The organism is Natronoarchaeum mannanilyticum, from assembly GCF_039522665.1.
GTDB classification, from domain to species: Archaea; Halobacteriota; Halobacteria; order Halobacteriales; family Natronoarchaeaceae; genus Natronoarchaeum; species Natronoarchaeum mannanilyticum.
Genome location: NZ_BAAADV010000004.1, coordinates 274,891 through 331,048, shown reverse-complemented (window position 1 = coordinate 331,048; position 56,158 = coordinate 274,891). Strand labels below are relative to the sequence as shown.

The following is a 56,158-nucleotide window of genomic DNA, read 5'->3' as shown; positions in this document are numbered from 1 at the left end:
GGTCCTCGACGTCGATCCGGGCCTCCTTCGAGAGCGACCCGTGGTGGACGCCGACCGAGACGTCGGCGCCGGGCGCGTCCGCCGAGCCGTCGGGGCCGATCGCTTTGAATTGCGAGCCCAGCGCCTCGGCGGTCTGGCGCGTGTTGACAAAGATCAGGGTCGACTCGTTCTCGTCGACGATCTCGGCGATCGCCCGGACGTGGCTGGCGATCTCGGCCGAGGTCATCAGCTGCCCCGAGAGCGTCTCGTCGGCGTCGGTGATCTCGGGCTCTCGCACCGAGAGGTCGATCCGGCTCCCCACGTCGACCTCGCGGATCGCGCAGGGGCGGCCGCCGGTGAGGAAGTCGGCAACTTCCTGGGGATCGCCGACGGTCGCCGAGAGGCCGATCCGCTGGAACGGCCCCGCCACCTCGCGCAGCCGTTCGAGGGCGATCGAGAGCTGGGCGCCGCGCTTCGACGCCGCGAGCTCGTGTACCTCATCGATCACGACGTGGTCGATCGTCGACAGCGCCTCGCGGAGTTTCGATCCGGTAAACATCGCCTGCAGCGTCTCCGGCGTCGTGACGAGCACGTCCGGCGGATCGTTCGCCTGCTTCTGGCGCTGGTAGTCGGTCGTGTCGCCGTGCCGGACGTCGACCGCGACGTCTAACTGCTCGCCCCACCACTCCAGTCGCCCGCGCATGTCGCGGTTCAGCGCGCGCAGCGGCGTGATATAGAGGGCGGCAAACCCCTCGTAGGGATCGGCTTCGGCGTCAGTCCCGTTCGTCGACGTCGCGTCGGCTTCGCGAGCGGCCCCGTTCCGCCGCTCGGCGATGGCGTCGAACACCGGCAACATCGCGGTCTCGGTCTTGCCGGTCCCCGTGGGCGCGATCACCAGCGCGTTCTCGCCGGCCGCGAGCGGCGGGATCGCCCGGCGCTGGGGCTCGGTGGGCGTCTCGAACCCCCGCTCCGACAGCGCCGCGCGAACCTCCGAACCCAGCCGGGCGAACGCCGCCGGATCGGGCGCGACATCCCCCTCTGTCATCGCACGCGGGTAGGAGCGGGACGCGGTTAAGCCATTTGTTCGCCGATGGGCGGCGCGTTACCCCGACGAACGGCCGCTTCTCGCGCTCGGCGTTCGAGGCGATCCGCGCCCCGCTCTCGGGTAACGACCACATACTCAAGGCCGGTTTCGTCGTAGGTCGAGTCGGGATTCCGGGGCGCAGCGAGGCACTCGAGATCGGTCGCCGGCGAGCGGAGCGACTGATCGGCCAGCGGCGCCCCGACCGTCCGCTACCCGCGCTATGACCTCCGACTCCACGGCCGTCCGACTGCTCGCCGCGCCGTTCCGAATCGCGTACCGACTGGTAGCCGCGCTGCTGTCGGTCGTCTTCGGATTGCTGAAACTGCTGCTCGTGGCGGCGCTGTTCGTCGCCGCGGCCGCGTTCGTGCTGCAGGCCGCCGGCGTCGGCGTCGATCCCGGCGCCGTCGGTCTTCCGAGCCCGCTGGACGACGGCGCCGAGGTGGCGCCGGGCGATCCGAACGAGTCGGCGTACACCGACGGGAGCGTCGAGATCGACAGCGAGACCGTCGAGCGACTGGTCCACGAGGAGGTCAACGAGCGCCGAACCGAGCGCGGACTCGAACCGCTGGAGTGGAACCCGACGGTGGCGTCGGTGTCGCGCGCTCACAGCAAGGACATGGCCGATCGAGAGTACTTTTCGCACACCAATCCCGACGGCCAGGGACCGTTCGACAGGTATCGGGAGGTCGCCTCGGGCTGTCGGGCGTACGGCGAGAACATCGCGCTCTCGTGGGTCGGGCGACCGGTCGAGACCGACAGCGGCGCCGTCGAGACCTACGAGAGCGACGAGGAACTGGCCGTGGCGCTGGTCGGCCAGTGGATGAACTCCACGGGCCACCGCGAGAACATGCTCCGCGAGCGCTGGGAGAGCGGCGGCGTCGGCGTCTACATCACCGAGGAGGGCAAGGTGCTGGCCACCCACAACTTCTGCAAAGGGTGGGGGCTGTAAGCGGGCGGACGAGCAGCGGCCGACCGCAGTTTACCACCGACCGACGGCCACGTTTCGAACTGTGCCGCCGCACTCGGGACACTCGCCGACCGACTCGTCGGTCGTCCTGTTGCGACACTCGGTGCACTCGTAGCGCTTCTCCGACGGGCTGTGTGGGTCTGTGAACACCATGTGAGGAGTTGACGAACAACAACGGTTAAGGATTGTCCATAACCAGGGCAAACAAACTAATATTCCCCCATATGTTGCCCGTTCGTGCGATTCTCCTGTCAAATTTCGCCGTACGCCCCGAGCCGCGTCCCGTCCAACAGATACGCCTGCCCGTCGGCCAGCCCTTGCGGGAGAAACGGCGCGAGGAAGTCATCGCCCGCGACGTTGACCCAGGTTCCCCCTACGAGTTCGTTGTACGCGGGAAACGCGATCAGCTCCGGATCGGCCCACTCGACCCCGTCGAGCCGATCCTCGAACGGGCTTCGGTCGAGCGGCCCGCGCAGCCAGACGCGCTCGACGCGACTGCCGCCGACCTCGTCTTCGAGGCGGACACAGGGGTGCTCGTGGCCGACGCAGACCACCTCCGCGCCGAGCACCTCCGGCGCCGGCCAGGTGTGGCCGTGGGCGAAGCCGACGTCGCCGATGCGCACGCCCGCGCCAGCCGCGACGTCGACGCCCTCGATCCACGACTCGATGTCGCCGTCGTGGTTCCCCTTGACGAGCGTGACCGACACGTGCTCGGGCAGCGACTCGACGAGCACCTCGATCTCGCCGCGCTCGGCGCCGCCGGGACCGCCGATCGAGTGCATGAAATCGCCCAGCACCACGAGCCGATCGGCGCCCGTCCGATCGACGAGGTCGAGCGCGCGTTCGCGGCGCTCCTCGGCGCGGCTCTCCAGGTTGATGCCGCGCTCGGATCGAAACGCCGCCTCGACGCCCGCGTGGACGTCCGCGATCACGAGTCCGCGCTCGTCGCCGAGATCTGCGGTCGCGGCCGGTTCGTCCGGGATCGGCTCGACGAGGGCCATCAGATGGGCTTGAGCGTGTCGTCGGTCGGCTCGTAGCAGCGCCCGCCCATCAGGGCCTCCTCGATGGCATCCTCGACGTCGGGCTCGGTCATCCCGGTATCGGCGATCACTTCGTCGATCAGGTCGCCGCGCTCGACGCCGTCGCCGTCGTCCATCTCCCGCATCGTCTCGACGACCACGTCGGTCAGCGAGACGTCGTCCGGGATGTTCGGCTCGTCGGGCTCCGCCGATTCGTCAATCGCCTCGGCGTCGTCGCCCGGTTCGTCGGCCGTTTCAGCGTCGCCAGCCGGTTTCTCGGCCGGTTCGACCTCGCCGGACGCCGCACCAGCGTCTTCAGTTGCCGCTGCAGTCTCGGCTTCCGACACCGGTTCCGCGGCCTCCTCGGCGACCGCCTCGCCCTCGGCGACGGTCTCGTCGGTCTCCGTCACCTCGGCGTCGGACTCGACCGCCTCGTCCGGATCGGGAGTCTCGATGTCTGCTTCACCGGGCTCGGCAACCTCCGTGCCGGTCGAGAACTCGGTGCCGTACTCCTCCTCGATCTCCTCTCGCTCTTCCTCGGAGAACTCGTACATATCGTCGCCGCCGACCGGCGTGTCGGCGGTCTGATCGGCGTCCGCGGTTGTCCCATTCATCTCAACGGACGCGTCTTCCGTCTCGGCGGATGCGTCGTCCGCTTCCGCGTCGGCGCTCGCCGCCGATTCGTCGTCCTCCTCGCCGATGCCGCCGGGCTCGAAGTCGCCGAGGCGGTCGCCGCCCTCGTCGTCTTCCGTTTTGGACTCCGCGGTCGCTTCGGTGTCGGCGCTCGCGTCAACGTCGGCGGTAGCGCTCGTCTCCGGTTCGGTCGGCGCTTCGGCGGAGTCCGACTCGTCAGGAGCGGTCGTTTCCGCCTCGGTCGCCGGTTCATCCGTCGTCGACTCTCCGGAAGAGGTCTCGACGGACGCCGTTGCAGCCGCAGCGTCGGTCGATGTCGGTTTAGCGTCCGCTTCGGTCGACGCCGATTCCGCTTCGCCATCGGTCGACGCCGATTCCGCTTCGGCGTCACTCGACGAAGCTTCCGCGTCGGCCGCCGCGGTTCCGACGCTCGCGGCCGCCGAACCGGCCGTCTCGATCTCCGACACGGCGTCGACGAGGTCGGTCAGCTCTGCGGGGTCGACGCTGCCGTCGCCGTCGCCGGGGCGCACCGCGATCTGGGACGCCTCGTCGCGCTCGCCGGTGACGACCTCCGCGGCCTCGATCGCGAGATCGCGGACCGCTGCGAGGTACTCCGGCGTCGTTCCGTAGTGGTCGATCGCGAGGGCGACGCCGCCGGCGAGCCCGTCGTCGACGCCGCGCTCGCGCAGGTGCTCCGCCAGCTCGTCGCCGCGCTCGGGCTGCTCCAGCGCGGTCGCCATCGTGGCGACGCGTTCGAGGGTCTGTTCGGCGGCCTGAACCGCCCAGCGGTCGCGCGTCTCGGCGTCGACCTCGTTGATGCTCTCGGGCCGGACCGACGTGTACACGCGATCGGAGTCGTCGGGCTGGAAGGTTCGGGCCTTCCCCGTCACGGCGAGGAACGCCGGCGGGTCGGTTCGTTCGAGGAACGCCATCTCGTCGGGCTGGTACTGCCCGGCGTAGACGACGAAGGCGCCGGTCGGGTCGACGATCCGGGCCCGCAGCACGTCCTCGTTGACCTGCTCGATTTCGGTCAGGACGCCGACGGCGAACAGCCGGTTCACCCGGGCGCCCGTCGGCGTCACCACGTAGTTCGGGGCCCGTTCCTCGTCGCTTTCGGAGTGTTCCAGTTCGGCGTCGTCGTACTCCGCCGCGAACAGCCGGTAGGCGACCTCGCGGCGGCCCGCGCCGCTCTGGTCGTCGCCGTTCTCGTCGTCGTTCGCGCTCATGCGTCCACCTCGCTGAGTAGATCAGCGGCGCGGTCCGCGGGGTCGTCCTCGACCTCCGCGAAGCTGCTCGCGTCTAAGTTCGCGCCGTACTCGTCGACCGAGAGATGCCCGCGGACGCGGTACTCCCGGCCGACCACGCGCTCGCGGATCGCGTCCGCGACCACGGTCTGGTCCATCGCCTCGCGAGCCTGCTCGCGGGCGTCCTCCAGGTCGCCGCCGTACACCTGTTCGGTCAGCTCGTCGTCGAGCACGACCGTCACTGTGCCGGTGCCGTCGTCGAGGATCGCCTTGACGCGCAGGTCGTCCTCGCCGTCGACCTCGCCGTGGGTCCGACACTGGCCCTTCTGGATCACGCGACCGCAGTCGGGACAGCGCTGGATCAGCCCCGATCCGTCGCGGATCGAGATGACGTGGCCCACCGTCTCGACGTCGTAGACGCCGCCGGCCTCGACGGCCTCGCGGATCGGCAGTCTGGTGCCGCTCTCGCTGACCTGCACCTCGTCGGCGAGCGCCTCGACCGTCGAGAACTCCGAGACGTTGATCGAGGGGACGCCGCGGTACTCTCGGACGTACGTGTTCTCGATCCGGACCGACGCATCCTCCTCGATCTCGGGGTGGGGATCCCAGTCGGTGAACGGCAGCTTGGCGGTCTCGTCGGCGAGCACGCCGCTGAGGATCTCCGTCTCGCCGTCGCGGCCGTCGATCGTCCGGCGCTCGACCTCCGAGACGCGGACCTCGACGTCCACGCCGCGGTCGCCCGTCTCGATCTCGACGAGGTCGGCGTCGCCGCCGATCTCGTAGGGCACCGCCAGCGTCTCCTCCTCGAAGGCGACGCTGGTCGACTCGCCGAGGTTGAGCTCGGGGCTGCCGTCCCACTCGCGGACGCCGGCGTTGCCGGCGGTGATCGTGTCGCCCGGCGAGAGGCCGAAGTCCTGCCAGGCGGTGTAGTCGATCGTCCCCGACTCGTCGGCCAGCACGCCCTCGAAGATCACCTGGTCCGACCCCTGATAGCGGATCGAGCGCTTCCCGACGTTCAGGACGCGCGCGGTGACCGTGACGTTGCCGTCGGCCGTGGTGATCTCGTCGATGCTGTCCTTGGAGAGCGTGCCGCCGGAGCCGTCGCCGCCGTCGCCGTACTTTCGACGGAGGCTCTGGACGGCCTCGTCGATCGGCACGCTGTACTCGACCAGATTCTCCAGGTCCTCTTTGACCTCCTCTTTGTCAACACCGAGGTCGGAGGCGAGCTCCTCGGCACGTTCGTCTACCGTCATCGTCCGTAGTTGGAGCGGCCCCACTAAAAAGGATTCGCGGGCGGGAACTTCCGACCGGCGCCGACGTCACGCTCGGTTCGCCGGTCGAACCGCCGGGTCGGCGTCCTCACTCGTAGACGCCGTCGGTCGTCAGCCGGAGTAACCGTCCGACCAACCGTTGTGCGTCGGCGAGAGATTCCCATCGGAGTGGTTGCCGCCGGACTCCCAGACGTCACCCGAGCTCCCCGACGGGCCGCGTCGGGTCTTCCACTCGAACGAGCCGGGGTCCTCGATCGACACCTCCCAGATGTCGCCGCTCACGTTCGTGCCCTCGATGCCGCCGCCCCAGTTAGTGAGCGACTCCGTCGAGCCGGTGAAGTACACCGATTCGCCCGACGCCGTCGGGGCCTCGACCTGAATGGTGAGTCCGGTATTGCCCTCGAATCCGTCCGACCATCCGTTGTGAGTCGGCGAGAGGTTGGCTTCGGAGTGGTTGTCGCCGGACTCCCAGACGTCGCCGGAGCCGCCAGCGGGGCCGCGCCGGGTCTTCCACTCCAAGGTGCCCGGATCGTCGATCGTCACTTCCCACGTGTCGCCGCCCGTGTTGGTGCCCTCGACGCCGCCGCCCCAGTTGGTGAGCGACCCCGTCGAGCCGGTGAAGAAGATCGACTCGCCCGAGGCTGTCGGCGCATCGATCTGGAGGGTGACCTGCTCGGTGCCGCCACCGCTCCCGCTCTCGGGGCACTCCGTCGAGTAGACGGCGTAGCCGACCGCGGGCGCCGACACCTGCACGTAGCCGTCGCTGTTGACTTGCGTGTCCGACGAGCTGCCGGTGCAGTCGGTCAGCGTCGTCCCGGACGCCTGGTTCGTCTGGACCCACTCGCTGCGCTGGCTGTTGCCGCGGTTGAGCACGACCAGCCCGTCGCCGCGCTCGAAGACGTACAGCTCGCTGTCGACGTAGCGCGTCGTCGCCGCGCCGGAGAGGACGTTCCGACGGAGCGACAGCAGCGTCGATATTTCCTCGTCGCTGATGCCGATGCGGTGGTTGTACACCCGGGGGTAGCCCTCGTAGGTGAGGATGTAGGCGTACGCCAGCCGCTCGTACTCCGGCGGCGCGCTGTCGTGATTGGAGACGAACGTCATCGCGCTGGTCGGATCCTGATTGACCAGCCCCGCTCCCTCCAGAGCGTTCATGTCGCCGCCGGAGTTGAACACGTCCTCCTTCATCGTGTAGAACAGCGCGTAGTCCGTCACGGACATCCCCGTGTCGGCGTACTGCTGGTTGTACGAGGTCGATCCCTGCAGCACTTCGCCGACCCTGTAGAGGCCGAGCTCGTCGGCCCACTGGTTGGCGTAGTTGCTGAAGAACGATTCGGACATGTGCTTGGCCGCGTCGAACCGGATCCCGTCGACGCCCAGATCGGCGTACTTCTGGAGGTAGTTGTACAGTTCGCCCCGGACGTACGACGAGTCCTGATCGAGGTCGCGCAGGCCGACGAGCCAGCAGTTCTCGACCGACTGCGGATCGTTGTAATCGATCTGGCACTCCGGATGGAGGTCGCGCTCGCTGAACCGCGGGATATCGTCCATCGACACGTGTCGGTCGAACGCGTTGTCGCCGGCAGCGAGATGGTTCATCACGGCGTCGGCGATGACGTCCAGCCCCTGCTCGTGGGCCTCGTCGACCATCGCCTGATACTCGGCCTCGGTGCCGAACTCGCTGTCGAAGTTCGTGAAGTCGATGGGCTGATAGCCCAGCGGGAGGTCGTACGTGTACTCGTCGTTCTGCCGCTCGTACTTGTAGATCCGGCTGAACTGGGCGGGCGGGACCTGAATCGCGTCGTAGCCCGCGTCCGCGACGCCCGAGAGGTTGTTCGTGATCGTGGTCCAGTCCGTGTGATAGTACTGGTAGACGGCGCTATCGCCGATTTCAGCGGCCGCAGAACCGGTCAATGACGATCCCATTGCTGTCCCCGCTGCCAGCGCGCCGAGTCCTTTCAGAACGCTTCGCCGACCGACAGCACTACTGGAGTCGTTGTGATCCATTGTCACAGACAAATTCCAGAAGTAGATGATGATAAATCCCAAGGGTTATTGTTAATGAACAATTTAATAATCGATATAGAATCACCGTAGGCTGACTTTCGTGTTTGTAGATATTACACGAAATATGTGGAGAGGGAAACCGGCAGAGGGGTTGCCGCTCGACTTGCTTCGTGAAACCAGAAGTAAAGTTTCGTCACAGATTCCGCGCTCGTCGAGGCGTCAGGGGCGTTTCGAAGAATTTGCAAAAATTCCGCTCTTTTGCGGGCCGCAATGCTCGCGCGCGCTCAGTCGCGCCACTTGATCGAGCAGCCCTGGGAGCGGAGCCACTCCTGCTCGACGGGCTCACCGGCGAGGATCGTCTCGACCGCATCGCGGACGTAGAACTCGGTCGGCTCCTCGTCGGGATTCAGCGCGTCGTCAAGGCGCCCCTGGTAAACGAGGCGGAACTCGCCGTCCTTCCGGCGGAACAAGAACGGATCTGGCGTACAGACGGCGCCGTACGCGCGAGCGACATCCTGATTCTCGTCCCGGAGGTAGGAGTCGTACGCGATCCGACCTTCGGCAACGTAATCCTGCATCGCCTCGAAGGAGTCGTCGGGGTACTCTTCGGCGTCGTTGGGATTGATCCCGACCACTGCGAGGTCGTCGTACGACGCCGCCAGTTCGTTGAGGTGGTCGAACTTCGCCTGCGCGTACGGACAGTGGTTGCACGTAAACACCACGAGCAGCGCCTCGCAGTCGGCGAACGACGAGGGGGAGTACGTCTCGCCGTCGACGCCGGGCAGTTCGAATTCGGGCGCGGCGTCGCCTGCTTCCAGCGCCGGATCGGACTCTTTCAGAACCATGTCGATCGATTGCGGTGCGACGGAGTTGCCGGTTACGATTCAGGAAGCCGAACGGCATCGCGGACACGGACTCGGTGGCATCCCGGACGCCGGCTCGACGGCGTGCTCCCGGCGAGAGAATTAAAAAATGTATTAGCCGCGGGGCGACAAGGCTCCGGTATGGACGACAGCGACGGCGGTTCACAGTTGACTCGCCGCGGCGCGCTCCGGCGGACGCTGGGCGCCGGCGTCACGCTCGGCGCCGCGAGCGCCGCAGGTAGCGGTTCGGCGCTCGCACAGGAAAACGAATCCGGCAACGAGTCGGGTGGCGACGCCGGAGAAGGTCCCGACTGGGGCGACTGGTTCTCGGACGTCGACAACTACGAGAGCACGCAGGACCTCCGCGGGCAGGACTCGGTCACCGTCGCGGTCGGCGCCGGCAACGGGTTCCTGTTCGACCCGCCGGCGATCTGGGTCGATCCCGGCACGACCGTGACCTGGGAGTGGACCGGCGAGGGCGTCCCCCACAACGTCGTCCACGAGGGCGGCGACGCGTTCGGCAGCGACCTGCTGAGCGAGGAAGGGGCGACGTTCGAGCACACGTTCGAGGAGGACGGACAGTACCGGTACGTCTGCGAACCCCACGTCAGCGTGGGCATGAAGGGCGGCGTCGCGGTCGGCGACGTCTCCGGTCAGGCCGGTGGCGGCGGTGGGACGGAAGAGGGCGGTGAATCACAGGGCTCCGGCGGCATCCCGCCGATGCTCCAGATGCTCGGCGCGGCGTTCGTCGTTGCGTTCCTCTCGCCGCTGCTGTTCGTGCTGTTCCTGTTCAACCGCGGCGGCTCGGGCGGCGGCGCCGGCGGCCAGCGCGAATACAGTCCCTGAGCGCCGGGGGAAACAAATCGTTCGCACCGTGCTAGGCGTTCCCTGAGATATATCGGCGTCGGCGCCTTCCTCGGAGACATGGAACTGCTGGACGAGACCATCGTGCCGGAGCACGCGCGCGACGTCAAACAGGAGGCCCGCGAGTTCGCCGAGGAACACATCGCCCCCAACGCCGAGGAGTACTTCCGAAAGGGCGAGTACCCCCACGACATTCTGGAAGCCGGGCAGGAGGCCGGACTGGTCGCCCAGGACCTCGACGAGGAGCTCGGCGGGCGCGGGCTATCGCTGACCGAGGTGCTCGCGATCGCCGAGGAGTTTTATCGGGCGGACGCCGGCATCGCGCTGACGCTCCAGCTCGCGAGCTTCGGCGCCGAGATCGTCGAGGAGTACGGCAACGAGGAACAGCACGAGGAGTACCTCCGCCCGGTCGCAGAGGGCGACCAGATCACCGGACTCGCGGTGTCGGAACCCGACACCGGCAGCGATCTCGCCGGGATGACGACCCGCGCCGAGAAGGAGGGCGACGAGTACGTCCTCAACGGCGAGAAGTACTGGATCGGCAACGGCGTCGAGGGCGACTGGCTCACCGTCTACGCCCGGACGGGCGACGACGAGGAGAACCGCTACGGCAACCACTCGATGTTCATCGTGCCGACCGACGCCGAGGGGTACGAGGCCGAGCACATCCCCGAGAAGATGGGCTTCAGAGCGTCGAAGCAGGCCCACATCGTCTTCGACGACTGCCGGATCCCCGAGGAGAACCTGATCGGCACTGAGGGCGCCGGCTTCTGGATGCTCGCGGAGTTCTTCAACCACGGTCGCGTCGTCGTCTCGGGCCACGGGCTGGGACTGGCCGCCGCCGCGATCGAGGAGGCCTGGGAGTTCACCCACGGCCGCGAGGAGTTCGGCCGGACGATCAGCGACTTCCAGGCCGTCCAGCACGGGCTGGCGGACATGCGACTGGAGTTCGAGAGCGCTCGCGCGCTCGCGTGGCGCGCCGCCGAGAAGGTCGAGCAGGGCGAGGATCCCGGCCTCTGGGCCGCGATGGCCAAGACGAAGACGACCGAGGTCGCCACGGACTGCGCCGAGCAGGGGATGCAGTTCCACGGCGGCCGCTCGGTGCTGACCGACCGCCGGATCGCTCGCGTCTACCGCGACGTCCGGGTCCCGGTGATCTACGAGGGCGCCAACGAGATCCAGCGCAACCTGATCTACCGGCAGTCCTGAGCGACTCGCGGGTTCGTTTTTCCCGACCGTCACCGTAGACAGCTACCGCCCGACCGGCGTCGACGCCGATTTTCGTCTACAGATAGTGTCCGTGAACCCGACGTTCGGTTGCGACCCGGCCGGACGCACTTCACAGACGGGTACGCGGTTGTACCCAGTTAGAGCGGTACGGGTGCCCGTTTAGCCTGTTTCGTCCCCAACCGTTTGACCGGGAGTTAGGCCGACTCTAGTCGCTCGACCGCGCTCGAATCGCGTGCACAGACCGTCGGGGAGAGAGAGGTTAATCCCGCCGCCGTCCGGATAAGCGCAGAGATACAATGTACGGCGTCGCTCTCGGCTGGAGTGAGTGACTCCGTGAAAATACTCGATCGCTCGGGGCGCGGCCGGTCCGCGTCGTCGGACGAGGGTGAATCGACAGCCGCCGTCCGGCTCGACGACGTCACCCACGAGTACGGAACCGACAGCGGCCGCTTTGGCTCCGGGAACGACCGCACCCTGACGGCGCTGCGGGACGTCTCGCTGGCGGTCCAGCCGGGGACGATCGTCGGGCTGAAAGGACCCAGCGGCAGCGGCAAGTCGACGATCCTGCACGCGGTGTCGGGACTGCTGGTCCCGACCTCCGGGACCGTCGAGTTGCTGGGCACCGATCTCACCGCTCTCTCGGATCGCGAGCGCGTCCGGGTACGACGCGAGCACGTCGGCATCGTCTTTCAGCGCTTCCACCTCCTTCCCTCGCTGACGGCGCGCGCGAACGTCGCGTTGCCGCTCGTGCAGGCCGGCGTCCCGCGATCGAAGCGCCGGGAGCGCGCCGTGGAGCTGCTGGAACAGGTCGGCCTGGGCGACCGGACGACTCACCTGCCGGGCGAACTCAGCGGCGGGGAGCGCCAGCGCGTCGCGATCGCCCGCTCGCTGTCGACGGACCCGGACGTGATCGTCGCCGACGAGCCGACCGGCGAGTTAGACACCGCGACGGGCACGGAGGTCCTCGAACTGCTGACCTCGCTGGGCGACGACCGGGCCGTGCTGGTCGCTTCCCACGACAGCGCGACGCTGGCGATCGCCGACGACGTCGTCCGGCTGCGCGACGGGATGGTGATCGAGGATGCGGGATGACGGCGACAGGCGACGCTCGCGCTGGCGAGGTCTGTTCGGCATCTCGGCGACGCGGCTCTGGAAGCAGGCCACGACGACCCGAACCGGCCGGATGGCGGCGTCGACCGGCGCCGTCGCGCTGACGATCGCGATCCTGCTGGTCGTGACCGGCATCGCGCTGGCGCTCGCGAACGCCGGCGTCGTGTCCCAGGCCGACGCCGAGGCGACCGTGGTGCCCGAACGGGGCGAGACGCTCTCGGACGTCGGCGGCGTCGAACCCGCACAGCTCGGCGCTGCGAACGAGCGCGCCGCGCAGCTCCGCGAGCGCGAGGGCGTCGACCACGCGTCGCCGGTCCTCGTCGAGACGGTTCGACTGGAGAGCGCCGGGGGCGGCGACGGTGACGAATCCGGACTCGTGTTGCTCGTCGGCGTCGTTCCGGACGACGAGGAGCGCACGGTCGCGGGCCTTCCCACCACCGGACTGGAGCCGGGCGATCCCCACTACGCCGACGGCTCGTACGACGGCCCGCGAACGGGCGAGCTGGTGCTCTCGGACGCCGCGGCCGAGCGGCTCGACGCCGCCGAGAACGAGGAGTTCCGCGTCGCCGGCAACCGAACCGCGACCGATCGGACGACGTTCGGCGTCGCCGAGATCGACGCCGCGGCGGGCAACGAGCGCGACGCCGACGTGCCCGTGGCGCTGGTCCACCTGAGCGAGCTCCAGTCGATCTCCGGCGCGAGCGCCGGCGAACTCGCCGATCGGGTGCTGGTGTGGGGCGACGCCGACGCGGCCGCGGCGGCCGGCGAGGACGCCTACCCGAACGCAACCGTCGAGACAGCGGGCGGCACCGATCCCTCGCAGCTGTTCGACGACGGGCTGGCGTTCGCCACCAGCCTGATCGCGCTGGTCGTCGGCGTCGCCATCTGCGCCGCCTTCGTCGCGACGACGATGGGGATCACGGTCAACGAGGACCGCCGGATGCTCGCCGTGCTGGAGGCGATCGGCTTTCCCACTCACAGCAGGCTGGCCGTCGTCGGCGTCTCGACGCTGGTGACGACGCTGCTGGGCGCCGTACTCGGAATCGTCGGCGGCGTGCTGGGCGTGCTCGCCGTGGACGCCGTCGCCGGGGCGACCGTCGCGTCCCGGACTGTCGCAATTGTCCACCCGCTGTTCGTCCCCTACGCGTTCGCCGTCGCCCTCGTCTCGGGACTGGTCGCGGTGCCGTACCCGCTCGTGGTCGCCGCGCGGACGAACGTGCTGGAGGAGGTAGGGCGATGAGCAGTCGTACCATCTTCGTCCGGCGGGAGGTGACGCGGTGAGCGTCCGCGACGCCCTCGTCCGATTCCGGGCGGTTCTCGGACTCGCGTTCGCCCAGCTGCGCCGAGCGCCGGGGCGGACACTCCTGACGGTGCTCGCCGTCGCGCTCGCGGTGCTCTCGGTGACGCTGCTGGCGAGCCTCGGCGCCGGCGTCGTCGATAAGGGCGAGCAGGGGTTAGAGCAGGCCGACCGGGACCTCTGGATCTCGAACGATCCGATCGATCCGGCCGCGAGCGGCACCGAGAACCCGATCGTCGACGCCCACAGCGTGGCGCGGAGCGTCCAGTCGCGAGAGGACGTCCGGGTCGCCCAACCGGTGGCGATGCACGAGGTGTACGTCGGCACCGATCGGTCGGACCTGCAACGGGTGCCGGCGGTCGGCACGAGCCGGACGCACGAGGGGTTCGACTTCGAGAGCGGCGAAGGGTTCGTGCTCGACGAGGAAGACTACGCCGCGGCGACCCCCTACGAGCCGACCCGCGAGGAGATCGTCCTCGACCCGCGGACCGCCGAGTCGCTGGGCGTCGGCGTCGGCGACGCGGTCTACGTCGGTTCCAGCAGGGCGACGCTCCACGAGGCCACCGTCGTCGGCACCTCCGCGCACTACTCGCAGTTCCTCGGCTCGCCGACCGCGACCGTCCCGATCACCGACCTGCAGGCGATGACCGGCACCGCCGGCACGGATCGGGCGACGTTCGTCATGGCCGACACGACGGAGGGCGCCGACCCCGCCGCGGTTCGGGACGAGCTCGCCGCCGAGTACCCCGCCTACGACGTCCGGACGAGCGACCAGCAGGTCGAGAAGCTGCTCCAGGAGCGCACGCTCGTGCTCGCCAGCGGCGTCACGCTGGTCGGCTTCGCCATCCTCGGCGGCGCCGTCCTGACGATCAACCTGTTCGCGCTCGTTGCCTACCAGCAGCGCGACGAGCTGGCGGCGCTGCGCGCGATCGGGCTCTCGCGGGGCGTGCTCGCGGGGACGATCGGCGCCCAGGGGCTGGTCATCGGCGTGCTCGGCGGTATCGTCGGCGTCGCCGCGACGCGTCCGATCGCCGCCGGACTGAATCGCCTCGCCGAGCGCGTCGTCGGCTTCGAGGGGCTCGTACAGCCGTCGGTCGAGATCTACGCCGTCGGCCTCGCGCTCGCGATCGTGCTCGGCGGCCTCGTCGCGCTCGTCACCGGCTGGCAGGCCGGGCGGTACGCCAAGGTCGAGCACCTGCTGGCGTGATCGCGGCGAGGGCCGCGGAGACGCCGAATCGCGACCCCAACACGTTTCGCGCTGGCTTCGCAATCTCATGCCAACAGTGGCACTGGACGAGACCGACGCCGAGATACTGGAACTGCTGATCGAAGACGCCAGCCGATCGTACCGCGAGATCGCCGACCGGGTCGGACTGACGGCGCCGACCGTCTCCGAACGGGTCGAGCGTATGCGCGAGCTCGGCATCGTTGAGCGCTTTACCGTCGCCGTCGACCAGTCGATGCTGGCGACCCAGGACGCCCGGCTCGTGGAGGTCCAGCTCGCGCCGGGCGACGCCGGGACGCTGGCCGACGAGCTCCGCGACGTCGATGTCGTCGAGCACGTCATCCGAACCGAGAGCGGGCGCGTGCTGGCCCACGTCCACGCGGGCGAGCCCGAGGTGCGGCGCCTGTTTGCGGACCTGCTGGAGGGCCGGGACGTGCTCTCCTACGACGTCGGCGGCGTCGTCGAGTCGTCGTGGAACCCGGATCTCCGCAGGGGCGAGTTCGCCATCTCCTGCGTGGAGTGCGGAAAGGAGGTCGACGACGACGGGCTCTCGCTGGAGATCGACGACCGACGGTACTTCGTCTGCTGCGAATCCTGCGAGGAGCTGTTCAGAGAGCGGTACGCCGAGCTGCAGGAAGGGGCTGAAGGCTGAGGGAGCGGCGACCGGCTAGCGCTCGCTGGCGCGCCGTATCCCGGTTCTGTCGGCGTTTCGGACGAGTCCCGCAATCTGGTCGAGTAGCAGTTGCCGAAAACCGACCGACGCTAGATCAGATACGCGCCAAACCCGAAGGTCGTTAGGGGAAACCCGCTTCAAACTACAGCCCCTAGATAGACACAAGTGATGAGTACCGAGACAGCGCACCTGGAGATAACCGGGATGTCGTGCGCGACGTGCTCCTCAACGATCGAGGAGTCCGTCGGCGAGCTTGACGGCGTCGCGTCGGTCAACGCGAACTTCGCGACCGACGAGGGCACCGTCGAGTACGACCCCGAGGAGGTATCGCTGGGCGAAATCTACGAGGCCATCGAATCGGCGGGCTACGAGGCCGAGAGTGCGACCGAGACCGTCGGGATCGCCGGGATGTCCTGTGCCTCCTGCGCGGAAACCAACGAGGAGGCCATCGAGGGCATCCCCGGCGTGATCGACGCCAGCGTCAACTTCGCCACCGACGAGGCGCAGGTCACCTACAACCCCGTCGACGCCGACCTCGACGCCGTGTACGACGCGATCGAGGACGCGGGCTACGAGCCCGATCGACCCCAGGCCGGCGAGGAGGGCGACGGTGAGGGCGGCGAGGAACGCGAAACCGCCGCCGAGCGTGAGCTGGCCCGGCAGCGACGCCTGGTGATCGGCGGCGGCGTGCTCGCGGCGCCGTTCCTGCTGGTGATGGTTCAGATGTTCACCGGCGAGTTCCTCCCGGAGTGGTTCCACTGGGTCGAGTTCGGCCTCGCCTCCGTCCTGATGGCGACGCTGGGTAGGGAGTTCATCGTCGGCGCGTACAAAGCCGCGAAAAATAGCGGCCGAGCGAACATGGACACGCTGGTCGCGGTCGGCTCCTCGACGGCCTACCTGTTCAGCACGGTCGTCCTGTTCGACCTGATCGCCGACGCCGGACTCTACTTCGAGGCCGTCGCGGTGATCCTGTGGTTCATCACGCTGGGCAACTGGCTGGAGGCGCGCTCGAAGGCCCAGGCCAGCGACGCGCTGCGGAAGCTGCTCGAACTGGAGGCCGACGAGGCGACGCTCGTCGAGGACGGCGAGGAGAAGAGCGTTCCCGTCGAGGAAATCGAGGTCGGCGACGTGATGAAGGTCCGGCCGGGCGAGAAGATCCCGACCGACGGCGTCGTCGTCGACGGCCAGAGCGCGGTCGACGAGTCGATGGTCACCGGCGAGTCCGTCCCCGTCGAGAAGGCGGAGGGCGACGAGGTCGTCGGGTCGACGATCAACGAGAACGGCGTGCTGCTCGTCGAGGCGACGCAGGTCGGCGAGGACACCGCGATCCAGCAGATCGTCCAGCGCGTCAAGGAGGCCCAGGCGCGCCAGCCCGACGTCCAGCGGCTGGTCGACACCGTCTCGGCGTACTTCGTCCCGGCGGTGATCGCGAACGCCGTGTTCTGGGCGCTGGTGTGGTTCGCGTTCCCCGAGGCGCTGGCCGGTTTCGTCGACTGGCTGCCGCTCTGGGAGCCCGTGGGCGGCGGCCCCGTCGACGGCACCGTCTCGACCCTCGAGTACTCGATGGTGGTGCTCGCGAGCGCGATCCTGATCGCCTGCCCCTGCGCACTCGGCCTCGCGACGCCCGCGGCGACGATGGTCGGCTCGACGATCAGCGCGACCAACGGCGTCCTGTTCAAGGGTGCGGACGTGCTCGAACGCGTCCGCGGCGTCGACGTCGTCGTGTTCGACAAGACCGGGACGCTGACCCACGGCGACATGCGCCTGACCGACGTGGAGCCGGTGCGGGGCGGCGTCGCGGCCGACGGAGGGGACGGCGACGCGGCTACTGACGGCGGCCTCGTCGAGCAGGAAGCCGACGAGTCCCTCGTGCTCTCGGTCGCCGCCACCGTCGAGTCCGGCTCCGAGCACCCGCTCGCGAAAGCCATCGTCGACGGCGCCGAGGACCGCGGCGTCGACGTCGACGATCCCGAGAACTTCGAGAACGTGCCCGGTCACGGCGTCCGCGCCGAGACGCCGCGCGGCGAGGCGCTGGTGGGGAACCGCAAGCTCATGCGGGACAACGGCGTCGATCCCGACCCCGCTGAGGACACGATGGAGCGCCTGGAGCGCGAGGGCAAGACGGCGATGCTGGTCGCGCTCGACGGCGAACTCATCGGCGTGATCGCGACCGCCGACACGGTCCGCGACAGTGCGAAGGAGACGGTCGCCGAGCTGCACGACCGCGGGCTGGAGACCGTGATGCTCACCGGCGACAACGAGCGGACTGCTCACGCGGTCGCCGAGGAACTGGGCATCGACCCCGAGAACGTGTACGCCGAGGTGCTGCCTGAGGACAAGGCCGACGCCGTCGAGGAAATCCAGGCGGACGGCACTCGGGCGATCATGGTCGGCGACGGCGTCAACGACGCGCCCGCACTCACCGCGGCTCACGTCGGCATCGCGGTCGGCAGCGGCACCGACGTCGCGATCGAGAGCGCAGACGTGACGCTGATGCGCGACGACCCGTCGGACGTGCTGAAGGCGATCCGCATCTCCGAAGCGACGCTGCAGAAGGTGCGCCAGAACCTGTTCTGGGCCTTCGCCTACAACGCGTCGCTGCTCCCGATCGCCTCGCTGGGACTGCTCAACCCCGCGCTCGCGGGGCTGGCGATGACCGGCTCCAGCGTCTCGGTGATGACCAACAGCCTGCTGTTCCGGAAGTACGACCCCCACGAGGACTACGTCCCGGTCGTGCTGAAGCCGCTGCGGCGTCTGCGCGGAAACTGAGCGGAGCGATCGGAGCGGGCCAAATCGATCGGAGCGGACCGAATCGATCGGAGCGGGCGTCCAGTTTCGAGGCGCGACGCCGCCCCCCGTTTTTGTCCGGCGGCGTCGTGCGTACGCGTGATGGTCCCAACGTCGAGTGACGACTCGCCTGACGAGGATCGCGACCTCTCCGCCGACAATCGGCGCGCGATCCTGAACCCGACGAGCGGCCGCGCCGACCACGTCGAGCGGGTGCGCGAACTCGCCGCCGAGCGCGGGTTCGACGTCGTCGAGACCGAACGGGCGGGCCACGCGATCGAACTCGCCGAGCGCGCGGCCGCAGACGGCGTCGACCTGCTCGCGGTCTGCGGCGGCGACGGGACGCTCAACGAGGTCGTCGAGGGGCTGTACCGCGCCGACGCGCTCGACGCCGTGACGCTGGCGGTCGTCCCGTCCGGGACCGAGAACATCGTCGCCGAGCACCTCGGCGTCGGATCGCTCGCGGAAGGGTTCGACATCGCCGAGGCCGGCGAGACGCGGCGCATCGACCTCGGCGTCGCGGGCGACGAGCCGTTCGTGATGTCGGCGATCGCGGGCCTGCCGGCGGACGCCAGCGCTGCGGCCACGCACGAGTTGAAACGACGGTTCGGGTCACTGGCGTTCGTCATCGGCGGCGTCCAGGAGACGCTGGCGTTCGACGGCCTGCGCGTGGCGGTCGAGGCCGACGGCGAGTTCGCTGACGGCGCCGAGGCCGACGCTTCGGCTGTGGACGGCGAGTCGGTCACCTGGCGAGGTGAAGCGCTGACGGTGCTGGTCGGCAATCTCCGAACGTTCGATCCGGACAGCGGGCCGGAAAGGGCGCGGGACGGCCTGCTGGAGGTGAAGATCGGCGAGCGGATGCCGCCGAGCGACGCCGTCGCCGAGACCGTCGCCCAGCGCTTGCTCGGGCAGGATACCGAGCACGTCACGACGCTGAAGGCGAGCGCACTCGCGTTCGAGCACCTCGACGACGAGCCGGTGACGTTCAGTCTGGACGGCGAGATCCGGCAGTTCGACGACGTCGAGTTCTCCGTGCTACCGCGCGCGCTGCGGGTCCGCATCGGCGATGAGTCCGGGGCTTCCGAGTGACGCCGAAGGACGGCCCGCGGGAGAAATCACGCCGTCCTGTCGTCGAGCCAGGACAGCAGGTCCTCGAGTTCGTCCGGGCCGATGCCGTGCCCCACGTCGTACGTGTTCGAGTCGACGGCGCAGCCGACCTCGCTCAGCCGCACGGCGGCGTTCTCCGCGCGGGCGGGCGGGATGATCTGATCTTGCTGGCCGGCGCCGACGAACACCGGCGTTCCCTCGATCCCCTCGGGCGTCAGGTCGGCGTGAGACTCGGGGAGGTAGCCGTGGAGTCCGGCGGCCCACGCGAACCGGCCGGGGTGTTCGAGCAGCAAGGCGAAGGTAGAGATCGCGCCCTGGCTGAACCCGAGCAGCCCCAGCCGATCGGGATCGAGGTCGTACGCCTCGACGGCGGCGTCGATCGACTCGTCGATCAGATCGAGGCTCCGGCGGAACTCGTCGGCGTCGGGCTGGCTCTGGTGGATCCCGCCCGCGGAGAGGTCCAGATCGTACCAGGTGTACCCGCCCTGAAGGCGGTCGGGCGCGCGGAAGCTGACGACGAACAGCTCGTCAGGGAACCGCTGGGCGACCGGCAGCAGGTCGGTCTCGTCGGCGCCGCGGCCGTGGAACACGAAGACGGCCGGGTGCGGGCCGTCGGCGTCGTCGGGCGGGCTGATCGTCTTGTGTTCGAGGGGAACGTCGGACTTCGTCATGGGCGGACGAAAGCGTCCCAGGCGCTTGAATCCCGGCGCCAGCGGCCGGTCTGGCCGCGTGTTCGCCGAAGTGGGGTGCGCCAGACGACACCACCCTCGCTCCAGTAACGTACGTGTTATACGTCGTGAGTCGCTACGAAGGTGCAATGAGCGAGCAGACGTACAGCGAGGGCGACCTCCGGAACACGGGGATGTCGCTCAAGCACGACCGGGAGTGGGACTACGAACTCGACCGCATCGTTTCGGCGGTCGAGGAGCGCGACGCCGAGAAGGTCGGACTGCAGTTCCCCGAGGGGCTCAAGCGCCGCGGGCCGCGGGTGGCCGACGACCTGCGCGAGCTCGTCGACGACGACGTGACGATCATGCTGTCGGGCCAGCCGTGTTACGGCGCCTGCGACCTCGACACGTTCCTGATGCGGCGGACCGACGTGTTCGTCCACTTCGGGCACAGCCCGATGAAGGAGTCGGAGAAGATCATCTACGTCCCGCTGTTCTCGAACGTCGACGTGCTGCCGATCATGGAGGAAGCCGAGGAAGAACTCGCGGATCCCGAGGACGATCCGGAAGTCGGGCTCGTCACCACGGCTCAGCACATGAACCGGTTCGACGACATGGCCGACTGGCTCGAAGACCGGGGCTACGAGGTGCTGACCCGGCGGGGCGACGAGCGGCTCACCCACGAGGGGCAGGTGCTGGGCTGTAACTACGCCTCCGCGGACGTCCCGGCCGATCAGGTGCTGTACGTCGGCGGCGGAAAGTTCCACCCGCTCGGGCTGGCGATGGAGCACCCCGACAAGAAAGTCGTCATCGGCGACCCCGTCAACAACGTCGTGACGATCGCCGACACCGAGAAGTTCCTCAAGCAGCGCTACGCGACCGTCCACAAGGCGATGGACGCCGAGACGTGGGGCGTCATCTTCTGCACCAAGATCGGCCAGGGCCGCATGGACCAGGCCGAGAAGATCCTCGACGAGAACGAGAACGCCTACCTCATCACGATGGACGAGGTGACGCCGGACCGGCTGCGCAACTTCGGCTTCGACGCCTTCGTCAACACCGGCTGTCCGCGGATCACGACCGACGACGGGCCGCAGTTCCACAAGCCGCTCCTGACGCCCGGCGAGTACGAGATCGCCGTCGGCAACAAGCCGCTGGACGAGTTGAGCTTCGACACGTTCCACGGCACCTGGTAGTCGGACGCCGTTCCTTCTTCGTCGACGCTTTTCGCCAGCCGCCGCGCCCGATGCCGTTCGTCCATCCTACCAAGCAGGAAATAATTAGCAGAACAGTCATGAGCATGGGGTAAGTAATCGGCGTCAATGACAGAGGACGCGACGGGGGAGCTCCCCGACAACAAACTGTTCGAGCTCTACGAACAGTACCTCGGCGAACCGGACGCGGAGACGGACGTCTATCTCGGGTTCGGGCTGTTCTTCGTCGGCATCGCCTTCGCGGTGATCGGCCTAGGCCTGTTCGCCTGGTCGGGCGCGTTCGAGTACGGGACCGGCGCGTTCTGGACCCGCCGGGCGCTGTCGTTCGCGCTCGGGATGCTCTCGGTCCCGACGCTGATGCTGAGTCTCGTGGTGCTGCTCCCCGTCGAGCGGCGCGCGACGCTGAGCGGACTGGGCGGCTGGGCGATCACCCTGATCGCGGTGGTCGCATTCTGGCGAGTCTACCCGAGCAACTGGAACGTTGCTGACGCAGCCGATTACAGCATTCAGGTGACGTCAGTGTATGCGGTCGGCATGACCGTCATCACGGCCTCGACCGGCGCGGCGCTGATCGCCCACCAGTTGGCGCGCGCCCGGCCCGGCCCGGCCGACATCGATCCGGTCGAGGACGAGGAGGACGAGGAGACGACCTACACGACCGAACAGATCGAGGAGGACATCGAGGACGCGATGGACGGCGTCGACCTCTCGTGGGGCGGCGTCGAGAAACAGGAGTCCAAGCGCCTGGAGTTCTCCACGGGACCCGAGTTCGACGCGTCCGGCGTCGACGTCGAGGCGACGACCACCCGACAGTCGGGCAGCGTCGACGATCAGGTCAGCGGCCTGCGCCAGCTCAAAGGCGGCGACAAGAAGACCGCCACCTCCGAGTCGACGGTCGACGACCAGACGAACAAGCTCAAAGAGTTGCGAGAACAGCGCCGCAAAGAAGAGGAGGCCGACGACGATGACGGCATCGTCGCCGGCATCGGCGGGACCGGACTGGTCGATCGGGTCCGGAGCGCCCTCCGGCGCTGACCGGTCGAAACGTTGCGTTCCTGCCCCCGTCAGACCGTTCCCCTCCCGTAGATATGTTTTCTTGCCAGAAAGTTCTGTAATTATTTCACATAGTTTTATTGTACGTGGGGCAGGTTTACCGGATATGGCGAAAGGCCTAGACGTCGGCACGATGAACATCCTGTCGGCACAGCAGGATGGGAACGACACGGTATTCGTCCAGCAGCGCAACTCCTTCGTGGAGATCGACTACTCCGACATGGCGGAGCAGATGCTCTCGCGGAGCGAGGTCCTCCACATCCGGAAGGACGACAAGGTGTACGTCGTCGGCGACGACGCCCTGAACTTCGCGAACATCTTCAACCGGGAGACGCGCCGTCCGATGCAGCACGGCATCCTTTCCTCGGACGAGAAATCCGCGATCCCGATGATGAAGCTGATCATCGAGCAGGTCGTCGGCGAGCCCGACCACCCCAACGAGAAGCTGTACTTCTCCTCGCCCGCCGACCCGATCGACTCGGACCTCTCGACGCTGTATCACCAGAAGACACTGGAGTCGTTCATCGACGACATGGGCTACGACGCAGAGCCCATCAACGAGGGGATGGCGGTTATCTACAGCGAGCTCGCGGACAACGACTTCACCGGACTCGGCATCAGCTTCGGCGCCGGCATGACCAACGTCTGCCTGGCGTACTACGCGGTCCCGGTCATGAAGTTCTCGGTCGCGCGCGGCGGCGACTGGGTCGACGAGCAGGCCGCCCAGGCGACGGGCACGCCCGTCGACAAGGTCACCTCCATCAAGGAGGACGACTTCGAGCTCGACTTCGAGACCGACGTCGGCGGCGTCGAGGGCGCGCTGTCGATCTACTACGAGAACCTGCTCGACTACGTCATCGAGCGGATCGTCAAGGAGGTCGACGAGGAGGACGTCGAGGAAGGTCTGGACGTGCCGGTCGTCGTCACGGGCGGCACCTCCAGCCCCGACGGGTTCGAGGCGCTGTTCCGCGACCACCTGCAGGACGCCAACATCCCGTTCTCGATCAGCGGCGTCAGCCACGCCGACGAGCCGCTGTACAGCGTCGCGCGCGGCGGTCTGGTCGCCGCACGCTCCGACGAGGAAGAGCAGGCAGCCAGCGGCGGCGCGGAAGCGGAAGCCGCGGCCGACGAGTAAGCAGTCCGAGCGACGAACGATTTCCGGTTACTCTTTTTTGAAGCGATCGAGCGCTTCCTGCCAGGACTCCAGTTCGACGGGCTCACTCTCGTGGCTCACCGCGACCCCGACGTAGCCACACGTCTCGCAGCCTTCGGCCTCGCGGCCGAACAGCTCGTACGTCTCGAGGGATCCCGAACAGCGCGGACAGTCCATGGGCGTGTGATCTCGTGGCGCCCTCTTAATAATTAGTCCTTCGCGATCGCGTTCGTCCGGGAGAGCCGTCGCAGTGGGCGTTTCCATCCAGCATTCTCGAAGATGATCGACGGAAAGAAGATGAGCCGTAGGCATGTACCAACGTTTTTGCATACCCGCGGTGTATGGTCCGGCAGCATGACCCACACGCCGGCGTCACCCGTCGATCGAGCGATCGTACGACGTCACCGCGATGGCATCGAGCCGATGCGGACCGACGCCGCGACGGAGCGGATCGACGCCGTGCCACGGCGATCTCAGGGCGACGGCCAGATAGCCCCACTCGATTCCGAAACATGAGTACGAAACGACAGCTCGCCCAGCAGCTGGCGGTCGTCGCTGGTTTCGAGAGCCCGAGCGCCGAGCTCGAACAGTACCCCACGCCGCCGGAGCTGGCGGCCCACCTGATCCACGTCGCGGACCTGCAGGGCGACGTCGAGGACCGGACGGTCGTCGATCTCGGGACCGGAACGGGGATGCTCGCGCTCGGCGCCGCGCTCCGGGGCCCCCGGCGCGTCGTCGGCGTCGACGTCGACCGCGGGGCGCTGACCACGGCCCAGGCCAACGAGCGCCGCGTCGGGACGGCGTCCGAGATCGGCTGGGTGCAGGCTGACGCCACCCGCGCGCCGCTGGCGGTCGAGGACGCGACCGTCGTGATGAACCCGCCCTTTGGCGCTCAGGATGGCAACGAGCACGCGGACCGAGCGTTTCTGGAAACCGCCAGCGAGATCGCCGCGGTGTCGTACTCGATCCACAACGAAGACAGCGACGAGTTCGTCGAGGCGTTCGCGGCGGATAACGGCGGCGAGGTCACCCACGCGTTCCGCGCGGAGCTGGATATCGAGCGCCAGTTCGAGTTCCACGACGCCGACAGCGAGGCACTCGACGCCGAGGTCTTCCGAATCGAGTGGTCCTGAACTACCGGTACACTTCTTCACGAGCGACCGCGACGCTCGTTCCGCCCCGTTCGGCTGTCACGACGAGCCGACCCTCGCGCCGCTCGGTCGCGAACGTCAGTCCCCCGGCGTCGACGGACTTGCCGACCTCGGGGATTTCGACGCGCCCGAGCGACTCGTTCTCGCGCTCGACTCGGAGGTAGAACTCTCCGTCCTCGGGCACGATCGAGACGGATCGGTTGTCGATCCGCGGCGCGGCGGTGTGGCTCTCGGACGAGAACACGTGGCGCTCCGGACCGCTGGCGGGATCGAGCCAGACATGGTAGGCCGTGTCGTTGCCCGCCGCGGTCCAGCCCTCGCGAGTCGCGACGACCTGCTCGCTCCAGCCGACGCCGCCCAACCGGACGTCGACCTCGCCGGTGTAGGCGAGTCGCTGGCTCGAAGCCTGGCGCAACCAGAGGTGGCGCTGCTCGCTCGTGATGATCACCCCGCTGGTCCTGACCTCGGTCGACTCGCCGAACGCCTCGATCTCGATCACCGACACCATCCGGTTGGTGACGTTCTCGGCGTACGTGACCGTGTAGTCCTCGACTTCGACGGCGTCCTCGGGGCCGACGCCGCCGTCGACGGTGACGAGGTTCGGGACGATCCCCGGCCCGGCCAGCACGGCGACGCCCAGCACGACGGCCGTGACGGCGACGCGGCGGCGCGTAATCCAATCGAGGGCGGGGACGTCTCTCGAAAGCAGCGGCCGTTCGGACGCCACGGCGGCGACCGTGATCAGGAGCGCGAGCAACAGCACCAGCGCGACGCCGACCCCGCGGAACAGCACGTACGTCCCCTCGCCGCGGAACCAGTAGACCGCCCAGAGCCGCTGGATGACGGCGAACACCAGCGCGGCGAGCCAGACGCGCGCGGCGCTCGGCGTCCCCGTCCGGCGGTGCAACACCACCAGCCCGAGCACCAGCCCGAGGAAGAGCCCGAGCGCGTGGCCCTGGATGGCGATCCCGGCCCACGACGGCGGCGCGGGCGGGCTCGCCGACACCGTCACCGAGACGATCGGGTCGAGCAGCGCGGGGATGACGGTCGAGACGACGCTGGAGACCAGCAGCGCGACCACCGTCGCGACGGGGTAGTGAACCAGCGCGAACCCGGCGAACGCGAACACGACGCCGGAGAAGCCGATGACGGGCCCGAGCGCGAACAGACTGGTCAGCAGGCCGAGGCCGAGCACCGCCGCCGGAAAGAGAACGAACGCTCTGATCCAGGGGTTCGTTTTCCAGGAATCGAACGAGTTGCTACCCCGCTCCTGGGGCAGGTGGCCCCACGCGTACTCGACGATTGGGGCGAGCACGAGCGTCGCCGTCAGATTGCCCCGCAGGTGGCCGGGCCCGGCGTGGGAGAAGCCCGACGCCAGCCAGCCCGTCGGGTAGAGGTACGACCACGATCGAAACGGAATCGTCACGGGGTCGTACCAGTACCAGTACCCCTGCTGGAGGAACAGGTACACCGCGAGCACGAACAGCACGGAGACGATCGTTCCCCAGGGGATACCGAGGAGCAGTCGGGAGCGCAGTCGGCGACCCCACGCCCCGCCGGGCCTGTCGGCGCGGACGATCGCGATCGCCGACAGCGCGAGCAGCGCGACGGCCGCGGCGAACAGCGCGGCCCGCAGCGGAATCATACCGGATCAAGGGAGCGTGGTGTTGAAAGAAGTTGCGAGGGGACCTGGGAAGTGATGTATCCGGAGGGGCATCTTCGAATTCGACCACGAACACCACGAAAGCCCCTGAGCGTTCGGCTCCCGGGACTCGCTGCGCTCCTCGGCCTTCGGCCTGCGGTGCTTGCTTCGTCCGGGTTCGCCGAACGCTCAGCCCCTTTCAGTCCCACCCGCGATGCCTGACTGATCAGCCGACACGGGTGGGACTGAAAGGGGCCGCTCGCTCCGGGAAGACGGGCGCCGTAAGCACGCGACCGAAGGGAGCGCGCGCAGCAAGCCCCTCGACCGGAGCGAGCGGGGGCTTTCGTGGTGTTGTTAACCGCTGTGCCGGTCTCACAGAGGATCCGAAGTAGATCGCAATCTACTGAGAATCGAGCAGGCGTTCGACCAGATCCAGCGCCAGCCCCTTCGATAGCGGGTCGTTGGCGTTCCCGCAGTGGGGCGACTGCACGCAGCTCGGACAGCCGTCCTCGCAGGGACACTCTGCAAGCAGTTCCCTAGTCCGACCGAGCATCTCCGGCAGACGCTGGTACCCCTCGCGCGTCAGCCCGACGCCGCCGGGGTAGCCGTCGTAGACGAAGATCGTGCTCTCGCCGGTGTGGGGATGCCGCGGCGTCGACAGGCCGCCGATGTCGCGCCGGTCGCACAGCACCTGGAGCGGGAACAGCGAGATGAGCGCGTGCTCGGCGGCGTGGATCGCGCCCTCGAAGGTGTCCTCCGAGTCCGTCGCAGTCGCCCGAATGTCGGCCTGCATGGAGTCGGGCTGAGTGAAGTACAGCGCGCGCGTCCGGAGCGTCGTCTCGGGCAGATCGAGCGTCTCGCGAGCGATGGGCTCGCTGCGCTTGGCGTCGCGGCGCTCGAAGCCGGTGATCCGCTTGCGCATCGTCACCTCAGCGAACCCCACTGTCACATCATCCCGATCCGGAAGCCGCCGCTCGTCGATGTCGCGCTCGACGGTGATCTCCTTGTCGTGGAGCACGCGCGTGTGGTAGTCGGCCCACGTCGGAGAGAGTTCGGCGAGATCCCGATCCAGGTCGAGGTCGGTCACCTCGTAGCGCTGGCCCTGGTGGTGGTAGATCGCGCCGGGATGGGCGTCGCGCAGTGCGTCGGCGAAGGGCAGGCTGGCGATGGCGTCGCCGGAGCGCGCGTCGAGGAGCTGTATTTCGCGGTCGTCGATCGAGCGAAGGCTCATCTCGTGGTGCGGGCTACCGTCGACGTCGGCCGTCCAGCGCACGCCCTTGTTGGTCGTCCGCCGTTCGAGGTCGCCCGCAGACTCCAGTTCCGCGACGACGTCCGGAAACTGGGCGCCGAAGTGGCGCTCGTCGTCGGCCGACAGCCAGTTCTCGCGCGCCGCGGCGAGGACGTGGGGCGGGACGAGCTGGTCGTTTTCGGGGTTGGCGACGGCGTGCTCGGGATCGCCGGAGAACAGTTCGTCGGGCGTGCGCATCACGTACTGGTCGAGCTGGTCTTCGCCGGCGACCAGCGCGACGAGGCTCGGGTCGGTCCCGCGTCCCGCGCGGCCGGCCTGCTGCCAGGTCGCCATCTTCGTGCCGGGGTAGCCATCCAGAATGACGGCGTCGAGCCCGCCGATGTCGACGCCGAGTTCCAGGGCGTTCGTGCTCCAGACGCCCCGAATGTCGCCGTCGTGGAGGCCGGCCTCGATCTCGTCGCGGCGATCTCGCTTGAGCGCTGCCTGATAGGCGGTGACGCCGCTGGCCTCGTCGGCGAACCCGCGGTCGCGAAGCGCCTCGGCGCTGTCGCTGGCGTAGCGCTCGGCGGTCTGGCGCGCCCGGGTGAACACCACCGTCTGGTACCCCCGGACGACGAGGTCGACGAACAGACGCTTTGCCTCGACGTGACTGGAGCGTCGGCGGCCCGATCCCTGGTCCTCGCGCTCGTACTCGGGCGGGTTCCACAGCAGCCAGTGGGTCGGGCCCGACGCCGAGGCGTCCTCGTCGACGACCGAAAACGAGTCGGCGGGCCGATCGGTCACGTTCGCGGCGTGCTCGGCGGGATTCGCGATCGTCGCCGAGCAACAGACGAACTGCGGATCGGCGTCGAACCGCTCGCACAGGCGTTGGAGCCGGCGCATCACGAGTGCGACCTGGCTGCCGAACACGCCGCGGTACTCGTGGACCTCGTCGATCACAACGGTCTCCAGGCGCTGGAAGAACCAGTCCCACAGCCGGTGTCCGTGCGGCAGGATGCCGTAGTGGAGCATGTCGGGCGTCGTCAGCAAGACAGTCGGCTGTCGATCCCGGACGCCCTCTTTCTCGGATTTCGAGAGCCGACCGGTGTAGCGGTCGACGGTGACGCCGCTGGCGAAGCCGAGATCGTGCGCCAGATCCGACAGCGTCTCGGCCTGGTCGTTGATCAGCGCGACCTGCGGGGCGACGTACAGCGTCGTCGCCCGGCGGTCCAGCGCCCGCTCGAACGCCGGGACGGTGTACGCGAGGCTCTTGCCGCTCGCCGTCGGCGTCGCCAGCACGGCGTTGCGGCCGTCACGAATCGTCCGGATGGCGTCGGCCTGATGGGCGTACGCCGACTCGATGCCGCGGTCGGCCAGCGCGCCGGCCAGCCGATCCTCGACGTCGAGCTCCGCGAGGTCGGCGTCGCTTCCGGGGACGACGCGTCGCTCCGCGATCTGGCCGTCGTAGTAGGGGCGGCCGCGCAGCCACTCGATCGTCTCGTCCACGGACAGGGTTGCACGGCGGGGCAACTAACAGTTTCGGCGAGCGAAGAATCGCGACTCGGCGTCGCGATCGCGGGCGGCCCTACCGCCGACGAACGAGATCGCTGAGCTTGCTCGCCAGCCCCGCGTCGTCGCCGAGCTTGAGGTAGTACGCGTCGCCGCCGTCCTCGTAGTAGGCGTCGATGCGGCGCTTGATCTCGAAGCCCAGCGACTCGTAGAACTGCAGCGCCTCGTCGTTGGTCGCCCGCGCGTGGCAGGTGACCGAGTCGTGTTCCTCGGCGACGGTGGCGACGAGCCGCTTGCCAAAGCCCTCGCCGCGATACTCCGGTGCGACCGCGAGAAACAGGATGTACCCGTCGCGACGCACCGCCGCGAAGCCGGCGAGATCGTCGTCGGCGTCGACGAGCAGGTGGACCGTCGATCGGCGGTAGGCGTCCGCGAAGAAGCTCCGGCGCTGCTTGAGCACCCCCTCGGATCGCCGGATGGTTTCTTTGAGGTCCCAGGCGTCGTCCAGGCGGTCGTCGCTGCCCGGAGCGGAGACCCGCGTTTCGACGTTGACGCTCACTGTCGGTACGTACTAGGGACGCGAATATAATTCCACCGGCAGGCTCGTTCCACTCGCCTGCCGAGCCTCGCGTCACTTCGTTCCGCGAGACACCGGCAATCTCCCTCCGATCGATTGTCGAACGCTGTCTCCCTTCGGTCGACAGCACACCGGCAGACTCGCTGCGCTCGGTAGTACACCGGCGGACTCCCTCCGGTCAGACACGGATGGCCTCCCCGGGCGACGCCGAACCGACCGATTGACGGTCGCCAACCCCGTTCGTCCGATCAGTGAGCTACGAGTTGCGCGATCACACGGCCGACGTCGCCGTCGAGGCCGAAGGCCGCTCGTTCGACGCCGTCGCGGCGGCCGTCGCCGACGGGCTGGCGGCGGCGATGTGCGACGACGTCCCGCCCGAGGGTGAGCGCTTCGACGTGCGCGTCGACGCCGAGAGCCGGGAGGCGCTACTCTTTGACTACCTCGACGAGCTGATCTACCAGCGCGACGTGCGCGGCGTGTTACCGGTCGACAACGGCGTCGAGATCGCCGAGCGCGACGGCGCGTTCGAGCTGGCGGGATCAGCCCGCGGCGTCCCGCTGGCGTCGGTGTCGGCCCGCGAGATCAAGGCCGTCACCTACTCGGAGATGGAGCTCGAGGAGACGGCCGCGGGCTGGCGCGCGTACGTCGTGTTCGACGTCTGAGTTGCGGCGCGGCGTCCGAGCCCGGTGCGGCCGTCGAACTCCGGCCTCCCGAAGCGGACCAGATTTGAGGCTGGCGTCCCAACTATCGGTCATGAACCGTCATATGGCGGGGCGCGCGGGAGCGGTCGTCGCCGCGCTGTGGCTGCTGGTCCGGCCCGTCGCGGCCCACGTTCGGTACGTCTCCGACGAGGAGGGCGGCCCGACGGGGCTGGACTTTATCGTCGACGTGCTCTCCGACCCGCTCAACGCCGTGTTGCTGGGCGGCGGCGCCGTCGCGACGCTGGTGGTCGCGCTGGCGTACCTGCAGTTCCGCCCGGCCCGGGCGGATCTCGCGGTGCTCCGCGAGACGCTGTCGGGGTATCGCGACTTGATCCCGTGGATGCTCCGACTCTCGCTGGGGCTGCCGCTGGTCGGTGCGGGCTTCGCGGGCTACTTCTTCAGCCCCGAAGTCACGTGGTCGGTCCGCGTGTTCCAGGTAGCGATCGGCTTCTTCCTGCTGTTCGGCCTGGCGACGCGGGCCGTGGCGGCCGTGGGGCTGCTGGCGTACCTCGCCGCGCTGCCGTTCGCGCCCGACCTGCTGCTGGCGTTCGAGTACGTGCCGGGCTTTATCGCGATCCTGCTGCTCGGCGGCGGCCGGCCCAGCGCCGACCAGATGCTCAACCAGGTCGCCCAGACGCCGGGGACGATCTACGGGCGGTTCGACCCGATCCACCGCCTCGCGAACTGGTTCAACGGCGTCGTCGAACCGTACGAGCGCTACGCGCCGACCGTGGTCCGCGCGGGCCTCGGGATCGCCTTCGCGTACCTGGGCATCGTCGAGAAGCTACTCGCGCCCGGCACGGGCCTCGCCGTCGTCGAGAAGTACGACCTCACCGCGGTCGTGCCGGTCGACGCCGGACTCTGGGTACTCGGTGCGGGCCTCACCGAGCTCGCGCTCGGTGTCGCGCTGTTCGTCGGTATCTTCACGCGGGGCGGCGCCGCCGTCGCCTTCCTGATGTTCACGCTGACGCTCTTCGGGTTGCCTGACGACCCCGTCCTCGCCCACGTCACCCTGTACGGGATGGTGTCGATGCTGTTTATCACCGGGAGCGGCCCGCTGGCGGTCGACAACTGGCTGCGCGAGCCCGCGCAGGACGCCGAAGCGCCGGGGAGCGAGGGCGTCGCCGCGGACGATTGACCGAGCATCAGTCGCGGCGAGCGACACGTCGGTCCGCCGACGACTCGAAACCTATTCCGGTGCTGCGAGGGCATGTACGGGTATGACCACCTACGACGCCGACGGCGTGACCCTGCACAAGCTGCGGGAGTTCGTCTGGGAGATTCCACAGGAGGGCGATATGCGCGCGCCGGCGCGCGTGCTCGCCAGCGAGCAGCTTCTGGACGAGATCTCGGAGGACAAGACGCTCCAGCAGCTCAAGAACGCGACGCACCTTCCTGGGATCACGAAGTACGCGATCTGCATGCCCGACGGCCACCAGGGCTACGGCTTCCCGGTCGGCGGCGTCGGCGCGCTCGACGCCGAAGACGGCTGTATCTCGCCGGGCGCGGTCGGCTACGACATCAACTGCGGCGTCCGGATGATGACGACGAATCTGACGTACGACGACGTGCAAGGCAAAGAAGAGGAGCTCGTCGACGCGCTCTTCGCCAACGTTCCGTCGGGACTGGGCGGCGGCGGCATCGTCGAGAGCGGGATCGACACCGTGAACGAAGTGCTGGAGAAGGGCGTCGAGTGGGCCGTTGAGGAAGGGTACGGCGTCGAGGACGACCTCCGAGCGTGCGAGGACGAGGGGCGGCGTCCGGACGCCGACCCCTCGGCTATCTCCCAGAAGGCCAAGGATCGCGGGAAGAACCAGCTCGGAAGCCTCGGCAGCGGGAACCACTTCCTCGAGGTCCAGCGCGTCACCGACGTGTTTCGCGAGGACGTCGCCGACGAGTTCGATCTCGAAGAGGACCAGATCGTCGTGCTGATCCACTGCGGGAGCCGGGGGCTGGGCCACCAGACCTGCAACGACTACCTGCGCGAGATCGAGAAGACCCACTCGGGACTGCTGGACCAGTTGCCGGACAAGGAACTCGCCGCGGCGCCCGCCGGCTCGCAACTGGCCGAGGAGTACTACGGCGCGATGTGCGCGGCGATCAACTTCGCGTGGGTGAACCGACAGCTCATCATGCACCGCACCCGACGGGTGTTCGAGAAGGTGTTCGACCGGACGTGGGAGCAGATGGAGATGCAGCTGCTGTACGACGTGGCCCACAACATCGCCAAGAAGGAGACGCACGAGGTGGATGGAGAGGAGAAGACGCTGTACGTCCACCGCAAGGGCGCGACGCGGGCGTTCCCCGCCGGACACCCGGAGGTGCCCGCGGCGTACCGCGACGTCGGCCAGCCGATCATCATCCCCGGCAGCATGGGCGCGGGCAGCTACGTCCTCCGGGGCGGCGACCAGTCGATGGCCGAGACGTTCGGCTCGACGGCCCACGGTGCGGGACGGCTGATGTCCCGGACGCAGGCGAAAAACGAGTTCTGGGGCGGCGACGTGCAGGACGACCTCGAAGAGCAAGAGCAGATCTACGTGAAGGCCCAGAGCGGCGCGACCGTCGCCGAGGAGGCCCCCGGCGTCTACAAGGACGTCGACGAGGTCGTGCGCGTCTCGGACGCGCTGGGAATCGGCGACAAGGTCGCGCGGACGTTCCCGGTGTGTAACATTAAGGGGTAAATCGAACGGTCCGGTGCGCGCGAGGGCGCTCGCGCCCCACCGTGGGCGCGAAACCGGTTGGGAGGCGGAAGTCGCGGCCGGTTCCTGGCGGACTGAAACGGCGATCGGGCCGACGGCTTTCGAGGCGTTCGGCGTGGGGTTATGTACTCCTACCAGTATCAGTAATGGAGATCACTCATTCTAATTTCGGATGGAACTGAAGTGACTGATTCGGCACGTACACGTGCGTATTTATCAGCAGAGTACTACCACCGCCATGAATAGAGTTAACGCATCGCACGGTGAAGTACGGGGTAACGTTCTCCGGATTAACGCGGAGACTCGCGGGCAGAGCGGGAGAACGTTAAGGGGGAGATGAATGACCGAAACAAACACTGCACAATCAGAACAAGTTGCCCGTGATTTCGTCGCTTGGGAGAACGGCGACGATTCGAAGATCGATGTGGTATCAGAATCGCTGGATATGTACAACCCTGGTTTGCCGAACGGAGAGGCCCACCATCGAGAAGAGGTTGCAGCATATCTCTACGAAAGTCGGGCTGCATTTCCCGACGCCGCGTTCCTGATTGAGGAAATAGTCGCTGATGATAACGTGATATTGGCAGAATTAACTGTGAGGGGAACGCATCAGGGAGAGTTCAAAGGCATCCCGCCGACGGGCCGCCGAGTTGAGTTTGGAGCGATGGCGAGATACGTCGTTGCGGACGGCAAAGTGGAGGAATGCCACGTGTACTACGATACAAAGACTCTCGCCAACCAGCTCGGTCTGACGTTTCCGACGGTTCTTGGTCAACTCCCAAAACTCATCCTCAGGAAATTAAAAGCAAAACTGTAGGTGAAACTGACAATGGCGATAACAGGAAACGAACTCATTGGGTCGGATCCAGGCGACTGTGAACCATCTGACCAGAGTAGTTTCAGAGATAGTACTCTACTTCGTGCTATGCTACTGTTTATAGTAGCCACTTCTCTTCTCGGTCTAACGGCTACTCTGGTTACTATTAACAAGAGCTACCATCCCTACCGGGGATGTTGACCCTCGCTATGTATTTCTACCATCCTGAGCGCGATTTTCACCCCTCAATCTGAATAGATAAATCGCGCTGCAACTACTCCTGGTGCTCGACGAACTCGATCAGCACGCCGCCCGTATCGTTCGGATGCAGAAACGCCACGTCGTGACCCCACGCCCCGTCCCGCGGCTCCTCGTCGATCAGGTCGATCTCCATCTCCCGCGCGGTCTCCAGCGCGCCCTCGATGTCGTCGGTTGCCACGGCCAGATGATGAACGCCGGGCCCGTGCTTGTCTAGGAACCGGGCGACGGTCGCGTGCTGGATCGGTTCGAGCAGCTCGAAGAAGCCATCGCCCAGGTCGAGAAACGCGACCCGGAGCCCGTCGAGTTCCTCCTCGTGGGCGACCGGCGCGTCGAGCAGTTCGCCGTACAGCTCCGCGGCGGCGTCCAGATCGTTCGTCGCGATCCCGGCGTGATCGAAGTGCATACGCGAACTTACGGGGGAGAACAGTTGAACGTTTACCAGACGGCGATCCTCACACCGCCCCGCCGCCCTTGTACTCGCCGAACTCGTCGCGGAGCACGTTACAGATCTCGCCGACCGTCGCGTACGCCTTCACGGCGTCGATCAGCGGCGGCATCAGGTTCTGGTCGCTCTGGGCGGCGTCCCGAATAGCCGCCAACCGCTCCTCGACGACCTCCTGGTCGCGCTCTTCGCGCACCGACTCCAGGCGTTCGATCTGCCGGCGCTCGTCCTCCTCGGTGACTTCCTCTAAGTCCATCGCCTGCTCTTCTTCCTCGATCTGGAACTCGTTGACGCCGACGATGATCCGGTCGCCCGACTCGACGTCCTGCTGGCGGTCGTAGGCGACGTCCTGGATCTCCCGCTGGACCCACTGCTGGTCGATCGCCCGGAGCATCCCGCCCCGGTCGTCGACCTCGTCGATGATCTCGAACGCTTCGTCCTCCAGATCGTCGGTGAGGCTCTCGACGTAGTAGCTGCCGGCCAGCGGGTCGACCGTATCTGCGGCGCCCGACTCGTGGGCGAGGATCTGCTGCGTTCTGAGGGCGGTCCGCACCGATTCTTCGGTGGGGAGCGCGAGCGCCTCGTCCTTCCCGTTGGTGTGGAGGCTCTGGGTGCCGCCCAGCACCGCCGCCAGCGCCTGATAGGCCACGCGGACGACGTTGTTCTCGATCTGCTGGGCGGTCAGCGTCGAGCCGGCGGTCTGGGTGTGGAACTTCAACTGCTTCGATTTGGGATCCTCGGCGTCGAAGCGCTCGTCCATGATCTTCGCCCACATCCGGCGGGCGGCGCGGAACTTCGCGACTTCTTCGAGGATGTTGTTGTACGAGGCGAAGAAAAAGGAGAGTTGGGGCGCGAACTCGTCGACGTCGAGCCCGGCGTCCAGCGCCGCTTCGACGTACTCGATGCCGTTCGCGAGGGTAAAGGCGATCTCCTGGGCGGCCGTGGCGCCGGCCTCGCGGATGTGGTAGCCCGAGATCGAGATGGTGTTGAACTTCGGCGTCTCGGCGGCGCAGAAGTCGAACACGTCGGTGACGATCCGCATCGACGGCTCGGGCGGGTAGATGTAGGTGTTGCGCGCGACGTACTCCTTGAGCACGTCGTTCTGGATGGTGCCCCGGAGCTCCGCGCGGTCGACGCCCTGCTGATCCCCCAAGGCGATGTACATCGCCAGCAGCACGGAGGCGGGCGCGTTGATCGTCATGCTCGTCGAGACTTCCGAGAGGTCGATGCCGTCGAAGACGGTCTCGAAGTCCCGCAGCGAGTCGATGGCGACGCCGGATTTGCCGACCTCGCCCTGGGCCATCGGGTCGTCCGAGTCGTACCCCATCTGGGTCGGCAGGTCGAACGCCATCGAGAGACCGGTCTGGCCCTGATCGAGCAGGTACTGGAATCGCTCGTTGGTCTCCTCGGCGGTGCCCATCCCGGCGTACTGGCGCATCGTCCAGAGGCGCCCGCGATACCCAGTCGGGTAGACGCCGCGGGTGTATGGTTCCTCGCCGGGGAACCCGAGGTCCTCCTCGTAGTCCTGATCGGCGACGTCGGCGGGCGTGTACAGCCGGTCGACGGGCTGGCCTCCGGTGTCGGTCGTGAACTGCTCCTGGCGCTCGCCGAACCGCTCCAGCGTGGGCTCGACCTGTTCGTCTTCCCACTCCGATTTCTTGGAGCGGATCTCCTCCAGGTCGTCCGGATCGAACATTGTTTATCACGATGGATGGGTCCGGCTTAAGGATTGGCGACCGTCGGCGTCCGTCGACCGCGTCGCGACGCGGCGTCCTGACGCCGTCGACCGGTTCGTTTTTGCCGGCGGCCGACCGACGTTCAACCAATGGACGCTCCCATCCCTGACGTCGACGACGCCGAGGACGGGCCGGGAACCAGCCGCCTGCGCGCCACGCTGGCGATCCTCCCCTTCCTCGTGCTCGGGCTGACCAGCGTCGCGCTCGTCCTCCAGTGGGGGCTCAAGCCGCTGTGGGTGTTCGTGATGCTCCCGCCGATCCTCTTCATCAGCGTGATCGGCTGGATCGCGTTCAAGTACGGCGTCGGCGAGGACCCCGAGGCCGGGTGAGTCGGTCGACCCCTCGCCCGAGGATACCGAATCGTATTTCGACAGATCTCGGCCCAACTATCAACTAGTTACTGTCAGATTTGACGACCGGGTGATTCAATCCCCCTATATCACCTCTCGTCCGCACAGATAGGCCCGCTACCGACTGTCGTGAACAATCCTCCAATTTGTCAACACGACAATTTATTCTTATGTCCCCGTCCCCTCCAATCTAGTATGACGTGGAACTACTCCCGCAACCGAACCCGAGCCGAAGAGAAGAAAGAAGAAGCGACCGCCGGCGTCGACAACACGTCGGTCCTCGCGGCCGTCCTGTCGACCTGAACGTCGCTGATCGCGAACGCACAAACGACCGCTGACTCGTCCCTTCCGCCGCACGATCGTATTTTTGCGCTCTCTCGACCGTCTAGCGACCGGTGTCGTACTTGTAGGTCGCCGACTCCGGATCGATACCGAAGTCCTCGGCGTTCTCGTCGGGCTCGGACTCGGTCTCCTCCTCGGCGGCGTACTTGAACCGCTCGCGCAGCCGGTCGGGCATCTCGAACTCGTCGACGTCGACGAGAACCGGCGTCGCCTCCGGTGCGGACGCCTCGCGCTTGGCGTCGAGCCGATCCTGGAGCTTCTCGGGGAGGTCCGAGGCCGCGACGCCCTGGAAGCCGAACTGCGCGAGGTAGCCCGGCTCGTCGGTGAGGCTGTACACGCGCTCGAACCCCTGGTCGCGGGCCTGCTCGATCAGGCGCTCGATCACGTGTGCGCCGACGCCCTGTTCGCGCCAGCCGTCGAGGACGCCGATGCTGGTCAGCTCGCAGGCCTCGCCGTCGTCGAGCTTGTGGATGCGGATCCGACCGAAGCCGGCCTTCGTCCCGGACTGCTCGTCGATCGCGATCACGTAGTCCCGCGATCGAAACGCCGTCGCGTCGAGGCCCATCTCCTCGATGTGATCCAAGAGCCAGACCTCCTCGCGGTTCTTCGCGTCCCGGACGTACATGCGTGATACTACGCGCCCCGCGGGTAAAGACGTTACCGAGGCGGTGGCCGTTCGTCCCGCGGTCGCGGGAACGACCGTCCGAACTCACCGCTCGCGCGAAACTTCTGAATCGTTCGTGCAAAATCCCCACCCACGCCATGCCATCCCTCAGCGACGCCGACGAGGTCGTCCACGAGTCCTCCCGCGAGTTCGTCGAGTCGACGAACGTCTACGAGTTCATGCAACGGTACGACATCGAGGACTACGACGCGGTGCGGGACGACTGCGAGGGACCCCAGTTCACCGACTGGTACCCCGGCGGTCGGATCAACGCGGCCCACAACGTCGTCGACCGCCACGCCGCCGACGCCGAGGCGCGCGAGGACGTCGCCGTGTGCTGGGAGGGCGAGGAGGGCGAGGTCCGCAAGATGACGTTCGGCGACCTCGGTGCCGAGGCGAACGGCGTCGCCAACGCGCTGGCGGCCCGCGGCGTCGAGACCGGCGACGCGGTCAACCAGGCCGCCGCCGTCGGCGTCCCCGACGAGACGACCGGACAGGCCGTCGTCGCCTACGTCGTGCTCGAACCCGATTCGAAGGAAACCGAGGATCTCCGGGTCGAACTCCGCGAACACGTCGGCGCCGAACTGGGCAAGCCGTTCCGACCGCGCGACGTGCTGTTCGTCGAGGAGTTCCCCAAGACCCAGAGCGGGAAGATCATCCGCCGAGCGATGGCCGCGGCCTACGCCGGCGAGGATCCCGGCGACCTCTCCAGCATCGAGAACCCCGAGGCGCTGGACGGCATCGAGGCGAAGCACTGAGCGACGCTCGGCTCCGGCGTCGCAGCGGCGTCCGGACGCCGCCGCTCAGAGCGAAACCGCGTCGAGCGCGATCGTTCGCGGTTCGGGGGCGTCTCCCCCATTTCCCCCGGGCGTCACCGCTACGTCACCCTCGGCGTCCGCGCCGGGGAACAACACGGAACCGCCGGCGATCAGCGGCGCGAGCGCGCCCGCGACGACCGTTCGGGGATCGGCGAGCGACGCTCGCACCGCCACGGCGTCGTCGGCGTCGAGATCGAACTCCTCGACCGCGGTCGACGCCGCGTCCACGAGTTCGCGGTGCGAGTACCGGCGTTCGGCGTCTTCGAGCGCGGCCGTACTCGGGTCGCGATCGACCGGCGGGAACGAGGGGTTCTCGCTCCAGACCTCCTCCTCGAAGTAGCGCGTCGCGGGATCGGCGGGATCGTCGCCGTAGCCCACTCGTTGTCCGCCCGCGGGCAGGTCGTACTCCGCGACGGCGTCGCTCCGGGCGACCGCGGCGCGCCCGTCCCACGCCCGCGGGGGATCGAAGCGCGTCCGGCCGCCCAGCAGCGCCGTCCCGAAAAAGGCGAGCAGCGACTGGGGGACCGGATCGGCTGCGACGCCGACGGCCACGTCGTCGCCGACGCCGAGGTGTCGCAGGAAGTTCCCCGTCTTCCAGGCGGTCGTACAGAAACGGTGGTAGGTGTACGTTCGCTCGGGCTCGCCGGCGGCCCTGACGGCGAGGTCCTGCGAGCGCCGCTCCCGCGCGACGACATCGTCGAGACTCTCCATGCGCGCTCGTTCGGACGCCGCCGCCAAAAGAACGTAGATTCCCGCCGGGATCACCCCCGTGTCCCCGGCGGCACGCACTGGTCGCCGCAAGTCGCGTCACGCACCGATCATCGACGAGCGGGCGTCACGGCGAGAGCCCGCCGACGCGTCGGCGGTCCCGGATCGACTCCAGCCGGACGCGCTCGTCGAACACCTCGTCGATCGTCTCGACGGTGATCGGATCGACTGCATCCCCGAGGGTACACACGAGGCGACCGTCGGTGCCCGCCACGCGCCACCGCAGCAAGTGGAGGAACCGGAACAGCGTGAACGGGCAGACCGATTCCGCGTCGGCGACGGCGTCGCCGTCCACGAGGATATCCGGATCTTCGCGGCGTGCGACCCGATCCGAAACGGCGATGCCGAGCTCGGAGGGCGGGAGCGCGTCCTCGCTCTCCGGCACCGCGGCGACGTCGAGGTCGGCCGCCGCGAGCGACTCGTCGAGGCCGTCGTCGACCCCCGGGACGACGACCGCCTCGTCGGTCAGCAGTTCGGTCGCGCGCTCGAATCGCTCCGGCGCCGGGCCGGTCACGAGAACGCTTCCGGTCGGGGCGCCCGCACCGTCGGGATCGGTCTCGGTCATGTCGCGTGTTCCCTCGTCAGCGGGAACACCCGGATACCCCATAGTTACTCACCGGTTACTTGCGTGTTAGCTACCGTTTACGGTCGATCACTTGCGGAACACGGTCGGAAACTCGGGGGGACGGAAGAGCGGCGAAAACGTGGCGCAGAACCGGTCGAAACCGCTCAGAACGAGTTCTTGATCTTCTCGAAGAAGCCGGTCTCGACGTCGATCTCCTCGCCGCCGGCCTCCGCGAACTGTTCGAGGGCCTCGCGCTGCTCCTCGTTGAGCGAGTCGGGCGTGACGACCTGAACCTGCACGTAGAGGTCGCCCTGTCCCCGGCCGCGGAGCCGGGGCATCCCCTTGTTCTCCAGGCGGAACGTCTCGCCGCTCTGGGTCCCCTCGGGGACGTCCATCTCGACGGGGCCGTCGAGCGTCGGCACCTCGATCGTGTCGCCGAACGTCGCCTGCGGGAACGAGATCGGCTCGCGGTGCTGGAGATCGTCGCCGTCGCGCTCGAAGTCCGGGTGGTCCGCGACCGCCACCTCGATCAGCAGGTCGCCGTTCCGCCGACGGGTGTCGCCCGGCGCGCCCTCGTTTTCCATCCGGAGCGTCTGGCCGTCCTGGATGCCCGCGGGGATGTCGACGGTCAGCGTCGAGGTGTTGGTCACTTCCCCCTCGCCGCCGCAGTCGCCGCAGGTCTCGTCGTACAGTTCGCCCTGGCCGGAACAGTGCGGACAGGTCTGGGTCTGCTGGACGCGGCCGAGCGGCGTCTGCTGGACCTGCGTGACCTGGCCCTGGCCCTCACACTGCGGACAGGTCCGCGAGTCGGCGTCGGGCGGGTGTCCGGCGCCGCCGCAGGTGTCGCAGTTCTCGGGGCGGCGCACTGTCACTTCCTTCTGTGCGCCCTCGTAGGCCTCCTCGAGGTCGAGTTCCAGCGACGTCCGGAGGTCGGCGCCGCGACCGGAGTCGCCACGGCCGCCCCCACCGCCGCCGAAGATCTGGTCGAAGATGTCGCCCATGCCGCCGCCTCCGCCGCCGCCTGCGCCGCCGAACGGGCCGCCCCCGCCACCGCCGCCGAACGGACCGCCAGCGCCGCCCGCACCTCCGAACGGGCCGCCCGCGCCGCCACCGCCGCGGCCGCCGTCGAAGCCGCCGTGCTTCTCGGCCTCCTCGAAGCGCTCGTGACCGAGGCGGTCGTAGGCGTTGCGTTTTTCTTCGTCGGTCAGCACCTCCTTTGCCTTCTGTGCCTTCTTGAACTTCTCCTCGGCGTTCGGATCGTCGCTGACGTCGGGATGAAGCTCGCTGGCTTTCTTTCGATAGGCCTGCTGGATCTCGTCCTCGGACGCGTCCCGACTCACGCCGAGAATATCGTAGAAGTCCTCGCTCATTCGTTGTAGCGACGTAGACGGTTGGGACACTTGAAAAGAACGGCTCGGCCGGGCCAGCGTCGCGCCGTCGCGAAACCGCCGGCAAAGAGTCGATCGGACCGGAAACGAGGACCGCCAACTCCGCCGGCAAAGAGTCGATCGGACCGGAAACGAGGACCGCCAACTCCGCCGGTCACTCGTCGACAGAGAGGGTCACGTCTTCGTAATCGGCCTCGCACGGCGGCCCGTCTGCGAACCGGTAGGTCGCGCCCGACCCACCGACGGCGACGAGCGACGAGGACTGCGTCCCGTATCCGTCGCCGTGGACGCAGACGCCGAACTCGTGGTCGCCCAGTGCGTCGCCCGCCCGGTCGAGCCAGGCGGTCGCCGTCTCGCCGGGTTCGACCGCGAGCGCCTCGCGGAGCCGCGTCGCGTTCTCGGCTTGCCGTTCACCGGCGTCGGGCCGTATTTTAGGAATCGAAAACCGGCCGTCGGCGCCGACGTTGACGACGACGTGGACGCCGGGGTCGAGCTGGCGGAAGTCCAGGGTGCCCGACCACTCGTAGTACAGCGCCGCGCCGGCGTCGGCCACCGCGAGGTTGAACCCGTCGTACTCCCGCTCGCGAACCTCGGACTCGACGAATCGACCCGCAGCCTCGGCGCTGGGCCGCCGAAGCGCGTCGCGGACGAGCAGGCCGCGCGAGCGCTCGCCGGCGAGATCCGCGTCGATCCACCGGTTGGTGATCGCGACGAGGAGTCCCCGGTCGTTGTACCCGATCCAGGTACCCCCCGCTTCGGCGTCCCGCGGCGCGACGACCCGCGGATCGCGCTCTAGCACCTCGGGCGGCTCGGACGGCCGACCGTCGGCTTCGTCGCGGTTCGCCGCGACCGCGACGGGCGTGTCGGGAAACACCTGCCAGGCGAGCGTCAGCGTGCACACGCGGGAACGTACGGTGAGGACGGCGATAAAGCCACTGTCGAACGGCGTCGTTTCCGCTCGCCGCGGGGCCCGTCGTCGACGAGCCTCGAACTGTGCGCCCGAGAACCGATAGAGGAAACTGCCATCGCGCCGAGCCGACGGGTGTTTATTTCGCATAAACCCTGACAACACCAATTTCGAGTGCACGATAACGTGCGAAAAACGCAATATGTATGGATGTTTTTATAAAATGCGCACGTATTGGTGCCGAGAATACGAAAACATGATTTAGGGGAGGAACCGACTGACCATGAGATGGAACTCGACGAGGTAGACAAGGGAATTCTCTATCTCCTCCAGCGGGACGCGAGACACGTAACGACCAAAGAGATGGGCGAGCGCGTCGGCGTGTCCGCCAGCACCGTCCGGAACCGCATCGAGCAACTAGAGGACGAGGGAGTGATTCGCGGGTACCAGCCCGACATCGACTACGACAAGGCCGGCCTCCAGTTGCACGTGTTGTTCATCTGCAGGGCCGACAGCGCCGACCGAGACCGACTCGCCGCCGAGGCCTGTTCGGTCAGCGGCGTCGTCCAGACTCAGGAGGTGCTCAACGGCAGCGACAACCTGCAGGTCGAGGCGGTCGGCACCGACACCGACGACATCGCCCGAATCAGCGACGACCTCGCCGAGCTCGGTCTCGACGTCGTGAACTCGAAGATTCTCAAGAGCACCCGCGTCCAGCCGTTCGACCACTTCGGGCAGGATCTCGTCGAGGGCGACGATGAGTGACGGCAGCGACGACCGTGACACCGGCCGGCGATTCACGTTCGATCCCGACGAGCAACCGAGTACGGTCGTGACGGAGGCGGTCGCCGAAGTTCGCGACCTAGAGCAGGACGAGTTACCGCCGCTGTACGACGCGATCGACGGCGACCGGCTGGACGACGTCGTCCGATCCGACGACCCCCTCCCCGCGGGCGAGCCGGTCCGCGTGCGGTTCCGGTACGCCGGCTGCGAAATCACCGTCACCAGCCACGGCGCGATCACCGTCTCCGAAGTCGATTCCGACGACGACCGCTAAGTTCTCGACGCACGCCGACGCCCTCGCCTGCCAGTCGCTACTCCGCGCCCCGGAGCGCCGCGCGGACGCGCTCTCGGTCGACTGTCCCCGACGCCGTTCTGGGGAGTTCGTCCGCAAATGTCACCGTTCTCGGGAGCTTGTACCCCGCCAGTCGCTCGCGGCAGTGCTCGCGCACCGCGTCGGCGTCGAGCGCGACTGACGCCGCGTTCGCACCTTCGTCCGCGTCTCGCTCGGGGACGACGAGCGCGGCGACGCGCTCGCCCCACTCCGCGTCGTCGAGGCCGACGACCGCCGCGTCGCGGATCTTCGGGTGTTCGCGGAGCGCCCCCACTACCTCGCCGGGATCGACGTTCTCGCCGCCGGTGACGATCCGGTCGTCGCGACGGTTGAGCACCCACAGGCGCCCGCCATCGTCGCGGTAGCCCACGTCGCCGGTGTGCAGCCCGTGCGCGCCGAACGACGCCTCGGTCGCCGCGGAGTCGCCGTAGTACCCCGGCGTCACGGTCGGGCCGTCGACGACGAGCTCGCCCGTCTCGCCGGCCGGCAGCGGGTCGCCGTCCTCGTCGACGACCGTCACCGTCGTTCCGAACAGCGGGCGGCCGACGGTCCCCTCGTGCTCGAACGCTTCCCTCGGGGTCGCCGTGGCGACCTGCGAGGCCGTCTCGGTCATCCCGAACGTCGGGTGGACGGGAACGTCGCGGCGCTCGCAGTCCGCGATCAGGTCGGCGCCGGCGGGCGCGCCGCCGAGTAGTACGAATCGCAGCGTGTCGGGGAGATCGGGAGCGGCATCCCTATCCAAGATCCGCTGGAGCATCGTCGGCACCAGCGAGACGCCGGTGACGCCGCGCTCGCGGGCGACGGTCGGCGTGCGCTCGGCGTCGAACTCGGACTGGAGGACGACGGTCGTGCCGTACAGCGTCGACCGCAGGACCGGCGCCAGCCCGCCCATGTGGTACATCGGGAGACAGCAGAGCCAGCGGTCGTCGGGCGCGACGCCGAGCCGGAACGCCGACGCGACGGCGCTGGCGAGCAGGTTGCCCGCCGTCAGCGGGACGGCCTTCGGCTCGCCGGTAGTGCCCGAGGTGAACAGGACGACGCGCACGTCGGCGGGCGATCGCTCGACGGTCGGAAGAGATCCGGCGTCGGCGTCCGGCTGCGTCGCGTCCGGGCCGGTCGCGTCGAGGGACGGATCCGCCGGTGCGATCGCGTCGATCGGGACGACGTCGGGCGCTTCGTCGCACCGCTCGGCGGCCTCGCTCGCGCTCGACTCGGTGTCGGCGTCGCACAGCAGCGTCGTCACGTCGGCTTTGTCGCACGCTCGCGCGAGTTCGCCGGGCGTGTGCCGGACGTTCAGCGGGACGAGCACGGCGCCCAGCCGGTCGAGGGCGTGGACGACCAGCACGAACGGGAGGCCGGTGTCGAGCAGCGTCCCGACGTGGTCGCCGGGGCCGACGCCGCGGGCCGCGAGCGATCGGGCGACGGCGTCGGTCGCGGCGTCAAGGTCGGCGTAGGTCCAGCGGGCGTCGGCCCCGTCACCCGCGTCGGCGTCACTACCGGCGCTCTCGTCGGCGTCGATCACGGCGAGCGCGTCGGGCGACGCCGCGGCGCGGGCGGCGAGCCAGTCCGACTGGGGCCAGGTCGTCACGCGTCGACACCTCCGCTCCACGGCCCGTCGGTCCCGAGCCCGTCGTCCTGCGGGACCGCGATATCGCCGCTCTCGACGGGGGCGGGGTCCGGAGCGAGGTCCTCCGCGAGCCGATCGGCGGTCGCCAGCCCGCAGGGTTCGATGCCCGGAATCGACGCCGCGAGGTGGATCGCACCTGTGCGCGCGACGACGGCGTCGACGGTGGTCGTGACGACCGGGGCGACGCCGGCACGGCGCGCGCGTAGCGCTGCTCGGCGGGCACGGTCGAGGCCGCCCAGCACCATCGGTTTGAGCACGACGACGTCCGCCGCGTCGGCTTCGAGCACGTCGTCGATCGACGCCGTCCGCAGCGACTCGTCGAGCGCGACGCCGACGCCGGGCGATTCCCGGCGGAGGTCGGCGTGGCCCGACAGGTCGTCGGAGTCGAGCGGTTGCTCGACGTACTCGACGTCGCTGTCGGCGAACGCACGGAGCGCCTCGCTCGCCTGCTCGCGATCCCAGGCGCCGTTGGCGTCCGTTCGGAGCGCGACCCCGCGCGGGAGCGCCTCGCGGACGGCGGCGACGCGCTCGGTATCCTCCGCGACGGCGCCGGACCCTACCTTGAGTTTGAGACACCGAAATCCGCGGTCGACCGCTCCCTGGGCGGCCGCAGCGACCTCGTCGGGCGATCCGACGCCGATCGTCGCGTTGACCGGCACGCGCTCGACGCGCCCGACCGAGCCGAGATAGCGGTACAGCGGGACGCCGTCCTGTCGGGCCCGGAGGTCAGCGAGCGCGAGGTGGACCGCGTGGCGCGCTGCAGGGGCGCCCTCGACGGCTTCGAGGGCGGCCGCCGGATCGTCGTCGTTCAGGCGACGCTTCGCCGCGTCGAGGCGGTCGCGACAGGTCGCCGGCGACTCCGTCCAGCCGGGCAGCGGCGTCGCCTCGCCGACGCCCGCGGCGGCCACTTCGGACACGCGAAGCAGGACGCCCTCGCGGCGCTCGATCGTTCCCGAAGCGGTCTCCAGCGGTGCGGCGAGGTCGACCGCGAACTCCCGGAGCTCGGCGTCCATCAGACGACCACCCCGACCGCGAACAGCGCCGAGAAAGCCGCGAGTAGCTGGCCCGTGCGTTCCAGCGCGGGGTTGAGCGCCTCGCCGTCGGTGCGCGTGCAGACGGTTCGGGCGACGCTCGCGGCCAGCGGGAGGGTGAGCAGCGGCAGCAGGACGCCGGGACCGAACGCGTCGCGGGTCGCCCAGAGGTAGACCGGGACGGCGTAGGCCAGCGCCAGCAGGCCGACGTACTCGACGCGGCTCCAGCGGTAGCCGATCAGCACGGCCAGCGTGTGCTTGCCGGCCTCGCGGTCGGTCTCCATGTCGCGCACGTTGTTGACGACGATGATGTTCGTCGAGATCGCGGCGACCGGCAGGCTCGCGAGCACCGCGACGGCGGGAATCGTGCCCGCGGGGATCGTCGTCGCCAGCGGGTCGGCGAGGACGGCCGCGGCCTGCACGTACACCGTCCCGACGACGGCGACGACGCCGAAGAAGACGAACACGAACAGGTCGCCGAGGCCGTGGGAGCCCAACGGGTAGGGACCGCCCGCGTAGGCGTAGCCGCTCGCGACGCTGGCGAGGCCGATCACCAGGATCGGGAGGCCGCCGACGTAGACCAGGTACGTTCCCAGGAGAATCGCCAGCCCGAACGTGGCGGCCATCGCGAGCTTGACCTGTTTCGCCGGGATCAGCCCGGACTGGGTGACGCGAGTAAAGCCCTCGCGGTTCTCGTCGTCGACGCCCTTGACGGCGTCGTAGTAGTCGTTCGCGAAGTTCGTCCCGATCTGGATCAGCAGCGCGCCGACCAGCGCCGCGAGTGCGGGCCAGGGCGCGAACACGCCCTCGTGGACCGCGATCGCGGCGCCGACGACGACCGGCGCGGCGCCCGCGGGCAGCGTCTGGGGGCGGGTGGCCATCAGCCACGCTCGGCCCCGGCTCACGTCGGTACTCATTGTCCGACGTTCGGGAGCGATTGCGTGTTAAGGTTGGCATCTCGCGCCACGGGTTGATCGGCGTCCGAAACTCCCCTCAGTCCTCGCCGCCGTCGGGGTCGAAGATGTCCTCGATGGCGCAGTCGAAGTGGGTCGCGAGATCGAACGCGAGCTCCAGGGACGGATCGTACCGGTTGCGTTCGATCGCGTTGATCGTCTGCCGGGTGACGTCGACGGCCTCGGCGAGCTCGCCCTGACTGATGCCCTCGGCCTCGCGTCGTTCGGAGAGATTGTTCTGCATGAGAGTGCGCTATTTGACGATTCCGTAACAGATGCCGTACAACAGGAACAGCCCAGAGAGGGTGAGGACCACGCCGGAGACCGCTCCCGTGATCTCGAACTGGCCGCCGGCGTCGAGGACGTACAGCGCCGGAAGCGCGCTCAGGCCCAGCGCCATCGCGATCCCGACCGCCAGTCCGCTGGCGCGGTTGTGTAACTCGTAGTCCCGCTCGTCCTGAAGCGTTCGGTCGCTCCACCGCGGGAGGAGCACCGCGAGCGCGCCGCCGATCCACGCGCCGAGCAAGTAAACGACCGCACCGACGAAGTGGCGATCGAGTGCGATCCCGACGAACAGCCCGAGAACGGCTACGCCGGCGATCCCGTACACGAGCCGCCTGTACGTCTGCCGTCCGAGTCGCGGCATCACTGTGATGGTCGTCATGGCGAGCGAGCGTTGATAGTAAAGCGTCTTTTACACCCGGTATTAAAATTGGCGCTCGGCGTCCCGCCGACCTCACGCGACCCGATACGTCTCGATGCGACGAACGGCGAGCCGGTACGCGGCAGGGATCGAGAGGACGCTCAGGCCGATCGCGACCCAGCCGATCGTTCGCAGCGCATCGACGCCGACGTCGAGACCGAACGGAAGCCGCTGGGAGAGCACGAGGGCGGCGACCGCGCGCGCCGTCTCGTCGGCGACGACCGCCACCGCGAGCACGGTGACGCTCAGGTACGTCGAGAAGATGCTGTAGGCGCGCTTGCTCGGCGGCACCGCCCGTCTGGCGGCGTCGAGACTGACCGCATCGAACCGCGGGAACGCGGAGCCGATGCCGGTGGCGACGATCGCGCTGCCGACGACCGCAGCGCCTCCGGCCACGCTGAGGCCGAGCAACTCCCGAAGAGGGGCGCCGGCGACCTGCCCCGCGGCGACGGCGATGCCCGCGGTCAGCGGGACGCCCGCGAGCGACGCCGCGACGACGTTGCCGCGGACGACGTGGCGGCCGCGCGCGGGCGAGGTCAGCAGCGTCGACAGCACCGCGCCCTGATTCCCCAGCGGGTTCAACGGCAGCACGGCGCCGGACGCCCACGCGCCGTACCAGACGACGAACCACGGCACGTACCACGGCACCGACCCGGTCGTCACCGCCGTTTCGACGAAGGCGATCGCAGCGAGGAGCGGCGGGGCGACGAACACGAACTGGAACGGCGAGCGCACCGCGCGGTGGAGCGTCGTGCTCGCGATGCCCCGCGTGGCGGGCGCTCGACAGACGGCCGCGAGCGCGGCGTCGAGACGGGAGTTCGGCGCCGTCGGAAGCCCGGATTCCTCGTCGTCGGCGCCCGGCGCGGGGCCGTCAGCGAGCCACGCGTACCGCGCCGCGGGCGCCGCGAACGCGGTTCCCGCGACGGTGACGACCGGCGCGAGCGCGAGTAGCGCGACGGCGCCGGCGGCGTCGACGCCGGCCCCGGGCGTCGTGACGAACGCGAGCCGAGCGAACCACGCCAGCGGCGGGGACTGCAGAACCGGCTCCAGCAGCCGGACGATCGTCAAGAGCTTGCCGGTCACCGAGAGGACGACGTACGCCGATCCGACGCCGACGCCGAGGACGGTCGTGAGCCGCTGGAGGTTCCGCGACCGCCGAGCGACGCCCTTGAGCGCGAAGCCGATCGGATAGCCGACCGCGGTCGCCGTAACCGGAATGGCGGCCGCCACGGCGGCGATTCCGAGCAGGGGCCGCAACGAGCCGGTCCCCGCGACTAGCCCGGCGCCGACAGCGGCCCCGAGCCCGATCGTGTAGACGGAGAACTTGGCCGCCGCGGCGAGCATCAGTCCCCCGGCGACGTCCGCGACGGGCCGGATCGTGAGGTACTGGTTGTCGTTGTCGAGGTCGCCGTTACCGCCCAGGCTGTCGGCCACGAGGAGGATCGTCAGGAAGAGCCAGACGACGCTCGTGGCCGTCACCGGCCACGAGGGGAGGGGTGCGCCAGCGGAGATGTTCGCGCCGACGGATCGGGCGGCGTCGAACGTTTCGAGGAGCAAGAACGCGCCGACGAAGCCCATCAGAACGGTGAACGCGAGCCAGAGGTCCTGGTGTCTCACCCAGCGGTACCCGCGGAGGAGCTCGACTCTCGCGACCTCTACGCTCGGTCGCGGCGACGGCACGACGTCGCGAAGCCGCCGCTGCGACTCTTCGTCGTGATGCCGAGCCGGCGTCGTCGCGGGCGAGGAGGCGTCCGAGAGGCCGGACGACTTCTCAGACATCGGTGGGGCCCTCGGCGGCCGTGGCCCCGGACCCCGCCGACCGACCGTCCGTGGCGTCGCGATCCCGTTCGGCGGTGATCTCGAGGAAGGCGGTTTCGAGGTCCGGCGACTCGTCCGCCAACGTTTTGAGTTCGGCGGGCGGCGCCTCCGCGACGAGTTCGCCCTCGTTGATGACGCCGATCGTGTCGGCGAGCTCGTCGACGATCGGGAGGATGTGCGTCGAGAGGAAGACGGTCATCTCCCGGGTGACGAGATCGGCGATCGTGTCCCGAACGGTACGAGCCGCGCGCGGATCGAGGCCGCTCGTGGGCTCGTCGAGGAAGACGACGTCGGGCTCGTGGAACAGCGCCGCGATGATCCCGACCTTCTTGGCCATGCCCGTCGAGTACGACGCGATTCGATCGTCGGCGTCGGCGAGGAGATCGAAGCGGTCGAGCAGCGTCTCGATGCGCTCGTCGGCGTCGCCGTCGGACACGCCGTGAAGTCGAGCGACGTGGCGGAGCTGCTCCCAGGCGGTGAGCTCGTCGAAGACCGGCGGATCCGCGGGCAGGTACCCGATGTGTCGGGTGAGCTGGCGGCGGTTCGACACCGGGACGCCGGCGACCGTCGCCGACCCGGCCGTGGGCTCGGTGAGCGCGGTCAGCATCCGCATCGTGGTCGTCTTGCCGGCGCCGTTCGGGCCCAGGAATCCGTAGACCGTTCCTCTCGGGATCGACAGCGAGACGTCGTTCACCGCCGTTTTCTCGCCGAAGCGCTTCGTCAGCCCGTCGGCGACGATCGCGTCCTCGGTCATAGGCTGGTCACCGCCGGGAGAGTAGCGGCTCCGCGACTCGCGACACCAGTTCGGGCGGTCGTGGACGTCGGTGGTGGGGCAGGGTGGTCGAGGGGCATCGGGTGTAAACACTCCTTTACAGTAAAACGTTCTTTACACCCCTGGCATTAAAACTGTCGGTGGAATCACACCCCTCGCCGAGAATCGGTCGCCGGGGCGGCGACGATGGCGCCCTCTGCTAGATCGGCGGCTCTCGCGAAACGCAGAGAGACGACACTGCAGAGAACGTCGGTACCGCGGGACGCGGCGTCCGTCCCGGTCGAAAAGCGTGCTCGCGTAGCGTCGCTCGGCGCCGAATCAGTACTTCCAGGGGAACTCGTCGAAGTCCGGCTCTCGCCCCTCGTTGAACGCGTCCCGTCCCTCCTGGGCCTCGTCGGTCATGTAGCCCAGCCGGGTCGCCTCGCCCGCAAAGACCTGCTGCCCGACCAGCCCGTCCGAGTCGAGATTGAACGCGTACTTGAGCATCCGCATCGCCGTCGGGCTCTTGGCGTTGATCCGCTCGCCCCACTCCAGAGCGCGCTCCTCCAGTTCCTCGTGGGGAACCGCCTCGTTGACCATTCCCATGTCCGCGGCCTCCTCGGCGCTGTAGGTTTTCCCGAGGAAGAACACCTCGCGGGCCTTCTTCTGGCCGATCTGGCGCGCGAGGTACGCCGACCCGAACCCGGCGTCGAAGCTGCCGACGTCGGGGTCGGTCTGGAGGAACTTGGCGTAGTCCTCGCTGGCGATCGTCAGGTCGCAGACGACGTGCAGGCTGTGGCCGCCGCCGACCGCCCAGCCCGGCACGACCGCGACGACGACCTTGGGAATGTGCCGAATGAGGCGCTGGACTTCGAGGATGTGCAAGCGCCCGTGTTCGCTGGCGCGCTCCTCGTCGCCCTCGTACTCGTAGCCGTCCGCGCCGCGGATCCCCTGGTCGCCGCCCGAGGAGAAGGCCCAGCCGCCGTCGTCGGGGGACGGTCCGTTGCCCGTCAGCAGCACGCAGCCCACGTCGGTCTGGCGCTTGGCGTGATCGAGCGCGTCGTACAGCTCGTCGACAGTTTTGGGCCGGAAGGCGTTCCGTTTTTCGGGCCGGTCGAACGCGATCCGGACGGTGTGGCCCGAATCGGAGCGGTGGTAGGTGACGTCGTCGAAGTCGAACGCTTCGATCGGCTCCCAGCGCTCGGGGTCGAAGATCTCCGAGACCATTTTCGCGTGACTCGGGGCGGTACGGGCAAATAGGTTGCCGTCCCGGCGTCGGTTTCGCCCTGCCGCCAGCCAAACGATTAGACGTGCGGCCGCCGTAGCGTCGCCCGAGACAGATGACCGATACCGATCTTTGCCGGTCGAGCAAGGGTGAGAACCGATGAGCGCGGACGACCCCGGCGCCGACGATCCGCTGGGCCTCCACGGCGTCGTGCCGCCGATGATCACCGCGTTCGACGAGGACGAGTCGATCGACGAAGCGGCCACGGCCAACCACGCGCGATTCCTCGTCGACCGCGGCGTCCACGGCGTCTTCGCGCTCGGGACGAACGGGGAGTTCCCGCTGCTGACCGCCGAGGAGCGCGACCGCGTCGTCGAGGTCGTCGTCGACGAGGTCGGCGACGAGGTGCCCGTGCTGGCGGGCGTCGGCGCCGAAAGCACCCGCGAGACGATCGAGCGCGCCCACGCTGCCGAGATGGCCGGTGCGGACGGGCTCGTCGTCGTGGTGCCGTACTACTTCCCGGTCGACGACGACGGCCTCGTCGAGCACTATCGCCGCGTCGCCGACGCGGTCGACACTCCGGTCTACGCGTACACGTTCCCCGACATGACGGGCAACGAGATCTCGCCCGCCGCACTCGACCGCATCGCCGAAATCGAGGGGATCGCGGGGCTCAAAGACACCAGCGAGGACGTCGTGCAGATGGAGCGTTGCCTCCGCGAGCATCCCGAGTTCACCTACCTCGTCGGGGCGAACCGATTGGCCCACGCCGGCCTCTCGCTGGGCTGCGACGGCGCGGTGCTGTCGGTCGCCAACGCCTTCCCGGAGATCGCCGTCGAGCTCTACGAGGCGGCTCGCGCGGGCGACGACGAGCGCGCCCGGGAACTGCAGGGCGACCTTTCGGACCTGCTGGACGCGATGCAGCAGGGGCCCTTCCTCGCCGGGGTCAAGGCCGCCCTCGACCTGCGGGGGTTCGACGTCGGGCCGATGCGGAGCCCGCTGCGGTCGTTCTCGGACGATCAGAAGACGGCGCTGCAGGATACCCTGATCGATCTGTACGACGACGACAAACTTCGAGTGGAGTGAGACCGCGGCGACGCCCGGCTCAAGATCGACCGAGCCCGACGCTTCCCGGCATCGGGGTCGAGCCACCGAACGGTTTTTGTCGCGGTGCGACATATCGCCGAGGTAACACTCCCCGCCACCGATGACGGAATCGTTCTACGACGTGCTCGGCGTGTCCGAAACCGCCGACCAGGAGGAGATCACGGCGGCCTACCGGGAGAAAGTCAAGGAGTACCACCCGGACGTCAGCGACCGCGACGACGCCGCCGAGCGATTCAAGGCGGTCACCCGCGCCGAGGAGGTGCTCGGCGACGAGACCGAGCGGGCGCGCTACGATCGGCTGGGCCACGACGCGTACGTTCGCCACCTCGACGGCACCAACGCGGCCGACAACGAGCGCTCGCCGTGGACGAACGCCGGCGGGGGCGACGGGACCGACTCCGGGGGAGGCGCGAGCCGGTCGGACGCGGGCGGATCGAGTGCGTCCGGAACGTCCTCGACCTGGGAGCGCGCCCGGTCGGCGGCCGGCGCCGACGACGAGTACGAATCGAGCCAGCACCGCAGGCAGCGGCGTCGGCGTCGCGCTCACGAGCGGCGGGCCGACGCGTCGTGGACGGTCGGCGGCGAGGGACAGGAGCGGGACGGGACGGATGGTGCAACCGGCGAAACGGCCGGGTCGGCGTCGAGCGCCGACGCCGGACGAACGGCGTCGAGTGCTGGCGCCGCCGGAGCGTCGTCGAGCACAGGTGCCGACGGCGGTGCGGCCTCGGGGTCCGGTTCCAGCAGCTACACGGTCCACGACTGGGAGGCGACCGACCGATCGTTCATCGGCGAGCGGCCGTCGCTGACCAGAAACGAACTCGTCCAGACCGTGATCCTGGGGCTGCTCTACCCCGCGTTGCTCTACAGCAGCGTGACGCCGGCGTTCTCGCTGCTGACCAACCTCGTCGTCGCGGCGCTGACGCTGCTGCTGATCAGCTACCTTCTGACGGTGCCGCTGGTCGGCGGGACGGTGTTCGGCGTCTGGAGCGTGCTCGCGCCGCTGACCGTGGCGTCGATGGGGTACGATCTCGTCTCGGTGCCGATGATCGTCGCCGCGCTGGGCTGCTGGATCCCGCTCGGGTACTCGATCACCGTGGCGTACGTGCTGCGGTGGTAGGAGAGTGATCGTCCCGGCAGTTCACCGCCCGAGCCGCTCGCAGACGGCGTCGCGGATCGCCTCTCGCGTCCGGTGGCTCGCCTCGCCGTCGATCCGGAACTCGATCACTTGCGTTCCTGACGAGGAGAGCGACGCGTCGTAGGCGTCGCTGAACGCAGCGATCGTCTCGACGCGGGAGAAGTCGAGCCCGTAGAGCTCGCCGGTCGGCGCGAAATCGATCCCGTGGGGCGTCTTGAACTGCTCGGTGAAGGGCGGGTCGAACGCTTCGATCGGCAGCAGGTGGAAGATGCCGCCGCCGTCGTTGTTGATGAGGACGATCGTGGCGTCGACGCCGCAGCGAGCGACGGCGAGCAGCCCGTTCATGTCGTGGTAGTACGCCAGATCGCCCGTCACGAGCACGAGCGGGTCGTCGGTCGCGCTACCCGCTCCGAGAGCCGTGCTCGCGATGCCGTCGATGCCGCTGGCGCCGCGGTTGCCCAGCACCGAGAGGTCGGCTTCGCGCGGTCGGCCGAACCGGTCGAGGTCGCGGACCGGCATGCTATTGGAAACGAACACGGTCGCGGGGTCGGGCGCGCGCTCGACCGCGGCGGCGACGACCGCTCCCTCGTACAGTTCGTCGCCCTCGTACAGATCGTCGTCGCCGGACTCGTCGATGTCGAGCCCCTCGATCGCCGCCCAGTAGTCGCGCTCGACGGCGAGCCAGCGATCGCGCCACTCCTCCGCGGACCCGGAAACGTCGCCGGCCGTCGCCGTGGCGTCCGCCGACAGCCGGTCAGCGAGCTCGCGGATCGTCCGCTCGGGATCGGCCGCGACGACGTCGGTCGCGGTGAACGTCGCCTCGCGCCACTCGCCGGCGGGATCGACCAGCATCTGGCGGGCGTCGGCGTCCCGCAGATAGTTCCGGAGCGGCTTCGACGTCGGCGACGCGCCGAAACGAACGACGACGTCCGGCTCGGGCCAGTCGCCGACGACCCGGTCGTCGAGGTAGCCGTCGTAGCCGCCCAGCACCGGCGCCGCGTCGGCGTGCGAGCCGAACCGGAGCCCCGAGAGCGGGTCCGCGAGGATCGGGAACCCAGCTACGTTGGCGAGCCGGGCGACTGCGTCGGGATCGACGCCCGGATTCGAGTCGGTTCCCGCGAGCGGGTCCGCCGGCCCGGCGACGATCAGGCCGCGGTCGGCGGCCCCGAGTTCGTCGGCGAGTCGCTCCAGCGCGGCGTCGTCGAGCGACGGGCGGCCGCCGACCGTCCGGACGTAGGACCCGTCTCTCCCGTCGGCGCCGAGCGGTTCGCGCTCGGCGAGATCGTCGCGGATGTCGCCGGGCACCTCGGTCGGCTCCAGCGGTTTCCGGAACGGGACGTTGAGGTGGACCGGCCCGGCGGGTACGCCGGTCGACTCGGCGATCGCGCGGGCGGCGTCGGTCCTGAGCCGTCGCAGCTTTCTCCCGGTCGGTTCGGGTTCGGGCAGGTCGCGGTACCAGCGCACGGCGTCGCCGTAGAGCTTCTCCTGGTCGATCGTCTGGTTGGCGCCGCTGTCCCTGAGTTCCGGCGGGCGGTCGGCAGTGAGAAGGATCATCGGGACCCGCGCCTGACTGGCCTCGATCACGGCGGGGTGGAAGTTCGCCGCCGCGGTTCCCGAGGTGCAGATCAGCGGCGTCGGCTCGCCGGTCCGGCGGGCGCGCCCGAGGGCGAAGTACGCCGCGGAGCGCTCGTCGAGATGCGAGAAGACCCGGAGTTCGGCGTGCTCGGCGGCGGCGACGGTCAGCGGCGTCGAGCGGCTGCCCGGCGCGACGCAGACCGCGTCGACGCCGCCGGCGACCAGCTCCTCGATCAGCGTCTCGGCCCACAGCGTGTTTCGGTTCGGTGCAGTCATGGCTCACTCCAGCGCGTCGAGCATCGGCCCGTACTTCAGCTGTACCTCGTCCCACTCGCGGTCGGGGTCGCTGTCGGCGACGATGCCGGCGCCGGCAAAGAGCGTCGCCCGGTCGCCCCGGGCGAGCGCCGACCGGATGCCGACGGCGAACGCGCCGTCGCCGGCGGCGTCGAACCAGCCGACCGGGGCGGCGTACCAGCCCCGATCGAACGTCTCGGTCTCCTTGATCGTCTCCCAGGCGGTTTCCGGGGGAAGCCCGCCGACAGCGGGGGTCGGGTGGAGCGCCTCGACCAGCGAGAGCACGTGTTCGACGTCGTCTAACTCGGCGGTGATCGGCGTCTGGAGGTGCTGGACCGTCGGGAGCTTTCGGACCGTGCGCTGTCCGGTCCGGATCGAGCCCGCGAAGGGGGCGAGCTGCTCGCGAACCGCCTCGGCGACCAGCTCGTGCTCGTGGATGTCCTTCTCGCTGTCGAGCAGCTCGTTGGCGAGCCATTCGTCCTCCTCGGGCGTGTCGCCCCGGCCGGTCGAGCCCGCCAGCGCCTCGGTTCTGACCGTCCGCCCCGACAGCGCGACGAGTCGCTCGGGCGTCGCGCCGAAGAAGCTCGCGCCCGCCTCTGGCTGGACGAGAAATCGGTGACAGTCCGGGTAGGAGCGACCGAGGCGAGCCATCGCGTCGGGCACCGACAGCGGCGCGCCGAGATCAGTCGACAGCGCCTGAGCGAGCACGACCTTCCGGAGGCCGCCGCCCTCGATCCGCTCGACGGCGGCCCGGACCTGACGCCGCCACTCCTCGCGGGAGGTCGTCCGCTCGCGTTCGACGACGCCGGGCG

General features: G+C 68.6%; 51 protein-coding genes and 1 pseudogene (2 of these 52 running past the window's edge). 23 read left to right on the top strand and 29 right to left on the bottom strand.

Translation table 11 applies throughout. From position 1 onward, the window contains the following. Positions 1–1,024, bottom strand: the 5' end (the start) of a protein-coding gene (locus ABDZ81_RS12400) for a DEAD/DEAH box helicase (RefSeq protein WP_343774299.1). 1,928 nt of this gene lie to the left of the window's left edge; 1,024 of the gene's 2,952 nt are visible here — the first part of the coding sequence; its start codon is at positions 1,022–1,024; the stop codon falls past the left edge of the window. Positions 1,025–1,283: 259 nt separating this feature from the next. On the opposite strand from ABDZ81_RS12400, the gene ABDZ81_RS12395 reads away from it, so the two are divergent. Further along, a complete protein-coding gene (locus tag ABDZ81_RS12395; protein WP_343774298.1) occupies positions 1,284–2,012 on the top strand; it encodes a CAP domain-containing protein in 729 nt (242 codons plus the stop codon). Positions 2,013–2,042: 30 nt separating this feature from the next. On the opposite strand, the gene ABDZ81_RS12390 is transcribed toward ABDZ81_RS12395, so the two are convergent. The 6 genes from ABDZ81_RS12390 to ABDZ81_RS12365 form a co-directional block, all read right to left on the bottom strand. Continuing rightward, complete coding sequence (locus ABDZ81_RS12390; RefSeq protein ID WP_343774297.1) at positions 2,043–2,183, bottom strand: rubrerythrin-like domain-containing protein; 141 nt, start codon at positions 2,181–2,183, stop codon at positions 2,043–2,045. 98 nt (positions 2,184–2,281) lie between these two features. Then, positions 2,282–3,031: a metallophosphoesterase gene (locus tag ABDZ81_RS12385; RefSeq protein ID WP_343774296.1), complete on the bottom strand. Its 750-nt coding sequence runs from the start codon at positions 3,029–3,031 to the stop codon at positions 2,282–2,284. Next, positions 3,031–4,908 carry an RPA family protein gene (locus tag ABDZ81_RS12380; protein WP_343774295.1) on the bottom strand — a complete coding sequence of 626 codons (1,878 nt, stop codon included), beginning with the start codon at positions 4,906–4,908 and terminating at the stop codon, positions 3,031–3,033. The genes ABDZ81_RS12385 and ABDZ81_RS12380 overlap by 1 nt, the downstream gene beginning before the upstream one ends. After that, entirely contained in the window at positions 4,905–6,179 is a 1,275-nt protein-coding gene (locus ABDZ81_RS12375) for a Single-stranded DNA binding protein (protein ID WP_343774294.1), read from the bottom strand. The genes ABDZ81_RS12380 and ABDZ81_RS12375 overlap by 4 nt, the downstream gene beginning before the upstream one ends. Positions 6,180–6,308: 129 nt before the next feature. Continuing rightward, positions 6,309–8,204 carry an alpha-amylase domain-containing protein gene (locus ABDZ81_RS12370; RefSeq protein WP_343774293.1) on the bottom strand — a complete coding sequence of 632 codons (1,896 nt, stop codon included), beginning with the start codon at positions 8,202–8,204 and terminating at the stop codon, positions 6,309–6,311. Between the two features lie 284 nt (positions 8,205–8,488). Beyond that, positions 8,489–9,049, bottom strand: coding sequence for a thioredoxin family protein (locus tag ABDZ81_RS12365; RefSeq protein ID WP_343774292.1), 561 nt, complete (start codon positions 9,047–9,049; stop codon positions 8,489–8,491). A 159-nt stretch (positions 9,050–9,208) separates the two neighbouring features. On the opposite strand from ABDZ81_RS12365, the gene ABDZ81_RS12360 reads away from it, so the two are divergent. The 8 genes from ABDZ81_RS12360 (at position 9,209) to ABDZ81_RS12325 (ending at position 19,342) form a co-directional block, all read left to right on the top strand. Next, complete coding sequence (locus tag ABDZ81_RS12360; protein ID WP_343774291.1) at positions 9,209–9,913, top strand: halocyanin domain-containing protein; 705 nt, start codon at positions 9,209–9,211, stop codon at positions 9,911–9,913. 78 nt (positions 9,914–9,991) lie between these two features. Beyond that, complete coding sequence (locus tag ABDZ81_RS12355) at positions 9,992–11,140, top strand: acyl-CoA dehydrogenase family protein (RefSeq protein WP_343774290.1); 1,149 nt, start codon at positions 9,992–9,994, stop codon at positions 11,138–11,140. Between the two features lie 360 nt (positions 11,141–11,500). Then, on the top strand, positions 11,501–12,253 hold the full coding sequence (locus ABDZ81_RS12350; RefSeq protein ID WP_343774332.1) for an ABC transporter ATP-binding protein: 753 nt from the start codon (positions 11,501–11,503) through the stop codon (positions 12,251–12,253). After that, a complete protein-coding gene (locus tag ABDZ81_RS12345; RefSeq protein WP_343774289.1) occupies positions 12,243–13,511 on the top strand; it encodes an ABC transporter permease in 1,269 nt (422 codons plus the stop codon). Before ABDZ81_RS12350 ends, ABDZ81_RS12345 begins: the two co-directional genes overlap by 11 nt. A 37-nt stretch (positions 13,512–13,548) precedes the next feature. After that, a complete protein-coding gene (locus tag ABDZ81_RS12340; protein ID WP_343774288.1) occupies positions 13,549–14,775 on the top strand; it encodes an ABC transporter permease in 1,227 nt (408 codons plus the stop codon). 76 nt (positions 14,776–14,851) lie between these two features. Beyond that, complete coding sequence (locus tag ABDZ81_RS12335; protein WP_343774287.1) at positions 14,852–15,445, top strand: AsnC family transcriptional regulator; 594 nt, start codon at positions 14,852–14,854, stop codon at positions 15,443–15,445. 189 nt (positions 15,446–15,634) lie between these two features. Further along, entirely contained in the window at positions 15,635–18,235 is a 2,601-nt protein-coding gene (locus tag ABDZ81_RS12330) for a heavy metal translocating P-type ATPase (RefSeq protein ID WP_343774286.1), read from the top strand. A 120-nt stretch (positions 18,236–18,355) separates the two neighbouring features. Further along, on the top strand, positions 18,356–19,342 hold the full coding sequence (locus ABDZ81_RS12325; protein ID WP_343774285.1) for a diacylglycerol/lipid kinase family protein: 987 nt from the start codon (positions 18,356–18,358) through the stop codon (positions 19,340–19,342). Between the two features lie 26 nt (positions 19,343–19,368). Here the strand turns inward: ABDZ81_RS12325 and ABDZ81_RS12320 are convergent, their stop codons facing one another. Continuing rightward, on the bottom strand, positions 19,369–20,031 hold the full coding sequence (locus ABDZ81_RS12320; protein WP_343774284.1) for an alpha/beta hydrolase: 663 nt from the start codon (positions 20,029–20,031) through the stop codon (positions 19,369–19,371). A gap of 146 nt (positions 20,032–20,177) precedes the next feature. Here ABDZ81_RS12320 and dph2 point away from each other — a divergent pair, with 146 nt between their 5' ends. From dph2 to ABDZ81_RS12305, 3 genes are all read left to right on the top strand, one after another. Then, positions 20,178–21,224, top strand: coding sequence for a diphthamide biosynthesis enzyme Dph2 (gene dph2, locus ABDZ81_RS12315; RefSeq protein ID WP_343774283.1), 1,047 nt, complete (start codon positions 20,178–20,180; stop codon positions 21,222–21,224). 126 nt (positions 21,225–21,350) lie between these two features. Continuing rightward, positions 21,351–22,277, top strand: a complete 927-nt coding sequence (locus ABDZ81_RS12310; protein WP_343774282.1) for a cell division protein CdpA domain-containing protein — start codon at positions 21,351–21,353, stop codon at positions 22,275–22,277. 124 nt (positions 22,278–22,401) lie between these two features. Further along, complete coding sequence (locus ABDZ81_RS12305; protein WP_343774281.1) at positions 22,402–23,430, top strand: disk-shape morphogenesis protein volactin; 1,029 nt, start codon at positions 22,402–22,404, stop codon at positions 23,428–23,430. Positions 23,431–23,457: 27 nt separating this feature from the next. Here ABDZ81_RS12305 and ABDZ81_RS12300 read toward each other — a convergent pair whose 3' ends face one another. Beyond that, positions 23,458–23,625, bottom strand: coding sequence for a hypothetical protein (locus ABDZ81_RS12300; RefSeq protein ID WP_343774280.1), 168 nt, complete (start codon positions 23,623–23,625; stop codon positions 23,458–23,460). A gap of 335 nt (positions 23,626–23,960) precedes the next feature. Between ABDZ81_RS12300 and ABDZ81_RS12295 the strand changes: the two genes are divergently transcribed. Continuing rightward, on the top strand, positions 23,961–24,581 hold the full coding sequence (locus ABDZ81_RS12295; protein ID WP_343774279.1) for an METTL5 family protein: 621 nt from the start codon (positions 23,961–23,963) through the stop codon (positions 24,579–24,581). Position 24,582: 1 nt separating this feature from the next. Here ABDZ81_RS12295 and ABDZ81_RS12290 read toward each other — a convergent pair whose 3' ends face one another. The 3 genes from ABDZ81_RS12290 to ABDZ81_RS12280 all read right to left on the bottom strand — a co-directional run bounded on the left by ABDZ81_RS12290 (position 24,583) and on the right by ABDZ81_RS12280 (position 29,537). After that, positions 24,583–26,244: a rhomboid family intramembrane serine protease gene (locus ABDZ81_RS12290; RefSeq protein WP_343774278.1), complete on the bottom strand. Its 1,662-nt coding sequence runs from the start codon at positions 26,242–26,244 to the stop codon at positions 24,583–24,585. A 397-nt stretch (positions 26,245–26,641) separates the two neighbouring features. Continuing rightward, positions 26,642–28,975 carry a DEAD/DEAH box helicase gene (locus ABDZ81_RS12285; RefSeq protein ID WP_343774277.1) on the bottom strand — a complete coding sequence of 778 codons (2,334 nt, stop codon included), beginning with the start codon at positions 28,973–28,975 and terminating at the stop codon, positions 26,642–26,644. 79 nt (positions 28,976–29,054) lie between these two features. Continuing rightward, positions 29,055–29,537 (bottom strand): GNAT family N-acetyltransferase, encoded by a 483-nt coding sequence (locus ABDZ81_RS12280; RefSeq protein ID WP_343774276.1) that lies wholly within the window; start codon positions 29,535–29,537, stop codon positions 29,055–29,057. Between the two features lie 269 nt (positions 29,538–29,806). Between ABDZ81_RS12280 and ABDZ81_RS12275 the strand changes: the two genes are divergently transcribed. The 4 genes from ABDZ81_RS12275 to ABDZ81_RS12260 all read left to right on the top strand — a co-directional run bounded on the left by ABDZ81_RS12275 (position 29,807) and on the right by ABDZ81_RS12260 (position 33,772). Next, positions 29,807–30,217, top strand: a complete 411-nt coding sequence (locus tag ABDZ81_RS12275; protein WP_343774275.1) for an archease — start codon at positions 29,807–29,809, stop codon at positions 30,215–30,217. Between the two features lie 91 nt (positions 30,218–30,308). Further along, positions 30,309–31,394 (top strand): DoxX family protein, encoded by a 1,086-nt coding sequence (locus tag ABDZ81_RS12270; RefSeq protein WP_343774274.1) that lies wholly within the window; start codon positions 30,309–30,311, stop codon positions 31,392–31,394. 82 nt (positions 31,395–31,476) lie between these two features. Beyond that, entirely contained in the window at positions 31,477–32,937 is a 1,461-nt protein-coding gene (locus tag ABDZ81_RS12265; RefSeq protein WP_343774273.1) for an RtcB family protein, read from the top strand. 358 nt (positions 32,938–33,295) lie between these two features. Beyond that, positions 33,296–33,772 (top strand): ester cyclase, encoded by a 477-nt coding sequence (locus tag ABDZ81_RS12260; protein WP_343774272.1) that lies wholly within the window; start codon positions 33,296–33,298, stop codon positions 33,770–33,772. A 274-nt stretch (positions 33,773–34,046) separates the two neighbouring features. Here the strand turns inward: ABDZ81_RS12260 and mce are convergent, their stop codons facing one another. Both mce and ABDZ81_RS12250 read right to left on the bottom strand, forming a co-directional pair. Next, positions 34,047–34,436, bottom strand: coding sequence for a methylmalonyl-CoA epimerase (gene mce / locus ABDZ81_RS12255; RefSeq protein WP_343774271.1), 390 nt, complete (start codon positions 34,434–34,436; stop codon positions 34,047–34,049). Between the two features lie 49 nt (positions 34,437–34,485). Further along, on the bottom strand, positions 34,486–36,171 hold the full coding sequence (locus tag ABDZ81_RS12250; RefSeq protein ID WP_343774270.1) for an acyl-CoA mutase large subunit family protein: 1,686 nt from the start codon (positions 36,169–36,171) through the stop codon (positions 34,486–34,488). 129 nt (positions 36,172–36,300) lie between these two features. Here ABDZ81_RS12250 and ABDZ81_RS12245 point away from each other — a divergent pair, with 129 nt between their 5' ends. Further along, positions 36,301–36,540: a DUF8142 family protein gene (locus tag ABDZ81_RS12245; RefSeq protein ID WP_343774269.1), complete on the top strand. Its 240-nt coding sequence runs from the start codon at positions 36,301–36,303 to the stop codon at positions 36,538–36,540. A gap of 406 nt (positions 36,541–36,946) precedes the next feature. Here ABDZ81_RS12245 and ABDZ81_RS12240 read toward each other — a convergent pair whose 3' ends face one another. Further along, on the bottom strand, positions 36,947–37,528 hold the full coding sequence (locus ABDZ81_RS12240) for a GNAT family N-acetyltransferase (RefSeq protein WP_343774268.1): 582 nt from the start codon (positions 37,526–37,528) through the stop codon (positions 36,947–36,949). 482 nt (positions 37,529–38,010) lie between these two features. On the opposite strand from ABDZ81_RS12240, the pseudogene ABDZ81_RS12235 reads away from it, so the two are divergent. Beyond that, positions 38,011–38,325 (top strand): annotated as a pseudogene (locus tag ABDZ81_RS12235) (AMP-binding enzyme); the annotation flags it as partial. Between the two features lie 45 nt (positions 38,326–38,370). On the opposite strand, the gene ABDZ81_RS12230 reads toward ABDZ81_RS12235, so the two are convergent. From ABDZ81_RS12230 to ABDZ81_RS12215, 4 genes are all read right to left on the bottom strand, one after another. Then, entirely contained in the window at positions 38,371–39,096 is a 726-nt protein-coding gene (locus ABDZ81_RS12230; protein ID WP_343774266.1) for a hypothetical protein, read from the bottom strand. A 124-nt stretch (positions 39,097–39,220) separates the two neighbouring features. Then, positions 39,221–39,718: a DUF7504 family protein gene (locus ABDZ81_RS12225; RefSeq protein ID WP_343774265.1), complete on the bottom strand. Its 498-nt coding sequence runs from the start codon at positions 39,716–39,718 to the stop codon at positions 39,221–39,223. Between the two features lie 164 nt (positions 39,719–39,882). Next, positions 39,883–41,088 carry a molecular chaperone DnaJ gene (gene dnaJ / locus ABDZ81_RS12220; RefSeq protein ID WP_343774264.1) on the bottom strand — a complete coding sequence of 402 codons (1,206 nt, stop codon included), beginning with the start codon at positions 41,086–41,088 and terminating at the stop codon, positions 39,883–39,885. Between the two features lie 172 nt (positions 41,089–41,260). After that, positions 41,261–42,007, bottom strand: a complete 747-nt coding sequence (locus ABDZ81_RS12215) for an NRDE family protein (protein ID WP_343774263.1) — start codon at positions 42,005–42,007, stop codon at positions 41,261–41,263. Positions 42,008–42,301: 294 nt separating this feature from the next. Between ABDZ81_RS12215 and ABDZ81_RS12210 the strand changes: the two genes are divergently transcribed. Both ABDZ81_RS12210 and ABDZ81_RS12205 read left to right on the top strand, forming a co-directional pair. Continuing rightward, the gene (locus ABDZ81_RS12210; protein WP_343774262.1) at positions 42,302–42,778 is read left to right on the top strand and encodes an Lrp/AsnC family transcriptional regulator; all 477 of its coding nucleotides are present in this window, start codon (positions 42,302–42,304) and stop codon (positions 42,776–42,778) included. Further along, positions 42,771–43,070 (top strand): HalOD1 output domain-containing protein, encoded by a 300-nt coding sequence (locus ABDZ81_RS12205; RefSeq protein ID WP_343774261.1) that lies wholly within the window; start codon positions 42,771–42,773, stop codon positions 43,068–43,070. The genes ABDZ81_RS12210 and ABDZ81_RS12205 overlap by 8 nt, the downstream gene beginning before the upstream one ends. 37 nt (positions 43,071–43,107) lie before the next feature. Here ABDZ81_RS12205 and ABDZ81_RS12200 read toward each other — a convergent pair whose 3' ends face one another. The 8 genes from ABDZ81_RS12200 to ABDZ81_RS12165 form a co-directional block, all read right to left on the bottom strand. Beyond that, a complete protein-coding gene (locus ABDZ81_RS12200; RefSeq protein ID WP_343774259.1) occupies positions 43,108–44,715 on the bottom strand; it encodes a class I adenylate-forming enzyme family protein in 1,608 nt (535 codons plus the stop codon). Beyond that, a complete protein-coding gene (gene menC, locus ABDZ81_RS12195) occupies positions 44,712–45,767 on the bottom strand; it encodes an o-succinylbenzoate synthase (RefSeq protein WP_343774258.1) in 1,056 nt (351 codons plus the stop codon). The genes ABDZ81_RS12200 and menC overlap by 4 nt, the downstream gene beginning before the upstream one ends. Next, complete coding sequence (locus tag ABDZ81_RS12190) at positions 45,767–46,702, bottom strand: 1,4-dihydroxy-2-naphthoate polyprenyltransferase (RefSeq protein WP_343774257.1); 936 nt, start codon at positions 46,700–46,702, stop codon at positions 45,767–45,769. Before ABDZ81_RS12190 ends, menC begins: the two co-directional genes overlap by 1 nt. A 76-nt stretch (positions 46,703–46,778) precedes the next feature. Then, positions 46,779–46,982 carry a helix-turn-helix transcriptional regulator gene (locus ABDZ81_RS12185; RefSeq protein WP_343774256.1) on the bottom strand — a complete coding sequence of 68 codons (204 nt, stop codon included), beginning with the start codon at positions 46,980–46,982 and terminating at the stop codon, positions 46,779–46,781. Positions 46,983–46,991: 9 nt separating this feature from the next. Continuing rightward, entirely contained in the window at positions 46,992–47,402 is a 411-nt protein-coding gene (locus ABDZ81_RS12180; RefSeq protein ID WP_343774255.1) for a DUF2178 domain-containing protein, read from the bottom strand. Positions 47,403–47,474: 72 nt separating this feature from the next. Continuing rightward, positions 47,475–49,220: a hypothetical protein gene (locus ABDZ81_RS12175; RefSeq protein WP_343774254.1), complete on the bottom strand. Its 1,746-nt coding sequence runs from the start codon at positions 49,218–49,220 to the stop codon at positions 47,475–47,477. Further along, entirely contained in the window at positions 49,213–50,013 is an 801-nt protein-coding gene (locus ABDZ81_RS12170) for an ABC transporter ATP-binding protein (RefSeq protein ID WP_343774253.1), read from the bottom strand. Before ABDZ81_RS12170 ends, ABDZ81_RS12175 begins: the two co-directional genes overlap by 8 nt. Before the next feature lie 336 nt (positions 50,014–50,349). Beyond that, on the bottom strand, positions 50,350–51,237 hold the full coding sequence (locus ABDZ81_RS12165) for a 1,4-dihydroxy-2-naphthoyl-CoA synthase (RefSeq protein ID WP_343774252.1): 888 nt from the start codon (positions 51,235–51,237) through the stop codon (positions 50,350–50,352). A gap of 157 nt (positions 51,238–51,394) precedes the next feature. Here ABDZ81_RS12165 and ABDZ81_RS12160 point away from each other — a divergent pair, with 157 nt between their 5' ends. Both ABDZ81_RS12160 and ABDZ81_RS12155 read left to right on the top strand, forming a co-directional pair. Further along, a complete protein-coding gene (locus tag ABDZ81_RS12160; RefSeq protein ID WP_343774251.1) occupies positions 51,395–52,321 on the top strand; it encodes a dihydrodipicolinate synthase family protein in 927 nt (308 codons plus the stop codon). Positions 52,322–52,442: 121 nt separating this feature from the next. After that, positions 52,443–53,459 (top strand): DnaJ domain-containing protein, encoded by a 1,017-nt coding sequence (locus ABDZ81_RS12155; RefSeq protein WP_343774250.1) that lies wholly within the window; start codon positions 52,443–52,445, stop codon positions 53,457–53,459. 21 nt (positions 53,460–53,480) lie between these two features. On the opposite strand, the gene menD is transcribed toward ABDZ81_RS12155, so the two are convergent. Together menD and ABDZ81_RS12145 are read right to left on the bottom strand one after the other, a co-directional pair. Beyond that, positions 53,481–55,328, bottom strand: coding sequence for a 2-succinyl-5-enolpyruvyl-6-hydroxy-3-cyclohexene-1-carboxylic-acid synthase (gene menD / locus ABDZ81_RS12150; protein ID WP_343774249.1), 1,848 nt, complete (start codon positions 55,326–55,328; stop codon positions 53,481–53,483). Positions 55,329–55,331: 3 nt separating this feature from the next. Then, positions 55,332–56,158, bottom strand: the 3' portion of a protein-coding gene (locus ABDZ81_RS12145) for an isochorismate synthase (protein ID WP_343774248.1). The gene runs 511 nt beyond the window's last position; the window shows 827 of its 1,338 coding nt (coding positions 512–1,338); the start codon falls outside the window, past its right edge; it ends in the stop codon at positions 55,332–55,334.

What these genes read in the sequence shown, in the direction of transcription:
- ABDZ81_RS12395 (WP_343774298.1), top strand. Translation starts at nt 1,284, where the DNA reads ATGACCTCCGACTCCACGGCCGTCCGACTGCTCGCCGCGCCGTTCCGA.
- ABDZ81_RS12390 (WP_343774297.1), bottom strand. Translation starts at nt 2,183, where the DNA reads ATGGTGTTCACAGACCCACACAGCCCGTCGGAGAAGCGCTACGAGTGC.
- ABDZ81_RS12385 (WP_343774296.1), bottom strand. Translation starts at nt 3,031, where the DNA reads ATGGCCCTCGTCGAGCCGATCCCGGACGAACCGGCCGCGACCGCAGAT.
- ABDZ81_RS12380 (WP_343774295.1), bottom strand. Translation starts at nt 4,908, where the DNA reads ATGAGCGCGAACGACGACGAGAACGGCGACGACCAGAGCGGCGCGGGC.
- ABDZ81_RS12375 (WP_343774294.1), bottom strand. Translation starts at nt 6,179, where the DNA reads ATGACGGTAGACGAACGTGCCGAGGAGCTCGCCTCCGACCTCGGTGTT.
- ABDZ81_RS12370 (WP_343774293.1), bottom strand. Translation starts at nt 8,204, where the DNA reads ATGGATCACAACGACTCCAGTAGTGCTGTCGGTCGGCGAAGCGTTCTG.
- ABDZ81_RS12365 (WP_343774292.1), bottom strand. Translation starts at nt 9,049, where the DNA reads ATGGTTCTGAAAGAGTCCGATCCGGCGCTGGAAGCAGGCGACGCCGCG.
- ABDZ81_RS12360 (WP_343774291.1), top strand. Translation starts at nt 9,209, where the DNA reads ATGGACGACAGCGACGGCGGTTCACAGTTGACTCGCCGCGGCGCGCTC.
- ABDZ81_RS12355 (WP_343774290.1), top strand. Translation starts at nt 9,992, where the DNA reads ATGGAACTGCTGGACGAGACCATCGTGCCGGAGCACGCGCGCGACGTC.
- ABDZ81_RS12345 (WP_343774289.1), top strand. Translation starts at nt 12,243, where the DNA reads ATGCGGGATGACGGCGACAGGCGACGCTCGCGCTGGCGAGGTCTGTTC.
- ABDZ81_RS12330 (WP_343774286.1), top strand. Translation starts at nt 15,635, where the DNA reads ATGAGTACCGAGACAGCGCACCTGGAGATAACCGGGATGTCGTGCGCG.
- ABDZ81_RS12325 (WP_343774285.1), top strand. Translation starts at nt 18,356, where the DNA reads ATGGTCCCAACGTCGAGTGACGACTCGCCTGACGAGGATCGCGACCTC.
- ABDZ81_RS12320 (WP_343774284.1), bottom strand. Translation starts at nt 20,031, where the DNA reads ATGACGAAGTCCGACGTTCCCCTCGAACACAAGACGATCAGCCCGCCC.
- dph2 (WP_343774283.1), top strand. Translation starts at nt 20,178, where the DNA reads ATGAGCGAGCAGACGTACAGCGAGGGCGACCTCCGGAACACGGGGATG.
- ABDZ81_RS12310 (WP_343774282.1), top strand. Translation starts at nt 21,351, where the DNA reads ATGACAGAGGACGCGACGGGGGAGCTCCCCGACAACAAACTGTTCGAG.
- ABDZ81_RS12305 (WP_343774281.1), top strand. Translation starts at nt 22,402, where the DNA reads ATGGCGAAAGGCCTAGACGTCGGCACGATGAACATCCTGTCGGCACAG.
- ABDZ81_RS12300 (WP_343774280.1), bottom strand. Translation starts at nt 23,625, where the DNA reads ATGGACTGTCCGCGCTGTTCGGGATCCCTCGAGACGTACGAGCTGTTC.
- ABDZ81_RS12295 (WP_343774279.1), top strand. Translation starts at nt 23,961, where the DNA reads ATGAGTACGAAACGACAGCTCGCCCAGCAGCTGGCGGTCGTCGCTGGT.
- ABDZ81_RS12290 (WP_343774278.1), bottom strand. Translation starts at nt 26,244, where the DNA reads ATGATTCCGCTGCGGGCCGCGCTGTTCGCCGCGGCCGTCGCGCTGCTC.
- ABDZ81_RS12270 (WP_343774274.1), top strand. Translation starts at nt 30,309, where the DNA reads ATGAACCGTCATATGGCGGGGCGCGCGGGAGCGGTCGTCGCCGCGCTG.
- ABDZ81_RS12265 (WP_343774273.1), top strand. Translation starts at nt 31,477, where the DNA reads ATGACCACCTACGACGCCGACGGCGTGACCCTGCACAAGCTGCGGGAG.
- ABDZ81_RS12260 (WP_343774272.1), top strand. Translation starts at nt 33,296, where the DNA reads ATGACCGAAACAAACACTGCACAATCAGAACAAGTTGCCCGTGATTTC.
- mce (WP_343774271.1), bottom strand. Translation starts at nt 34,436, where the DNA reads ATGCACTTCGATCACGCCGGGATCGCGACGAACGATCTGGACGCCGCC.
- ABDZ81_RS12250 (WP_343774270.1), bottom strand. Translation starts at nt 36,171, where the DNA reads ATGTTCGATCCGGACGACCTGGAGGAGATCCGCTCCAAGAAATCGGAG.
- ABDZ81_RS12245 (WP_343774269.1), top strand. Translation starts at nt 36,301, where the DNA reads ATGGACGCTCCCATCCCTGACGTCGACGACGCCGAGGACGGGCCGGGA.
- ABDZ81_RS12240 (WP_343774268.1), bottom strand. Translation starts at nt 37,528, where the DNA reads ATGTACGTCCGGGACGCGAAGAACCGCGAGGAGGTCTGGCTCTTGGAT.
- ABDZ81_RS12230 (WP_343774266.1), bottom strand. Translation starts at nt 39,096, where the DNA reads ATGGAGAGTCTCGACGATGTCGTCGCGCGGGAGCGGCGCTCGCAGGAC.
- ABDZ81_RS12225 (WP_343774265.1), bottom strand. Translation starts at nt 39,718, where the DNA reads ATGACCGAGACCGATCCCGACGGTGCGGGCGCCCCGACCGGAAGCGTT.
- dnaJ (WP_343774264.1), bottom strand. Translation starts at nt 41,088, where the DNA reads ATGAGCGAGGACTTCTACGATATTCTCGGCGTGAGTCGGGACGCGTCC.
- ABDZ81_RS12210 (WP_343774262.1), top strand. Translation starts at nt 42,302, where the DNA reads ATGGAACTCGACGAGGTAGACAAGGGAATTCTCTATCTCCTCCAGCGG.
- ABDZ81_RS12205 (WP_343774261.1), top strand. Translation starts at nt 42,771, where the DNA reads ATGAGTGACGGCAGCGACGACCGTGACACCGGCCGGCGATTCACGTTC.
- menC (WP_343774258.1), bottom strand. Translation starts at nt 45,767, where the DNA reads ATGGACGCCGAGCTCCGGGAGTTCGCGGTCGACCTCGCCGCACCGCTG.
- ABDZ81_RS12190 (WP_343774257.1), bottom strand. Translation starts at nt 46,702, where the DNA reads ATGAGTACCGACGTGAGCCGGGGCCGAGCGTGGCTGATGGCCACCCGC.
- ABDZ81_RS12185 (WP_343774256.1), bottom strand. Translation starts at nt 46,982, where the DNA reads ATGCAGAACAATCTCTCCGAACGACGCGAGGCCGAGGGCATCAGTCAG.
- ABDZ81_RS12180 (WP_343774255.1), bottom strand. Translation starts at nt 47,402, where the DNA reads ATGACGACCATCACAGTGATGCCGCGACTCGGACGGCAGACGTACAGG.
- ABDZ81_RS12175 (WP_343774254.1), bottom strand. Translation starts at nt 49,220, where the DNA reads ATGTCTGAGAAGTCGTCCGGCCTCTCGGACGCCTCCTCGCCCGCGACG.
- ABDZ81_RS12170 (WP_343774253.1), bottom strand. Translation starts at nt 50,013, where the DNA reads ATGACCGAGGACGCGATCGTCGCCGACGGGCTGACGAAGCGCTTCGGC.
- ABDZ81_RS12165 (WP_343774252.1), bottom strand. Translation starts at nt 51,237, where the DNA reads ATGGTCTCGGAGATCTTCGACCCCGAGCGCTGGGAGCCGATCGAAGCG.
- ABDZ81_RS12160 (WP_343774251.1), top strand. Translation starts at nt 51,395, where the DNA reads ATGAGCGCGGACGACCCCGGCGCCGACGATCCGCTGGGCCTCCACGGC.
- ABDZ81_RS12155 (WP_343774250.1), top strand. Translation starts at nt 52,443, where the DNA reads ATGACGGAATCGTTCTACGACGTGCTCGGCGTGTCCGAAACCGCCGAC.
- menD (WP_343774249.1), bottom strand. Translation starts at nt 55,328, where the DNA reads ATGACTGCACCGAACCGAAACACGCTGTGGGCCGAGACGCTGATCGAG.